57 protein-coding genes and 2 tRNA genes (2 of these 59 only partly in view) are annotated in these 54828 nt (G+C 69.2%); 28 read left to right on the forward strand and 31 right to left on the reverse strand.

The genetic code is table 11. The annotated features are described in order from the left end of the window. The 3 genes in view from ACO073_RS03170 to ACO073_RS03180 are tightly spaced (at most 44 nt apart) and all read left to right on the forward strand, a layout consistent with a single transcriptional unit that may run on beyond the window. A protein-coding gene (locus ACO073_RS03170) for an NAD(P)-binding domain-containing protein (protein WP_421995184.1) crosses the window boundary here: on the forward strand, positions 1 to 1080 show its 3' portion. It extends 333 nt beyond the left edge of the window; the window shows 1080 of its 1413 coding nt (coding positions 334-1413); its start codon lies off the left edge, out of view; the stop codon is at positions 1078 to 1080. Continuing rightward, a complete protein-coding gene (locus ACO073_RS03175) occupies positions 1080 to 2315 on the forward strand; it encodes an MFS transporter (RefSeq protein ID WP_421995186.1) in 1236 nt (411 codons plus the stop codon). Before ACO073_RS03170 ends, ACO073_RS03175 begins: the two co-directional genes overlap by 1 nt. Positions 2316 to 2359: 44 nt before the next feature. Beyond that, positions 2360 to 3049, forward strand: coding sequence for a ZIP family metal transporter (locus tag ACO073_RS03180; RefSeq protein ID WP_421995188.1), 690 nt, complete (start codon positions 2360 to 2362; stop codon positions 3047 to 3049). A gap of 24 nt (positions 3050 to 3073) precedes the next feature. On the opposite strand, the gene ACO073_RS03185 is transcribed toward ACO073_RS03180, so the two are convergent. The 6 genes from ACO073_RS03185 to ACO073_RS03210 all read right to left on the reverse strand — a co-directional run bounded on the left by ACO073_RS03185 (position 3074) and on the right by ACO073_RS03210 (position 9032). Next, positions 3074 to 4450, reverse strand: coding sequence for an ATP-binding protein (locus ACO073_RS03185; protein ID WP_421995190.1), 1377 nt, complete (start codon positions 4448 to 4450; stop codon positions 3074 to 3076). Continuing rightward, positions 4451 to 5104, reverse strand: a complete 654-nt coding sequence (locus ACO073_RS03190; protein WP_421995192.1) for a rhomboid family intramembrane serine protease — start codon at positions 5102 to 5104, stop codon at positions 4451 to 4453. It lies immediately after the preceding gene. 87 nt (positions 5105 to 5191) lie between these two features. Beyond that, positions 5192 to 5437 carry a hypothetical protein gene (locus ACO073_RS03195; RefSeq protein WP_421995194.1) on the reverse strand — a complete coding sequence of 82 codons (246 nt, stop codon included), beginning with the start codon at positions 5435 to 5437 and terminating at the stop codon, positions 5192 to 5194. Further along, on the reverse strand, positions 5434 to 6891 hold the full coding sequence (locus tag ACO073_RS03200) for a radical SAM protein (protein ID WP_421995196.1): 1458 nt from the start codon (positions 6889 to 6891) through the stop codon (positions 5434 to 5436). Before ACO073_RS03200 ends, ACO073_RS03195 begins: the two co-directional genes overlap by 4 nt. Further along, a complete protein-coding gene (locus ACO073_RS03205; protein WP_421995198.1) occupies positions 6876 to 7601 on the reverse strand; it encodes a prolipoprotein diacylglyceryl transferase family protein in 726 nt (241 codons plus the stop codon). Before ACO073_RS03205 ends, ACO073_RS03200 begins: the two co-directional genes overlap by 16 nt. A gap of 174 nt (positions 7602 to 7775) precedes the next feature. After that, complete coding sequence (locus ACO073_RS03210; RefSeq protein WP_421995200.1) at positions 7776 to 9032, reverse strand: argininosuccinate synthase; 1257 nt, start codon at positions 9030 to 9032, stop codon at positions 7776 to 7778. A gap of 111 nt (positions 9033 to 9143) precedes the next feature. Here ACO073_RS03210 and ACO073_RS03215 point away from each other — a divergent pair, with 111 nt between their 5' ends. Then, positions 9144 to 10175, forward strand: a complete 1032-nt coding sequence (locus tag ACO073_RS03215) for a class I SAM-dependent methyltransferase (RefSeq protein ID WP_421995202.1) — start codon at positions 9144 to 9146, stop codon at positions 10173 to 10175. A 199-nt stretch (positions 10176 to 10374) separates the two neighbouring features. Here the strand turns inward: ACO073_RS03215 and rlmN are convergent, their stop codons facing one another. From rlmN to ACO073_RS03230, 3 genes are all read right to left on the reverse strand, one after another. Beyond that, on the reverse strand, positions 10375 to 11511 hold the full coding sequence (rlmN, locus tag ACO073_RS03220) for a 23S rRNA (adenine(2503)-C(2))-methyltransferase RlmN (protein WP_421995204.1): 1137 nt from the start codon (positions 11509 to 11511) through the stop codon (positions 10375 to 10377). A gap of 66 nt (positions 11512 to 11577) precedes the next feature. After that, positions 11578 to 12102, reverse strand: coding sequence for a DUF2585 family protein (locus ACO073_RS03225; protein ID WP_421997385.1), 525 nt, complete (start codon positions 12100 to 12102; stop codon positions 11578 to 11580). Between the two features lie 38 nt (positions 12103 to 12140). After that, positions 12141 to 12704, reverse strand: a complete 564-nt coding sequence (locus ACO073_RS03230; RefSeq protein ID WP_421995206.1) for an RNA methyltransferase — start codon at positions 12702 to 12704, stop codon at positions 12141 to 12143. A 107-nt stretch (positions 12705 to 12811) separates the two neighbouring features. On the opposite strand from ACO073_RS03230, the gene ACO073_RS03235 reads away from it, so the two are divergent. Continuing rightward, positions 12812 to 14062, forward strand: coding sequence for a class I SAM-dependent methyltransferase (locus tag ACO073_RS03235; RefSeq protein ID WP_421995208.1), 1251 nt, complete (start codon positions 12812 to 12814; stop codon positions 14060 to 14062). 19 nt (positions 14063 to 14081) lie between these two features. Then, on the forward strand, positions 14082 to 15011 hold the full coding sequence (locus ACO073_RS03240) for a hypothetical protein (protein WP_421995210.1): 930 nt from the start codon (positions 14082 to 14084) through the stop codon (positions 15009 to 15011). A 230-nt stretch (positions 15012 to 15241) separates the two neighbouring features. On the opposite strand, the gene ACO073_RS03245 is transcribed toward ACO073_RS03240, so the two are convergent. Then, positions 15242 to 16240, reverse strand: coding sequence for a D-2-hydroxyacid dehydrogenase family protein (locus tag ACO073_RS03245; protein ID WP_421995212.1), 999 nt, complete (start codon positions 16238 to 16240; stop codon positions 15242 to 15244). 57 nt (positions 16241 to 16297) lie between these two features. Here ACO073_RS03245 and ACO073_RS03250 point away from each other — a divergent pair, with 57 nt between their 5' ends. The 4 genes from ACO073_RS03250 to ACO073_RS03265 all read left to right on the forward strand — a co-directional run bounded on the left by ACO073_RS03250 (position 16298) and on the right by ACO073_RS03265 (position 19101). Further along, a complete protein-coding gene (locus tag ACO073_RS03250) occupies positions 16298 to 17182 on the forward strand; it encodes a TauD/TfdA dioxygenase family protein (protein WP_421995214.1) in 885 nt (294 codons plus the stop codon). Between the two features lie 11 nt (positions 17183 to 17193). Further along, the gene (locus ACO073_RS03255; RefSeq protein ID WP_421995216.1) at positions 17194 to 18111 is read left to right on the forward strand and encodes a DUF1186 domain-containing protein; all 918 of its coding nucleotides are present in this window, start codon (positions 17194 to 17196) and stop codon (positions 18109 to 18111) included. Between the two features lie 109 nt (positions 18112 to 18220). Beyond that, complete coding sequence (locus ACO073_RS03260) at positions 18221 to 18835, forward strand: LysE family translocator (protein WP_421995218.1); 615 nt, start codon at positions 18221 to 18223, stop codon at positions 18833 to 18835. After that, a complete protein-coding gene (locus tag ACO073_RS03265; protein ID WP_421995220.1) occupies positions 18832 to 19101 on the forward strand; it encodes a hypothetical protein in 270 nt (89 codons plus the stop codon). Before ACO073_RS03260 ends, ACO073_RS03265 begins: the two co-directional genes overlap by 4 nt. Here ACO073_RS03265 and pcp read toward each other — a convergent pair. From pcp to ACO073_RS03280, 3 genes are all read right to left on the reverse strand, one after another. Continuing rightward, the gene (gene pcp / locus ACO073_RS03270; RefSeq protein WP_421995222.1) at positions 19084 to 19764 is read right to left on the reverse strand and encodes a pyroglutamyl-peptidase I; all 681 of its coding nucleotides are present in this window, start codon (positions 19762 to 19764) and stop codon (positions 19084 to 19086) included. The two genes, ACO073_RS03265 and pcp, sit on opposite strands and share 18 nt — an antisense overlap. 157 nt (positions 19765 to 19921) lie before the next feature. Beyond that, positions 19922 to 20992 carry a histidinol-phosphate transaminase gene (gene hisC / locus ACO073_RS03275; protein ID WP_421995224.1) on the reverse strand — a complete coding sequence of 357 codons (1071 nt, stop codon included), beginning with the start codon at positions 20990 to 20992 and terminating at the stop codon, positions 19922 to 19924. Between the two features lie 94 nt (positions 20993 to 21086). Continuing rightward, complete coding sequence (locus ACO073_RS03280) at positions 21087 to 21887, reverse strand: phytanoyl-CoA dioxygenase family protein (RefSeq protein WP_421997386.1); 801 nt, start codon at positions 21885 to 21887, stop codon at positions 21087 to 21089. Between ACO073_RS03280 and ACO073_RS03285 the strand changes: the two genes are divergently transcribed. After that, positions 21771 to 22622 (forward strand): Lrp/AsnC family transcriptional regulator, encoded by an 852-nt coding sequence (locus ACO073_RS03285; RefSeq protein ID WP_421995226.1) that lies wholly within the window; start codon positions 21771 to 21773, stop codon positions 22620 to 22622. The two genes, ACO073_RS03280 and ACO073_RS03285, sit on opposite strands and share 117 nt — an antisense overlap. Positions 22623 to 22750: 128 nt before the next feature. On the opposite strand, the gene ACO073_RS03290 is transcribed toward ACO073_RS03285, so the two are convergent. Then, positions 22751 to 22825: transfer RNA gene (locus ACO073_RS03290), tRNA-Gly, on the reverse strand. A 95-nt stretch (positions 22826 to 22920) separates the two neighbouring features. Continuing rightward, positions 22921 to 23787: a glucose-1-phosphate thymidylyltransferase RfbA gene (gene rfbA, locus ACO073_RS03295; protein ID WP_421995228.1), complete on the reverse strand. Its 867-nt coding sequence runs from the start codon at positions 23785 to 23787 to the stop codon at positions 22921 to 22923. Between the two features lie 22 nt (positions 23788 to 23809). On the opposite strand from rfbA, the gene ACO073_RS03300 reads away from it, so the two are divergent. Further along, entirely contained in the window at positions 23810 to 24301 is a 492-nt protein-coding gene (locus ACO073_RS03300) for a prolyl-tRNA synthetase associated domain-containing protein (protein WP_421995230.1), read from the forward strand. 16 nt (positions 24302 to 24317) lie between these two features. Continuing rightward, positions 24318 to 25217, forward strand: coding sequence for a metal ABC transporter solute-binding protein, Zn/Mn family (locus ACO073_RS03305; protein WP_421995232.1), 900 nt, complete (start codon positions 24318 to 24320; stop codon positions 25215 to 25217). Positions 25218 to 25224: 7 nt separating this feature from the next. Here the strand turns inward: ACO073_RS03305 and folD are convergent, their stop codons facing one another. From folD to ACO073_RS03335, 6 genes are all read right to left on the reverse strand, one after another. Further along, entirely contained in the window at positions 25225 to 26127 is a 903-nt protein-coding gene (gene folD / locus ACO073_RS03310) for a bifunctional methylenetetrahydrofolate dehydrogenase/methenyltetrahydrofolate cyclohydrolase FolD (RefSeq protein WP_421995234.1), read from the reverse strand. Next, entirely contained in the window at positions 26127 to 26402 is a 276-nt protein-coding gene (locus ACO073_RS03315) for a DUF167 domain-containing protein (RefSeq protein WP_421995236.1), read from the reverse strand. The genes folD and ACO073_RS03315 overlap by 1 nt, the downstream gene beginning before the upstream one ends. A 47-nt stretch (positions 26403 to 26449) precedes the next feature. Next, complete coding sequence (locus ACO073_RS03320) at positions 26450 to 26743, reverse strand: YggT family protein (RefSeq protein ID WP_421995238.1); 294 nt, start codon at positions 26741 to 26743, stop codon at positions 26450 to 26452. An 89-nt stretch (positions 26744 to 26832) separates the two neighbouring features. Further along, on the reverse strand, positions 26833 to 27471 hold the full coding sequence (locus tag ACO073_RS03325; RefSeq protein WP_421995240.1) for an FHA domain-containing protein: 639 nt from the start codon (positions 27469 to 27471) through the stop codon (positions 26833 to 26835). Further along, a complete protein-coding gene (locus tag ACO073_RS03330) occupies positions 27471 to 27716 on the reverse strand; it encodes a hypothetical protein (RefSeq protein ID WP_421995242.1) in 246 nt (81 codons plus the stop codon). The genes ACO073_RS03325 and ACO073_RS03330 overlap by 1 nt, the downstream gene beginning before the upstream one ends. A 5-nt stretch (positions 27717 to 27721) precedes the next feature. Then, the gene (locus ACO073_RS03335) at positions 27722 to 28117 is read right to left on the reverse strand and encodes a RidA family protein (protein WP_421995244.1); all 396 of its coding nucleotides are present in this window, start codon (positions 28115 to 28117) and stop codon (positions 27722 to 27724) included. A 119-nt stretch (positions 28118 to 28236) separates the two neighbouring features. Between ACO073_RS03335 and ACO073_RS03340 the strand changes: the two genes are divergently transcribed. From ACO073_RS03340 to ACO073_RS03350, 3 genes are all read left to right on the forward strand, one after another. Next, positions 28237 to 28312 (forward strand) — tRNA-Ala (locus ACO073_RS03340). Positions 28313 to 28361: 49 nt separating this feature from the next. Beyond that, positions 28362 to 29027: a hypothetical protein gene (locus tag ACO073_RS03345; protein WP_421995246.1), complete on the forward strand. Its 666-nt coding sequence runs from the start codon at positions 28362 to 28364 to the stop codon at positions 29025 to 29027. A 12-nt stretch (positions 29028 to 29039) separates the two neighbouring features. Then, complete coding sequence (locus ACO073_RS03350; RefSeq protein ID WP_421995248.1) at positions 29040 to 29693, forward strand: hypothetical protein; 654 nt, start codon at positions 29040 to 29042, stop codon at positions 29691 to 29693. Positions 29694 to 29707: 14 nt separating this feature from the next. Here the strand turns inward: ACO073_RS03350 and ACO073_RS03355 are convergent, their stop codons facing one another. Beyond that, on the reverse strand, positions 29708 to 30775 hold the full coding sequence (locus ACO073_RS03355) for a ferritin-like domain-containing protein (RefSeq protein WP_421995250.1): 1068 nt from the start codon (positions 30773 to 30775) through the stop codon (positions 29708 to 29710). A gap of 150 nt (positions 30776 to 30925) precedes the next feature. Between ACO073_RS03355 and ACO073_RS03360 the strand changes: the two genes are divergently transcribed. Next, positions 30926 to 31945 carry a 2Fe-2S iron-sulfur cluster-binding protein gene (locus tag ACO073_RS03360; protein ID WP_421995252.1) on the forward strand — a complete coding sequence of 340 codons (1020 nt, stop codon included), beginning with the start codon at positions 30926 to 30928 and terminating at the stop codon, positions 31943 to 31945. Next, positions 31942 to 32556, forward strand: coding sequence for a YoaK family protein (locus tag ACO073_RS03365; protein ID WP_421995254.1), 615 nt, complete (start codon positions 31942 to 31944; stop codon positions 32554 to 32556). Before ACO073_RS03360 ends, ACO073_RS03365 begins: the two co-directional genes overlap by 4 nt. Before the next feature lie 56 nt (positions 32557 to 32612). On the opposite strand, the gene ACO073_RS03370 is transcribed toward ACO073_RS03365, so the two are convergent. Further along, the gene (locus ACO073_RS03370) at positions 32613 to 33680 is read right to left on the reverse strand and encodes a diiron oxygenase (protein WP_421995256.1); all 1068 of its coding nucleotides are present in this window, start codon (positions 33678 to 33680) and stop codon (positions 32613 to 32615) included. A gap of 72 nt (positions 33681 to 33752) precedes the next feature. Continuing rightward, positions 33753 to 34451, reverse strand: coding sequence for a response regulator transcription factor (locus ACO073_RS03375; protein ID WP_421995258.1), 699 nt, complete (start codon positions 34449 to 34451; stop codon positions 33753 to 33755). A 150-nt stretch (positions 34452 to 34601) separates the two neighbouring features. On the opposite strand from ACO073_RS03375, the gene ribA reads away from it, so the two are divergent. Genes ribA through ACO073_RS03390 form a run of 3 tightly spaced genes read left to right on the forward strand, consistent with a single transcriptional unit; the run spans position 34602 to position 37773 of the window. Beyond that, positions 34602 to 35738, forward strand: coding sequence for a GTP cyclohydrolase II (gene ribA, locus ACO073_RS03380; protein WP_421995260.1), 1137 nt, complete (start codon positions 34602 to 34604; stop codon positions 35736 to 35738). 7 nt (positions 35739 to 35745) lie between these two features. Beyond that, a complete protein-coding gene (gene ald / locus ACO073_RS03385) occupies positions 35746 to 36852 on the forward strand; it encodes an alanine dehydrogenase (RefSeq protein ID WP_421995262.1) in 1107 nt (368 codons plus the stop codon). 18 nt (positions 36853 to 36870) lie between these two features. Beyond that, the gene (locus ACO073_RS03390; protein WP_421995264.1) at positions 36871 to 37773 is read left to right on the forward strand and encodes an ABC transporter substrate-binding protein; all 903 of its coding nucleotides are present in this window, start codon (positions 36871 to 36873) and stop codon (positions 37771 to 37773) included. 156 nt (positions 37774 to 37929) lie between these two features. On the opposite strand, the gene ACO073_RS03395 is transcribed toward ACO073_RS03390, so the two are convergent. The 7 genes from ACO073_RS03395 to ACO073_RS03425 form a co-directional block, all read right to left on the reverse strand. After that, positions 37930 to 39672 carry a hydantoinase B/oxoprolinase family protein gene (locus ACO073_RS03395; RefSeq protein ID WP_421995266.1) on the reverse strand — a complete coding sequence of 581 codons (1743 nt, stop codon included), beginning with the start codon at positions 39670 to 39672 and terminating at the stop codon, positions 37930 to 37932. Beyond that, the gene (locus ACO073_RS03400) at positions 39669 to 41807 is read right to left on the reverse strand and encodes a hydantoinase/oxoprolinase family protein (protein ID WP_421995268.1); all 2139 of its coding nucleotides are present in this window, start codon (positions 41805 to 41807) and stop codon (positions 39669 to 39671) included. Before ACO073_RS03400 ends, ACO073_RS03395 begins: the two co-directional genes overlap by 4 nt. Beyond that, positions 41785 to 42723, reverse strand: coding sequence for an ABC transporter ATP-binding protein (locus tag ACO073_RS03405; protein ID WP_421995270.1), 939 nt, complete (start codon positions 42721 to 42723; stop codon positions 41785 to 41787). Before ACO073_RS03405 ends, ACO073_RS03400 begins: the two co-directional genes overlap by 23 nt. Beyond that, a complete protein-coding gene (locus ACO073_RS03410) occupies positions 42716 to 43717 on the reverse strand; it encodes an ABC transporter ATP-binding protein (protein WP_421995272.1) in 1002 nt (333 codons plus the stop codon). Before ACO073_RS03410 ends, ACO073_RS03405 begins: the two co-directional genes overlap by 8 nt. Beyond that, positions 43714 to 44634, reverse strand: a complete 921-nt coding sequence (locus ACO073_RS03415; protein WP_421995274.1) for an ABC transporter permease — start codon at positions 44632 to 44634, stop codon at positions 43714 to 43716. The genes ACO073_RS03410 and ACO073_RS03415 overlap by 4 nt, the downstream gene beginning before the upstream one ends. Further along, complete coding sequence (locus tag ACO073_RS03420) at positions 44634 to 45620, reverse strand: ABC transporter permease (RefSeq protein WP_421995276.1); 987 nt, start codon at positions 45618 to 45620, stop codon at positions 44634 to 44636. Before ACO073_RS03420 ends, ACO073_RS03415 begins: the two co-directional genes overlap by 1 nt. Positions 45621 to 45776: 156 nt before the next feature. Continuing rightward, on the reverse strand, positions 45777 to 47378 hold the full coding sequence (locus tag ACO073_RS03425) for an ABC transporter substrate-binding protein (RefSeq protein ID WP_421995278.1): 1602 nt from the start codon (positions 47376 to 47378) through the stop codon (positions 45777 to 45779). Positions 47379 to 47619: 241 nt separating this feature from the next. Between ACO073_RS03425 and ACO073_RS03430 the strand changes: the two genes are divergently transcribed. The 7 genes from ACO073_RS03430 to ACO073_RS03460 all read left to right on the forward strand — a co-directional run. Continuing rightward, on the forward strand, positions 47620 to 48462 hold the full coding sequence (locus ACO073_RS03430; protein WP_421995280.1) for a VOC family protein: 843 nt from the start codon (positions 47620 to 47622) through the stop codon (positions 48460 to 48462). Positions 48463 to 48505: 43 nt separating this feature from the next. Further along, positions 48506 to 49591 (forward strand): M14 family metallopeptidase, encoded by a 1086-nt coding sequence (locus tag ACO073_RS03435; RefSeq protein WP_421995282.1) that lies wholly within the window; start codon positions 48506 to 48508, stop codon positions 49589 to 49591. Then, positions 49585 to 51099, forward strand: a complete 1515-nt coding sequence (locus ACO073_RS03440; protein ID WP_421995284.1) for a class I adenylate-forming enzyme family protein — start codon at positions 49585 to 49587, stop codon at positions 51097 to 51099. Before ACO073_RS03435 ends, ACO073_RS03440 begins: the two co-directional genes overlap by 7 nt. A 2-nt stretch (positions 51100 to 51101) precedes the next feature. Continuing rightward, on the forward strand, positions 51102 to 52115 hold the full coding sequence (locus ACO073_RS03445; protein ID WP_421995286.1) for a zinc-binding dehydrogenase: 1014 nt from the start codon (positions 51102 to 51104) through the stop codon (positions 52113 to 52115). Beyond that, complete coding sequence (locus tag ACO073_RS03450; protein ID WP_421995288.1) at positions 52112 to 52570, forward strand: PaaI family thioesterase; 459 nt, start codon at positions 52112 to 52114, stop codon at positions 52568 to 52570. Before ACO073_RS03445 ends, ACO073_RS03450 begins: the two co-directional genes overlap by 4 nt. A 61-nt stretch (positions 52571 to 52631) precedes the next feature. Continuing rightward, on the forward strand, positions 52632 to 54239 hold the full coding sequence (locus tag ACO073_RS03455) for an ABC transporter substrate-binding protein (RefSeq protein WP_421995290.1): 1608 nt from the start codon (positions 52632 to 52634) through the stop codon (positions 54237 to 54239). A gap of 103 nt (positions 54240 to 54342) precedes the next feature. Next, on the forward strand, positions 54343 to 54828 hold the start of the coding sequence (locus tag ACO073_RS03460; RefSeq protein ID WP_421995292.1) for an ABC transporter permease. It continues 519 nt past the right edge of the window; only the first 486 of its 1005 coding nucleotides appear in the window; its start codon is at positions 54343 to 54345; its stop codon lies beyond the right edge, outside the window.

Genomic DNA, 54828 nt, shown 5'->3' on the forward strand with positions numbered 1-54828 from the left:
AGCATGGTGACCAGTGTCGGCCGCGCCGGCTTCGACAAGATGAAGAGCAACGGCCGCGCCTTCGAGCCCTTCACCATCCGCTACCAGAACGGGAAAGGGGCCGAGCAACTGAAGGCCGATGCCGTGATCGACGCCACCGGCACCTGGTTCTCGCCCAATCCGGCCGGCGCGGACGGCTTGCCGGCGATCGGCGAGCGCGAGGCGCAGGACCGCATCGCCTACGGCATGCCCGACGTGCTGGGGCGCGATCGTGCGCGCTACGCCCGCCGCCGGGTCGCCGTGCTGGGTGCCGGCCATTCGGCGATCGGCACCCTGATCGACCTCGTCCGCCTCGGCGAGGAAGCCTCGGGCACCGAGGTGATCTGGCTGCTGCGCGGCGACAGGCCGGAGAAGGCGTTCGGCGGCGGCGCCAACGACAAGCTCGCCGCGCGCGGCGCGCTGGGCTCGGCCTTCGCGAAGCTCGTGACGGACGGCAGGATCTGCGTCGAGACAGGCTTCCGCGTCAGCCACGTCTCGCGCGACGGTGACGGGCTGCGCATCGGCGCCGGCTCCTCGTGCTGCGGTCGCTTCGTCACCGTCGACGAGCTGGTGGTGGCGACGGGCTTCCGGCCCGACTTCGACTTCCTGCGCGAGGTCCGGCTCGGGCTCGACCCTGCGATCGAATGTCCGCCGGCGCTGGCGCCGCTGATCGATCCCAACATCCACAGTTGCGGCACCGTGCGCCCGCACGGCGCGCGGGAGCTCGCGCAGCCCGAGCCCGGCTTCTACTTCGCCGGCATGAAGAGCTACGGGCGAGCCCCGACCTTCCTGATGCTGACCGGCTACGAGCAGGTCCGGTCGATCGTGGCCGAGATCGCCGGCGACAAGGAAGCAGCGGCACGTGTCGAGCTGGTGCTGCCGGAGACCGGCGTCTGCTCCGGCCCCGGCCCGCAAGCCGCGCTTGGCGACGGCGCGACCGACGCGGCTGCCGGCTGCTGCGGCGGGCCGGCCCCGGCCACGGAAGCGAGCGCGGGCGCGGGGGCCTGCTGCGCGGACGATGCCCATGCCAAGGCCGAGGGCAGGAAGGGCTGCGGCTGCTGATGACCACCGACCGGCGATCGGGCGCCCGCCTGGTCGCGATCGTCTGCGCAGCCCAGGTCTTCGTGCAGATCGGCGCCTACTACTGGCCGGCGCTGCTGCCGCAGATGATGGAGCGATGGTCGCTGTCCAACGGCGCCGCCGGCTGGATAACCTCGTCCTTCTATGCCGCCTACATGCTGTCGGTGCCGGTGCTGGTGACGCTCACCGATCGTATCGACGCCAAGCGCGTCTACCTGTTTGGCGTTGGCTGCACGGTGGTGGCGCACCTCGCCTTCGGGCTGTTCGCCGAAGGCTTCTGGTCGGCCATGGCGCTGCGGGCGCTGGCCGGGATCGGCTGGGCCGGCACCTACATGACCGGCCTGAAGCTGCTGGCGGACCAGGTCGATGCGAAGATGATGTCGCGTGCCGTCACCGGTCACGCCGCCAGCATCGGGATCTCGGGCGCGCTGTCGTACATGCTGGGCGACCTGCTGTCGCAGACGCTCGGCTGGCAGGCCGCCTTCGCCAGCGCCGGCGTCACGGCGGCGATCGCCTGGCTCACCGTGGCGCTCAGCGTCCCCGGCCGACCGCCCCCGGCATCCGCAGCGGCCGCCACGCCGCAGGCGCTGTTCGACTTCCGTCCGGTGCTGCGCAACCGCTCCGCCTTCGCCTACTCGCTCGCCTATTGCGTCCACACGCTCGAGATGAACGCCCTGCGCGGCTGGGGCGTCGCCTTCCTCGCCTGGGTGGCCGCCAGCCAGGGCGCGGTCGAGGGCATCCTCTCGCCCACCACCGTCGTCACGGTGCTCGGCCTGCTGGGGACGCTGACCAGCGTCGTCGGCAACGAGGCCTCCATCCGCTTCGGCCGGCGGCGGCTGGTGATCGCCGCCATGGTCCTGTCGATCGGCCTCGGCGCCACGATCGGTTTCGTCGGCGCCCATGGCTACTGGCTCGCCGTCATCCTGGTGGTCGTCTATGGCGCGATCATCTGGCTCGATTCCTCGTCCCTCACCGCCGGCGCCGCCGGCGCCGCGGATCCGGCGCGGCGCGGCGCCACCCTCGCGGTCCACTCCATGCTGGGATACGCCGGCGGCTTCGTCGGTCCGCTGGCGATCGGCTGGACGCTCGACGCCGCAGGCGGCATGTCGCCGCTGGCCTGGGGCCTCGCCTTCGCCCTGGTGGCCGCCTTGATGGCGCTGGCGCTCGTGGCGTTCGCAGCGCTAAGACCGCGGGGCCTCGCCGGCGACCGCCTGTAACGAGGCGATTCCAACGGGGCGACCCGCGACGTCAGGAGGCATCGGTGCAGGCCGCGCTCTTCACGCTGATCCCCTGGGCTGCCCTGCTGATCGGCGCCGTCGCCACCGTGTTCCTGCAGCCCGGGCCGCAGGTCCGGAGCGGCGTCCAGCATTTCGCCGCCGGCGTCGTATTCGCCGCGGCGGCAACCGAGATCCTGCCCGACGTGAAGCACGCCGGCTCGCTGGCGGCCGTCATGGTCGGCGCCGTGATCGGCGTCGCGGCCATGCTGGCGCTGAAGTCCTATGGGCGGCGGGCGCAGGGCGCCGTCGGCCTCGCCGCGGCGACCGGGATCGATATCCTGATCGACGGGCTGGTGCTGGGACTGAGCTTCGCCGCCGGCGCGCGCCAGGGCGTCCTGCTGACCCTGGCGCTCACCGTCGAGGTCCTGTTCCTCGGCCTGACGCTCGCCGGCCAGTTCGCCGCGACTGCCTCGGCCCGCTGGAAGGCCGTGGCGCTGACCGGCGCCATCGGTCTCGGCCTGCCGCTGGGCGCCATTTGCGGCAGCCTGGCCGCCGGCCTGCCGCCCACGATCGTGACCGGCTTCTATGCCTTCAGCCTGATCGCCCTGCTCTACCTCGTCACCGAGGAGCTGCTGGTCGAGGCGCACGAGACCGCCGACACGCCGGCGATCACGGCGATGTTCTTCGCCGGCTTCCTCGTCGTGCTGCTGATCGAGGACCTGATGAGGACCTGATGAGGACCTGACTGTCGCGACCTCTCAGACAGCCGCCGGCAGCGTCACCGTGAAGGTCGAGCCCTTGCCCGGCGTGCTCTGGATGTCGAGCCGTCCGCGATGGCGGTTGACGACGTGCTTGACGATGGCGAGGCCGAGCCCGGTCCCGCCGAGCTGCCGCGAGCGGGCGGCATCGACGCGGTAGAAGCGCTCGGTGAGCCGCGGCAGGTGCGCCGCGGGGATGCCGTCGCCCTCGTCGGCGACCGCGACGGCGACCCGGTCTTCGCTCATCGGCCGCGCCGTCACGCGCACCATCGTGTTGGGCTTGGCGTACTTGACGGCATTGTCGACCAGGTTCTGGAACACGATGGTGAGCTCGTCGTGGTCGCCGACGGCCGGCGGCAGGCCCGGCGTGACCGCGAGGTCGAGCGCCACCTTGCGGCCGCCCGCCTTGAGCTGAAGCAGGTCGAGGACGCCGCGCAACACCCGTTCTATGTCGACGGCGGCGGCGGGGCGGGCGTGCTCGTGCTGCTCGATGCGCGACAGCATCAACAGGTCGTCGACCAGGCGCCGCATGCGCTCCGCCTGCTCGGCCATGATCCCCAGAAAGCGCTCGCGCGCGGCGGTATCGTCGCGCGCCGGTCCGCGCAGGGTCTCGATGAAGCCGGCCAGCCCGGCGATCGGCGTCTTGAGCTCGTGGCTGGCATTGGCGACGAAGTCGGCGCGCATGCGCTCCGCCCGGCGCAGGGCCGTGGTGTCGTGCAGGACGACCAGCGCCAGCGAACCGTCGGCTGCCGCGCGCGGCAGGCGGCGCAGATGGGCGATGACATCGAGCTCGGGCGGGCCGGGCAGGACGAACTCGACCGCGGTCTGGTCGGGACCGGTGAAGTTGCCGTCGGCCGTCTCCAGCAGCCCGTCGATCGCCGCCAGGAGCTGCGGCTGGCGGAACACCGTCGAGAGATCGCGCTCGGCCGCGGCGGCCCCCAGGATTTGCCGCGCCGCGAGGTTGGTGCGCACGATGCGGCGCTGGCGGTCGACCGCGACCAGCGGATCGGGCAGGCCATCGACGATCGCCTGGGCCGAGGCCGCCAGATTGTCGATCGAGGCGCGCTGTCGGCGCCAGCCGGCCGAGAGCAGCGCCGCCGCCGTCGCCAGTTCCTCGGTCGCGGGGGCGAACGACAGGCGCGGCATCACCGGCTCGCGCTCGTCCGACAACTCGCCGACGAAGCGGGCGAAGCGGGCCAGCGAGCCGAGGTAGCGCTGGACCAGCCACACCGTGACGACGGCGATGCCCGCCATCGCCAGCAGCATCGGCCGCGCCGCCAGAAGGCCCGACCAGTAGAGGACCAGCAGCGCGACGAAGGACGGCGCCAGGGCGACGGCGCTGGCGGCGACGTAGCGGCGCAGCGGGACGGGATCCACCTATTCCCGCCGCGGCGCGAAGAAGCGGATCGCCAGCAGGCCGTAGACGAACCCGCCGATATGGGCGGCCCAGGCGACCTCGGCGTCGCCGGCCCCCGGCGTGCCGCCGAAGATGCCGAAGAAGACGTTGACGGCGATCCACACGCCGGCCACGGGATAGAGCGAGGTCAGGCTGCCGACATAGCGCATCAGCATCAGCACGGCGCCGAACACGCCGCTCACCGCACCCGACGCGCCGATCACCGGATCGCCGGCGCCGGGATTGATCAGAACGTGCACGAAGCCCGCGACGATGCCGGCGGACAGGTAGAACAGCACGAAGCGCCTGGCGCCCAGCAGCCGCTCGATCGGCGCGCCGAAGGCCGCCAGCGTCACCATGTTGATGCCGAGGTGGAGCCAGCCGCCGTGCAGGAACTGGTAGGTGATCGGGGCGGCGAGCAGGCTCAGCAGGTCGCCGCCGCCGCCGGTGTAGGCGGCGGGGACGAGGCCGAAGGTCAGGATGATCGACTCATCCTCGGGCGTGTCGAGAAGGCCGCGCACGAGCTGGACAGCGACGTTGAGCACGATCAGCCACAGCACCGCCGGCGGCAGGTTGATCGCCCGCTCGCCCGTGCCGCGCCCCGGCCCCCGGCGATCGCTGCTGTCGAAAGGCATCGCTGACTCCGTCTCAGACTCGCTCGGCTTCGGGGCGCCGGGCGCGGGCCGGCGCCGTCCGGCGGCGTCGGCCGGACGATGACCGCTTTAGCGCTTTAGGCGGCGCGAGCCCAGCCAAAGAAAGACGCCGCCCAGGATCAGCGTCGGCGAGCCGCAGACGATGGCGAAGCCCGTGTCCGAGTCCATCGGGTCTCCGCCGGTGACGGCGACGATGCAGCCGAGCGTCAGGACCAGCAGAACCGTGCCCGAGACGGCGAAGAACCAGCCCAGCGCGCGCCCCTGGGGCGGCGGCGGGGGATGGATCGGCGGCGGCGGCGGAACCGGCTCGCTCACCGGCCCGCGCCTACTCGGCCCGACCCGACGCGTCCTGGCCCCGGGCGACGCGCTTCGGCGAGGCGCGCGTTGCCGGCCGCTCCCGGCCGGTAGAACGTATTGTACGTATCGAACGGGATGATGGCGCCGTCCGGCGTCACGAAGTGGACGCACGAGCGCTTGACATTGCCGAGGCAGAAATTGAAGCGGTCGAGGAATTCCACGATGGTGACGCGGAAGACGTTCTCGTAGCCCGACCCTTCCGGCATCGGCACCTCGGGCAGGCAGCACAGCAGCGAGCCCAGCCGCTCGGCCGTGTTGGTGTCGGCGGTCGACAGCGACAGCAGGTCGACGAAGCGCTGCCGCAGCTCGGGATACTTCTCGAACGAGATGGCGTTGGGGATCGAGGGCAGCAGCGCCTCGCGCGGCACCAGCGAGGTCAGCGGGATCACGGTCTCGCCGTCGCGCAGGCCGTAGCCGATCGAGATCGACGCGGGATTGCAGGGCAGCGGGATCATGTCGCCGTCGGCGAAGACGCCCGACTCCTCGACGATGCGCCGGCGGATCTCCGACAGCACCACCCGGTTGGTCGAGGGATCGAAGCCCTCGTTGCGGCCGGCATCCTGCACCGGCTGGAAGTTGATGCCGCGAACGCACTTGTAGGTGAGCGCGTGCCGCACGATGGCGCCGATCTCGGTGTCGTTGACGCCGCGCTTCACGGTGCAGACCAGCGTCGTGGAGATGTTGCGCGCCTCGAGATTCGCCAGCGCCTGTCGCCGGATGCGCGACAGCGCCGCGCCGCGGATATTCTTCAGCGCGTCGTCGTTCAGCGAATCGAACTGCAGGTAGACCTCGAAGCCCGGCCGCAGCGCGGCCAGCGCGTCGCAGAAGGCCTCGTCCTCGGCGATGCGGATGCCGTTGGTGTTCAGCATCACGTGCTTGATCGGACGCCGGCGCGCGGCGGCCAGGATATCGAGGATCTGCGGGTGGATGGTGGGCTCGCCGCCGGAGATCTGCACCAGGTCGGGCACGCCCTCGCTCCTCACCAGGGCGTCGAGCATGAACTCGACCTCGGCCAGGCTGCGATGGCTGTCCTTGCGTGGCGAGGAATCGGCGAAGCACACCGGGCAGGCGAGGTTGCAGGCCTCGTTGACCTCGACGATGGCGAGGCAGGAATGCTGCTCGTGGTCGGGACAGAGGCCGCAGTCCCACGGGCAGCCGCGTTCGGTGCGGGTGAAGGGCGCCAGCGGCCGGTCGCCGGGCTTGAGATAGTCCAGCGTGCGGCGCCAGTAGACCGGATCGTCGGACACCAGGGTCTTCATCACGCCGTGCTCGATGCAGCGCTTGGAATAGTAGATGCGCCCATCCTCCTCGACGATCTTGGCCGGCACGAGACCGAGACAGGTCTCGCAGAGCGACGTCGTCTGGCCGAGGAAAAGATAGGGCGCAGATTTGCGTTCTACGCCGTCGTACATGCCCTGCTTCCCCGGTGGATCATGGCCGCAGCGTACAGGACGAGCCCGAGGCAGACAAAATGGAAGAGGTTGAAGGGACCGATCACCTTCGCGTAGGGCTTGAGGAACTCCCAGGCGAAGCGCTGCAGCCCATACCACCCGACCGTGAGGTAGAAGCCGTTGCGCAGCCAGAACGGGTCACGTGCCCGGAAGCGCTGGATCAGCAGCGCCAGCATGGCCGCCATGGCGAGGGATTCGTAGATCTGCACGGGATGGCGGGCGATGCCGTCGCCAAAATCGACAGCCCACGGCAGCCCGCTCGGCGTGCCGTAGGTGAAGTCGGCGAGGCCGGAGAAGAAGCACCCCCAGCGGCCGACCGCCACGGTGGCGGCGAAGGGGGCGGCGAAAGCGATGCCGGTCGAGCCGGTCACGCCGGCGATGCGCTTGAAGGCCTCGACCGCGGCGATCGCCCCGGCGATGCCGCCGACCATCGAGAAACCCAGCGCCTTCTGCCCAGAGAGGAGCGCGTTGGCCGTGCCAAAGAACATGGCGCCGCAGAGCGCCCCCATGCCGGCGGCCACGGCGTAGGCGCCGGGATAGGGCACGCGGCTGGCCGGCAGCGCCTCGGGCGGCAGCAGGCGCCGCGTCACGAACCAGAACACCGTCATCGAGGCCAGCCAGGCCAGCACGTCGAAGACGGCGTGGATGTAGGGTAGGCCGAACCAGGTCATGCCGGGGGCGCGCCACTCCAGTGGCGCGATCTGTCATCCTGAGTGCAGCGAAGGATCTCATGCCGGTCGCAAGCGGCGACGAGGTCCTTCGCTGCGCTCAGGAAGACATGATTCATCGGCTCCAGCCCGGAAAGCCATGAACGCGCCACTGGAGTGGCGCGCCCCCAGCGATGACTACTTCCTCGGACCACCCTGCCCCGTCGCCCGCAGCCTGAGGCGGAGCGCGTTCAGCTTGATGAAACCCTCGGCATCGCGCTGGTCGTAGGCCCCGGCATCGTCCTCGAAGGTCACGGTCTTCATCGAGTAGAGCGACCTGGGCGACTTGCGGCCGACCACGGTGGTGTTGCCCTTGTAGAGCTTCAGTCGCACCGTGCCCGTGACGTTCTCCTGGCTCCGGTCGATCAGCGCCTGCAGCATCTCGCGCTCGGGTGCGAACCAGAAGCCGAAGTAGATCAGCTCGGCATACTTCGGCATCAGCTCGTCCTTGAGATGGGCCGCGCCGCGGTCGAGCGTGATCGATTCGATGCCGCGATGGGCAGCGTACAGGATCGTGCCGCCCGGCGTCTCGTAGATGCCGCGGCTCTTCATGCCGACGAAACGGTTCTCGACAAGGTCGAGGCGGCCGATGCCGTTGGCCTTGCCGAGCTCGTTCAGCTTCGTGAGCAGGGTCGCCGGCGACATCTTCTCGCCGTCGATGGCGACGGCATCGCCCTTCTCGAAGTCGATGGTGACGTAGGTCGGCTTGTCGGGCGCGGCCTCGGGCGAGATGGTGCGCTGGTAGACCATCTCGTCGGCCTCCTCCCAGGGATCCTCCAGGATCTTGCCCTCGCTGGAGGAGTGCAGGAGGTTGGCGTCGACCGAGAACGGCGCCTCGCCGCGCTTGTCCTTGGCGATGGGGATCTGATGCGCCTCGGCGAACTCGAGCAGCTTGGTGCGCGACGTCAGCTCCCATTCGCGCCACGGCGCGATCACCTTGATGTCGGGCTGCAGCGCGTAATAGGAGAGCTCGAAGCGGACCTGGTCGTTGCCCTTGCCGGTGGCGCCGTGGCAAACCGCGTCGGCGCCGAGCTCGCGGGCGATCTCGATCTGGCGCTTGGCGATCAGCGGGCGGGCGATCGAGGTGCCGAGCAGGTACTGGCCTTCGTAGAGCGCGTTGGCGCGAAACATCGGGAAGACGAAGTCCCTCACGAACTCCTCGCGGACATCGTCGATGAAGATGTTCTCGGGCTTCACGCCCGCCATCTCCGCCTTCTTGCGGGCCGGACCCAGCTCCTCGCCCTGGCCGAGGTCGGCGGTGAAGGTCACGACCTCGCAGCCATAGGTGGTCTGCAGCCACTTCAGGATGACCGAGGTGTCGAGGCCGCCGGAATAGGCGAGCACGACCTTCTTGATGTCGCCCTTCTTGTAGGGCCCGGTATAAGTAATGCTCATGGCGGCCGGATTCCGTGTCGGATCGATGAAGGCGCGCGACTATAGCCATGGCGCTTGTCCGGGCAAGCCTGCCGCAAAGACGCTATAATCGATCCCAAGGTAAACTAGCCCATGGCATCGCCCCTCCACCGCCTCGCCTACGCCGCACGCCAGACCGCGCGGGTCGCCTGGTACGCCGGCCACTATGCCGCCGGCCGCCGGATGATGAAGCCGATGCCCAAGCCGGATTTCCCGGTCGGTCCGACCCCGTCGCGGGAGGAGATGACCCGCGACATGCGGGCGCTGTTCCAGCGCGAATGGCGGGACGTCGAGGCCGGGCTTTTCCCGGCGCCGCGGCCGCTGTCGATGGACCCGGGCGAGATCCTGCGCCGCAGCCTGCTCTACTTCCGCGACCTGCCGCAGGTCGACGCGCGCCGCCACGGCCAGGCCGACGAACTGCCGCCCGGCCAGCAGGGCGACGGCCTGCCCGACTACTATCGGCAGAACTTCCACTTCCAGAGCGACGGCTGGCTCTCGGACCAGTCGGCGACGATCTACGACACCCAGGTCGAGGTGCTGTTCACCGGCGCCGCCGACGCCATGCGCCGGCGTGCGCTGCGACCGATCGCCGACTGGATGGCCGGCCGCAACCAGCGCGGCCTCAAGGGGCTCGACGTCGGCTGCGGCACCGGCCGGCTGCTCGCCTTCCTGCACGATGCCTGGCCGGGCATGAAGCTCACCGGCCTCGATCTCAGCGCACCCTACCTCGCCGAGGCGCGCCGCCTGATCGGCCGAACGGCGCGCGTGAAGCTGGTCGAGGGCGCGGCCGAAGCGCTGCCGTTCGAGGATGCCAGCCTCGACCTCGTCGTGTCGTCGTTCCTGCTGCACGAGCTGCCCGCCGACGTGCGCGCGACGGCGCTCAGCGAGATGGCCCGCGTGGTGAAGCCGGACGGCCTCGTGGTCGTCGTCGATTCGATGCAGAAGGGCGACATGCCGTCCTGGGACGGCCTGCTCGACCTCTTCCCGCACTATTTCCACGAGCCGTACTACGCCGAGTACACGCAGGGCAGCGTCGAGGCTTGGGCCGAAGCGGCGGGGCTGAAGGTCGTCGCGGGCGAGCGCGCATTCCTGTCGAAGGTGACGGCGCTCACTTCGTCATCCTGAGCGTAGCGAAGGATCTCATGCCGGTGGCCAGCGGCGATGAGGTCCTTCGCTACGCTCAGGACGACAGACCTTGTGCGCGTTCCCGTCGACAGTAGTCGCATTCCAGAGGTGACAGCACCCCCTGTCATCTCGAGCGGAGCGAGGGACCTTTCCTGGTGCTCGAAGGCCCTCGCTGCGCTCGGCGTGACAGGGGTGCGCCCTAAAGCGCCACCTTCTCCCGCCGACCGCGCTGGCTCGCGCTCTTGAGCTGGCCGCAGGCGGCGAGGATGTCGCGACCGCGCGGCGTGCGGATGGGGGCGCTGAGGCCGCCGTCGTTCACGATCTCGGCGAAGCGGTGCATGCGGTTGTTGGAGCTGCACTCGTAGCCCGCACCCGGCCACGGGTTGAACGGGATCAGGTTCACCTTGGCGTGGATCGGCTTCAGGATCCGCACCAGCTCGCGGGCGTCGGCGTCGCTGTCGTTGACGCCCTTCAGCATGGCGTACTCGAAGGTGATGCGCCGGCTGTTGCGCGCGCCGGGATAGGCCGCGCAGGCCCTAAGCAGCTCGGCGATCGGCCATTTGCGGTTGATCGGCACCAGCGTGTCGCGCACGGCGTCGTTCACCGCGTGCAGCGACACCGCGAGGTTGACGTCGAGCACCTCGCCGACCTTGGGAATCATCGGCACGACGCCGGAGGTCGAGAGCGTGATGCGGCGGCGCGACAGCGCGATCCCCTGCTCGTCCATCACGATCCTGAGGGCGGTCGCGACGTTGTCGAAATTGTAGAGCGGCTCGCCCATGCCCATCATGACGATGTTCGAGAGCATGCGCGTGGTCTCGATCGGCGTCGGCCATTCGCCGTAGCTGTCGCGTGCCACCATGAACTGGCCGACGATCTCGTCGGGTGCGAGGTTGCGCACCAGCGGCTGGGTACCGGTGTGGCAGAAGGTGCAGGTGAGCGTGCAGCCGACCTGGCTCGACACGCAGACTGAGCCGCGATCCTCCTCGGGGATGTTGACCGTCTCGGCCTCGTTGCCGTCGGCGAAGCGCAGCAGCCACTTGCGCGTGCCGTCGACCGAACGCTGCTCGGTGACGATGCCGGGCCGCTCGATGACGAAGAGATCGGCCAGCCGCTGCTGCGTCTTCCGGGCGACGTTGGTCATGCGCCCGAAGTCGATGACGCCGTGCCAGTAGATCCACTGCCAGACCTGGCGGGCCCGGAACGGCTCCAGCCCGGCCTCGGCCAGCGTCTCCTTCAGCCCCTCGCGCGACAGGCCGACCAGGTTGCGGCGCGTGTCGTTGCGGCCGCGGAACGGCTCGACGATCTGCAGGGGCTCGGTCGGCAGGAGGGCCATGGAAGGGGGAGATAGGCGGGCGGGCAGGCCGGCGCAACTGCCGATCCCGACGCCCCCGAAGCCAATCTAGCGCTGGGCGCCCTTCTGCCAGGCCTCGATGGCGGGGAAGCGATGGACGAAGTTCAGGACGTTCAGGGTCAGGTTGTCGCGGACCACGGACGCCGCGGCGATCTCCAGGGCGAGCGCCAGGGCCACGGTCGCGGGCCAGGGCAGCAGGCGGGCGAGCGTGAAGCCCGTCATCATGGCCACCGTGTCGAGCAGGGAATTAACGATGCTGTCGCCGGTGTAGCCGGCCGCCAGGGCCTGCTGGCGATAGGCCTCGATCACCCAGGGCGTGTTCTCGGCGATCTCCCAGGCCCCCTCGATGACGACCGCGAGCACCAGGCGCCAGGGAACGGCCAGGCGCGGCAGCACCAGCCGCAGCAGGCCGTAGAACAGGATGCCGTGGACGATGTGGGAGGGCGTGTACCAGTCGAAGAGCTGCTGCGAGAGTTCGGGCGACCAGATGTCCCCGACCCAGAGCCGGACCGTGCCGCAGCTGCAGATCCAGACGCGGCCCATGAGATGGAGGACCAGCGCCTGGATCGCCATGAGCGCCAGGATGGCGGCCGCCGCGGCCCGGACCCGGGTCACTTGCGCGCCTCCGCCGCCCGGGCGCGGATCCTCTGCTTGCGCTTGTAGATCGGCTCGCCGAACACCGGCAGGGCGACCGGCTCGGTCGGACCGCCCTCGCCCACCGGCCGCTCGGCGTGGCGGCCGAGGCTCAGCAGGCGGTCGTACATGACCAGGGCGCCGGCGACGCCGAGGTTGACCGAGAAACGGGTGGGGATTCTCACCACATAGTCGCACAGGGACTGTACGTCGGCCGACAGGCCTTCCCGTTCCGAGCCCAGGATGTACGCGGCCTGTCGCGGATGGCGGAAGGTCGGCAGCTCGATCGCGTCATCGGTGATCTCGATGCCGACCAGCCGGCAGCCCTGCGGCAGGCGGAACGCCTCGAGGTCGGCGAAGTGGTAGGTCGGCACCGAGCGCGGCGTGTCGGACGTGTCGGCCTGGCCACCCTCGCGGCGGTCGTACTGGGCCCTCAGGGTGAACACGAAGGCGGCGTCGAAGGCATGGGCGGTACGAAAAAGCGTGCCCACGTTCACGGCCTTGCTGACGCCTTCCACGCCGATGCCGAAATAGCCCTTCATGCCGTCTTTTGGCCCTCTTTCGCCGCACCGCAATTTGTTGCACTAATCGGTGGCCGGCGCCCGCCATCCCCCGGGTAGCGCCGGGCCTGCCGTGAAACAAGGCCAGAATGACCGTTCCCTCGCCGCTGGATGCCGTCCGCGCCCAATACGAAGCGCTGCCCTACCCGCCGCGCGATCCGCGGGACGAAGCGATCCGGCTGATCACCGGCACCCCGAGCCACGTCCTCGAGATCAACCACTACCTGTTCGCCGGGCGCCTGAACTTCATGCGGCCGTTCCGGGCGCTGGTGGCGGGCGGCGGCACCGGCGACGCCTGCATCATGCTGGCCCAGCAGCTCGCCGACCGGCGCTGCCCCGGCGAGGTGATCTATCTCGACCTCTCGACCGCCTCGCGCCAGGTCTGTGAAGCACGCGCCCGGGCACGCGGCCTGCGCAACATCCACTTCCTGACCGGCTCGCTGCTCGACCTGCCGGCGATGGCGATCGGGCAGTTCGACTACATCGACTGCACCGGCGTCCTGCACCACCTGCCCGACCCGGCCGAGGGCATGCGCGCGCTGGCGAGCGTGCTCGCACCCGAAGGCGGGCTCGGCGTCATGCTCTACGGCGAATACGGCCGCAGCGGCGTCTACCCGCTGCAGGAGCTGCTGCGCACGCTGGCGCCGCCGTCGATGGCGCTGGAGGACCGCATCGCCATGTCCAAGCGGCTGATCCGCTTCCTGCCGACGACCAACCTGTTCCGCCGCAATCCCTATCTCAACGACCATGTGACCGGCGGCGATGCCGGCCTCTACGACCTGCTGCTGCACTCCTGCGATCGCGCCTTCACGGTGCCGGAGATCGGGCACATGGCGGCCCAGTCCGGCCTGCGCGTCGTCGCCTTCCTCGAGCCCGTGCGCTACGAGCCGGCGACCTACATGAGCGATCCGATCATCGCGCGCCAGGCGAGCTCGCTGCCGCTGCTCGATCGCGCCGCCTTCGCCGAGCGCCTGGCCGGCAACCTGCGCACCCACGTCTTCTATGCCACGCGCGCCGGCTTCGACACGGTGGCGCGGCCCGAGGACACGTCGGCCATCCCCGTGCTGCGCGAGATGGATGCCCAGAAGCTCGCCGCCGGCCTTCAGCCGGGCACGCCGCTGGTCGCCAACCTCGACGGCTTCCCCTGGCGTGCCCAGCTGCCGCCGCTCGCGGCCCGCATCGTGTCGCAGATCGACGGCCGCAAGACGGTGGCGGAGATCTACACGGCGCTCGGGGCCCAGGGCGGCCTGCCGCAGTGGGAGGACTTCTACACGCAGTTCGAGGACCTCTACCTCAAGCTGAACGGCGTGAACCACCTGCTGCTGCGCTTCCGGACCTGAAGCGATCGCGGCGGCCGCCATGGGCGGTTCCCTCCTGGCGTTGGGCCTCGGCAACTCGCTGCTGTGGTCGCTCTATCTCCTGCTGACCCGCCACGTCGTGAACGACGCAGGGCTCGATGCCGGCGCGTACACCCTGGTCCAGCTCCTGACCGCCGGTCTCGTCATGCTGTGGCTCGGCCGGCGGGCGCCGGGAAGCTGGCGCGAGCTGCTCGCCCCCTGGACGCTGGGCTATGCCTTCCTGCGCGTCGCCATCAACGGCGCGACCGCGGCGGCCGTCGTCTGGCTGGCGGTCACCCAGAGCACGCTTCTGGCCACGGTGAACGTGCTGATCGGTGCGGCCTCGAGCTGGTGGCTGACACGCCAGAGACCGTCGCGGCATGACTGGCCGGGCCTCGCCCTGATGACCGCCGGCCTCGCCGCCTTTGCGATGGCCCTCGCACCGCCGGCCTGGCGCGGCCTCGCCTGGCTGGTCGCTTCGGAGACGATGGCCGTCGCGGCGTCGTGGATGATCGCGCGCCATCCGCGCAACCGCCTGACCGACCTCGGCGCCCGCAGCCGCTTCACGGGCGAGATCCTGGTGGCGGCGTCGCTGGCGCTGATCCTCGTGTGGTCGGTCCTGGGCGTCACCGGTATCGTCGCGTCGCCGTGGACCGGCGCCGGCGACGCCTTCGGCCGCGGCGAACTCTGGTTCTATGCCGTGCTGTCGGGCCTGCTGTTCCGGGCGCCCGGCACCTGGCTCGGCTTCTGGACCATCAACCGGACCGGCGTGCAGACCTACCTGATCGCGCTCACCGCGATGCCGTTCTTCGCCATCGCCCTGGAAGCGATGGCGGCACGGCTCGGCTGGGTGTCGCCGCCTGGCCTGTCCAGCGTCGAATGGGTGGCGGCCGCCACCATCCTCGCGGCCTCGGTGTGGCTTATCGTGGTCCGCCTGCGCAGCACGCCCTGATCGCCCGGCCCCTCATCACTCGGCCGCTCGTCACCCGGCCATCGCCGCGGCGACGAAGGAAACCACGCTCATCGTGATCAGGCTGACCAGAATGGCCATGTAGGCGAACATCTCTTCTCTCTCCCCCTGACGGCGTCACACGGAGCCGACAACGCGCGCACGGGCGATCCGTTCCGCCGGTCACAGGGCGGCCGATCCCTTCTCCCCCACCGGCGACCGGGGAGCCTCGATCACGCCGCCTTCTTCAGCGCCTCGGGATTGATGAGGTTTATCGGCTTGCCGTCGAGCCAGGCCTCGATGTCCTCGATCGTGCCGGCATAGAAATGGCGGTAGCTGTCCTCAACGACGTAGCCCAGGTGCGGCACCAGGGTCACGTTCTCGAGCCGGGTCAGCGGATGCCCCTTGGGCAGCGGCTCCTTGTCGTAAACGTCGAGCCCGGCATGGGCGATGGTGCCGGCCTTCAGGGCCTCGATCAGGGCGGCTTCGTCGACGATCGGGCCGCGCGAGGTGTTCACCAGGATGGCCGACTTCTTCATCTTCGCGAGGTCGGCCGCGCCCAGCAGCCCACGCGTCCGCGCCGACAGGACGAGATGGATGGTGACGAAGTCCGAGGTGGCGAGCAGTTCGTCCTTGCTGACCAGCTTCGCGCCGCCGGCCGCCGCCTTCTCTTCCGTCAGGTTCTGGCTCCAGGCCACGACGTCCATGCCGAAGGCCTTGGCATAGCCCGCGACGCGGCTGCCCAGGCGCCCCAGCCCGATGACGCCCAGCCGCTTGCCTTCGAGCACGACCATCTGCTGGATGCCGTCGTGCCAGCCGCCGGACCGCATCAGTCGCTCGCCCTTCGCCAGATCGCGGGCGCAGGACATCAGGAGTGCCCAGCACAGTTCGGCCGTCGAGGCGTTCGAGCCGCCGCCCGGCGTGTTGCTGATCGGGATGCCGCGCTCGGTCGCCGCCTTGTCGTCGAGGCTGGAGGCGCGCGCGCCCGTCAGGACCATGAACTTGAGGTTGGGCAGCTTCTCGATCAGGGCCCGCGGGAAGGCCGTGCGCTCGCGCAGCAGGCCGAGCATGTCGAAGGGCGCGAGCTTGGCCGCGGCATCCTCGACCGAGGTGAACGGCTCGTGGAACACGGTGATGTCGACGCCGCGCTTGCGCAGCCGGTCCCAGTCGGCCATCCGCAGGGCCACCTTCTGGTAGTCGTCGAGCAGGGCGAGCTTGTGGGTTTGCGGCATGGCGTTTCCTGGAGGATGATGGTGATTGTCGCTCCACTATAGACGCAGGAGACGGTCGTGAGCATCACCGTCACGCCGGTCAGCCCCGACTTCGTCGCCGAGATCGCCGGCATCGACCTCGCCCGGCCACTGCCCGACACCGATCGCGAGACGATCCAGGCCGCCATCGACCGTTATGCCATCGTGGTCTTCCACGGCCAGACGCTGACCGACGAGCAGCAGATCGACTTCGCCCGCCGGTTCGGCCCCATCCATTCCTCGGCCCAGCGCGCCCGCCACACCAGCATCAAGCATCGCCTGGCCTCCAGCGAGATCGCCGACATCTCGAACCTCGACGGCGATTCCCGGGTGCTCGCGCCCGACGCCAAGCGGCGGCTCGACTGGCTGGCCAACCGGTTGTGGCACACCGACGCCTCGTTCCGCGCCGTCCCCGGGGCGCTGTCGCTGCTCTATGCCCATGTCGTGCCCGACGAGGGCGGCGACACCGAGTTCGCCGACCTGCGCGCGGCCTACGAGGCGCTGCCGGCCGCGACGCGGGGCCGGATCGACGGGCTGATCGCCGAGCATTCGATCTGGCACTCGCGCGGCCAACTTTCGGTCACCCGCTACACCGACGAGGAGCTGGCCAGCCTGCCGCCGGTGCCGCAGCCGGTGGTGCGCACCTCGCCGCGCACCGGCCGGAAGAGCCTCTACGTGGCGAGCCACGCCTCGCACATCATCGGCATGCCGGTCCCCGACGGCCGCCTGCTGCTGATGGACCTGATCGAGCACGCCACCCAGCCGCGCTTCGTGCATCGCCATCGCTGGCGGCGAGGCGACCTCGTGATCTGGGACAATCGCTGCACCATGCATCGCGCGCGACCGTTCGACACGACGCTGGTGCGCGACCTGCGTCGCGTGACGACGCGCGACGAGTCCGCCGGCCTCGAGCAGGCCGCGTAGGGAGCCATCTCGTGACCATCGATCCCCCGTTCGCCGACATCTTCCCGGAGCCGATGACGGCCTACATCGAAGAGCTCGCGACAGCGGAGGAACTCCCGGTTGTCGCCATCGGCGCCTGCCTCGTGCGCCACGAGGAAGCGGCGCCGCATCTGCGCCGGGCCCTTGCGCATGCGGCTGACGGCAAGGTCGCGAACGAAGGCGAGGCCCTCCAGTTCTTTCGGGCGTTGCACATTCTTGCCGGCCAGCGCGATTCGCGATCGTTCCCGCTCCTAATACGGTTGCTGCAGGCCCCCGAAGAAGAGGTCGAATGGCTGCTCGGCGACGCCATCACCGAGACCCTGCCGAAGATCGCCGCCAGCCTGTTCGACGGCGATGCGGATACGCTGTTCGAGGCCATCGCCAACCCTGACATCGAGCCATCGGCCAGGGGAGCGCTGCTGGCAGCAGCGGCCTTTCTCACCTGGGAGGGACGAATCGACCGATCACGGACGATCGCTCTCCTGGAGCGGCTTGCCGCAGCGGAGCCAACGCCCGGTGACGACCTGCTATGGTACGATTGGAGCGCGGCGATCGCGGTGCTTGGCCTGCGCCAACTCGAACCTCTCGTGAGCGAGGCCGAGACTCGGGAGGTGTTGGACGACCAACTGTTCGACCGCGATCGCTTCGAGCGCCTGCTCGAACAGGCGGAACGATCGCCCGATGACGTGGCGCGCTTCAAGGATGCAGGCCTCGGCCATATCGACGATGTCGTCGAGGCCTTGCAGCTCTTTCCATATGCAGACGATGACGAAACGGGCGGATCGGGCGACTGGCCGGAAGACCAGCCTCTCGCTCAGCCCGTGACCAACCCCTGGCGCCATGTCGGCCGCAACGACCCGTGTCCCTGCGGCAGCGGCAAGAAGGCCAAGCGCTGCTGCCTCGCCGCTTAGGGAGGGCGGCTGTCGCGAGGCGGCCTGACACACGTGCCGTCGCCTCCTATGGTGCGCGGGCATCCGGCCGATTCCGGCCGCAGCGTGCCCGGTTGCCGGAGGCGGCGTGATGAGCATCGAGTTTCTCCTGACGAGCCTGATCGTCGTGGTGTCGCCGGGCACCGGCGTGCTGTTCACCCTGGCGACCGGCCTGACGCGCGGCGCGCGAGCGAGCGTGGTCGCCGCCTTCGGCTGCACGCTCGGCATCGTGCCGCACATGGCGGCGGCCATCCTCGGGCTGGCCGCGCTGCTTCACACCAGCGCCATCGCCTTCCAGACCTTCAAGTACCTGGGCGTCGCCTATCTCCTCTACATGGCGTGGATGACCCTGCGTGAGCAGGGCGGCGCGCTCGCCGTCGACGCCGAGACTTCGGAGCGTTCCTCGCTGCAGGTGATCGGCCATGCCATCCTGATCAACATCCTGAACCCCAAGCTCTCGATCTTCTTCCTCGCCTTCCTGCCGCAGTTCGTCAGCGCCGACGAGAGCCATCCCATGCTGCGCCTGTCGGAGCTGTCGGGCGTCTTCATGCTGCTGACCTTCGTGGTCTTCGTCGGCTACGGCCTGTTCGCCGCCGCGATCCGCCGACACGTCATCTCCCGTCCCGCCGTGCTGGCCTGGATGCGGCGCGTCTTCGCCGGCGCCTTCGCCGCCCTGGGCGCCAAGCTCGCCTTCGCCGATCGATGACGCCGACACGCTTTCGCTGGTTCGTCGTCTTCCTGCTGTTCGCGATCACCGCGGTCAACTACGTCGACCGCGCCGCCATCTCCTATGCCATCCCGCGCATCCAGCACGAGCTCGGCCTGTCGCCCGAGGCGAGCGGCGCCATCCTCGGCGCCTTTTTCGAGGACGGTTTCCTGCTGGTGGCGGCGCTGGCCCTGTCGTCGGTGGCGGCGGTGCTGCTGTTCCACCATCCCGACCGCGACCGCGAGGCCTCAGACCTGCAGGCGTGAGGCGATGCGGTCGGTGATGTCCTGCGGATGGGCCAGGATGGCGGCGAGCGCGGCCTCGACGCCCGCCGCCGCCGTCTCGACCGACATGCTGGGCGCGCCGAGATTGGCCTCGAGCGCGGCGACCTCGGGGAGGTGCGGGAGATGGATCCAGCCGGCGCGGATCGGCAGGCCGCCGACGGCGACATGGTGCAGGATGCCGTACATCAGGTGGTTGCAGCAGAAGGTGCCGCCGGTGTCGGAAATGTCGGCCGGGATGCCGGCGTCGCGCATCGCCCGCACCATGGCGCGGAGCGGCAGCGTGGCGTGGTAGGCGACCGGGCCGTCCGGCACCGTCGGGACGTCCTGCAGCAGCGCCCCGGCATTGTCGCGGAGGCCGTAGCGCGCGCCGTCATTCAGGTTCTGCGCGATCCTCTCCACCGTGATCATGGCGCGACCGCCGAACTCGCCCATCATCACCACGATCTGCGGTCGGATCTCGGAAATGGCCGCCTGGACCACGTCGATGGCGGTGAAGAACGTGTTCGGCACGATCCACGACACGATCGCCGCGTCGCCGACCGAGCGGCCATCGAGCCGGCGCGCCACCTGCTCGGCCGGATTGACGGGGGTCGTGCCGAAGGCTTCGAAGCCGGTCAGCAGGATGGTCTGCGAGGAGCGATTCATCAGGCTGGTCCTTCACGGTGGCAGGGAATGGCGGACGACGGGCGCGCGAGCGGCGCGTCGTCGCGTTACGCCTGGAGCCTGATCCGGATGCGCAGCCTTCGGGCGGGCGCATGCGAAGAGGGGAGTCGCGAGCGACTCCGTCACCTCTCATAGCGCCCTAGGTCGCCCGTGTCCCCAGAATGTCCGAGGCCGCGGCGACGCGCCGCCGCGTGTCGTCCGCCGTGCCGACGGTGATGCGCAGGTACGGCGCCGTGCGCGGCCTGGCGAAATGCCGGACCAGCACCGCCCGATCGCGCAATGCCGACGCCAGGGTTGCGCCGTCCATCGCCGGATGCCGGGCGAAGACGAAATTCGCACGCGACGGCAGGACCACGAACCCGAGCTCGCCCAGTGCCCGGACCAGCGCGTCGCGGCCCTCGACAATGCGCGCGCAGCTCTCGCGAAAATAGGTCTCGTCCCGCACCGAGGCCGTCGCGCCGGCCTGCGCGATCCGGCCGAGCGGATAGGAGTTGAAGCTGTCCTTCACCCGGACCAGCGCCTCGACCAGCCCGGAGTCGCCGATCGCATAGCCGACGCGCAGGCCGGCCAGGCCACGCGACTTCGACATCGTCTGCACGACCAGCAGGTTGGGATGATCGGCGACCAGCGGGATGGCGCTCTCGCCGCCGAAATCGACATAGGCCTCGTCGATCACCACGGGGATGTCACGATGCTCGTCGAGCAGCCCGGCGATCTCGGCCCGCGACAGCGCAATGCCGGTCGGCGCGTTGGGGTTGGCGAGGATGATCGCGCCCGCGTCGCGCCGGTAGTCCGCGATGCGCACCCGCATCTCGTCGTCCAGCGGCACGGTCTCGCAGGCGACATCGAACAGCTGCGCCCAGACGGGATAGAAGCTGTACGTGACGTCGGGATACAGGAGCGGCCGCCGCTGCTTCAGGAGCGCGACGAAGGCATGCGCCAGCACCTCGTCGGAACCGTTGCCGACAAAGACCTGCTCGGGCGTCACGCCGTGGAAGGAGGCCAGCGCCTGGCGCAGCTCGGTCGCTTCGGGATCGGGATAGAGCCTGAGATCGTCGGCCGCCGCCGTCCGCATCGCGGCCAGCGCCAGCGGGGAGGGTCCGAAGGGGCTTTCGTTGGTGTTGAGCTTCACCAGATCGGCGAGGCGCGGCTGCTCGCCCGGCACGTAGGGCGAGAGGTCGCGCGCGGTCCGGCTCCATAGTCTGCTCATGTGGGATGTCCGCTGGGGCTGCAGCGGCGGCTTATGACATCGCCGGACGCTGTTCGCAAAGCTTGCCCGGCCGCGGCGCAATGGCCCGGCGCGATCAGGCCGCGGCCCGCTGCGGATTCCGCCGCCGGCCACTCTCGCAATAATCGTCGAGCCACCCCGTCCGTCCCCCGCCCTCCGACCACAGCAGCGGGAAGAAGCTCTCGTCCATCGAGGGATCGTCGGTGCGCTGGTACCGGCGATAGATGTAGCCGCCCGGCCGGTCGCTGAACTGCGCCAGGGCGGGGATCATGTGGACGCCGATCGAGCGACGCATGCGATCGCCGGTCTCGTTCGGACCGGAGCCATGCCAGATCTCGCCGGCGTGAAATACGCACGTGCCTGCCGGCACCTCGATGAAGACCGGATCCGGCGGCTCGACGCCCGCCGCCGCGGCGGCCGCCTTCATCTGCGCCCGATAGTCTTGCTGGCCATGGAACGCCTCCGGCAGGGACGTCAGCGGCCACAGATGGGAGCCTGGCACATACTCGAGGGTTCCTGCGTCGCGATGCGTGTCGTCGAGCGTGACCCAGCAGGTCACGGTCTGCGCCGGATCGAGGAAATCCATGAAGGACGAATCCTGATGATGGGCGATCGGCTTGGTCCGGGGCGCCTTCCACCAGATCGTATCCTGCCCGAGCCGGACGCCGGACCATGCCGTGAGCCGCGCGACGGCCTGACCGATATCGGCCGAGAGGGCCAGCCTCGCCACGGCGAGATCCGACTTCCAGGCATTCGCGATATGACGCGTCACGTCGGGAAGGCTCATGCCCTCGCGCCAGTACCACTCGTCGGGATAGACGCCTGTGTCGAACCGGCCCGCGAAGAGCTTCGGGAAGCTCTCGCGCAGCGCAGCGATCCGATCCTCGGCCAGGACGCGCTCGACGATGAGATAGCCGTCTCGGCGGAAGCGCTCGACCTCGGCCGCGCCGACGCGGGAGAGCAGGGGCAGATCGAAGGCAGGCATGACGACTACCGTCTGTTCATTTCGCCAGTTGGCGATACTATCATCGCCATGGCTGCCTATAGACCGAATGAATTACGGTCCAACGTCGCCGAATCCGAGCTGGACCGAACGGATATCGGCATCCTGCGCCTTCTGCAGAACAATGCTCGTCTGTCGGTGAAGGAGATCGCCGCGGAGGTCGGCCTCGCGCCGTCGTCGGCCCATGGGCGGATTCAGCGGCTGCGCGACAGCGGAATCCTCCTCGGCGCCCATGTCGACGTCGAGCCGAAGGCGCTGGGGATCGGGCTGGAAGCCCTCTTCATGATCGAACTGGCGAAGCACAAGCGCAGCACGGTCGACCGCTTCCTGGACGACATCGTCGACGTGCCGGAGGTTCGCTTCGCCTTCCTCGTGACAGGACGCTACGACCTCGTCGTCCACGTCGTCGTGCGGGATACGCAGCACCTCAAGGATCTCGCCCTCGACCATTTCACGAACCGTCCCGGCGTCACCCGCATCGAGACGTCGATCGTCTTCGATGCCCGGCGACGGCACGAACTTCCCGTCTTCCGGTCGCTGAAGGCGGCAGCCGGCGGGGCAGCAGGAACGGTCGATCGCCCGCCCGGCCCGCGGCGTCGGTCGCGATAGAGCGCCTTTGGTGGGGCGTGGGGATTTGAGCGGCGGGTCCAGGACGTACCGGCCGCATCAGCTGGGGCCAAGCACCGACGATCGGCCGGCGCCTGCGGTTCCGTCACCACGATCGCTTCGCTGAAAATTGGAGCGGGCGAAGGGATTCGAACCCTCGACCCCGACCTTGGCAAGGTCGTGCTCTACCCCTGAGCTACGCCCGCGCTCCGTATCCGGCCGGGTAGGTGCCGGAAGGCGGCGTTGATACGGGTTTTCGTGGCCCTTGGCAAGCGCCCGGGAAGCCCCGCCGGCGGGACCCTCAGCCGCGCGCCAGGAGGCCCTGCAGGTACTTGCCGTACTCGCTCTCCCGGATGGGCTGGATCAGCCGCTCGAGCCCGGCATTGTCGATATAGCCCTTGCGCCAGGCGACCTCCTCGGGGCTGCCGATCTGCAGCCCCTGGCGGGATTCGACGGTCTCGACGAACTGGGCCGCGCGCAGGAGGCTGGACGGCGTGCCGGTGTCGAGCCAGGCGTAGCCGCGCCCGAGCTTCTCGACCGTGAGCCGGCCCACCCTCATGTAGTGCGCGTTGATGTCGGTGATCTCGAGCTCGCCGCGCGCCGAGCGGGTCAGCCCGGCTGCCACGTCGCAGACGTCGCCGTCGTAGAAATAGAGGCCCGTCACCGCCCAGTTCGAGTGCGGCTGCCGGGGCTTCTCGACGATCGACACGGGGCGCTCGTCGGCATCGAGCTCGATCACGCCGTAGGCCGAGGGATCGCTCACCCAGTAGGCGTAGATCACCGCGCCCGGCCCGCGCGCGCCGCGTTCGGCCACCGCCGGCAGCGAATCGCCGTAGAACAGGTTGTCGCCCAGGATCAGCCCGACCCGGTCGCCGCCGACGAACTCGCGCCCGATCAGGAAGACTTCCGCGATGCCGCCGGGCCGGGGCTGCACGGCATAGCTGATCTCGAGTCCCCACTGGCGACCGTCGCCGAACAGGCGGCGATAGGCCTCCTCGTCCTGCGGATTGACCACCAGCAGGATCTGCCGGCATCCGGCCAGCATCAGCGTGCTGAGCGGATAGTAGACCATGGGCTTGTTGTAGATCGGCAGGAGCTGCTTGTTGGCCGCCCGCGTCATCGGGTAAAGCCGCGTGCCGCTGCCGCCCGACAGAACGATTCCCTTCATCCCCACGATGTAAATCGACCCCATGCTCGACCCGCAACAACTATTCGCCCGGCTCGACTCGCTGGGCATCGCCCACCGCACCGTCGAGCACGCGCCGGTCTTCACCGTCGAAGAGGCCAAGGCGCTGCGCGGCGACCTGCCCGGCCACCACATCAAGAACCTCTTCCTGCGCAACAAGAAGGAAGAGATGTGGCTGGTCGTGGCGCTGGAGGACCGCACCGTCGACCTCAAGCGCCTGGGCGAGGTGCTCGGCGCGGGGCGGCTGTCCTTCGGCAGTCCCGAACGGCTGCAGCGCCATCTCGGCGTGGCGCCGGGCTCGGTGACGCCGCTCGCCCTCGCCAACGACCTTGCCGGTACCGTGCGAGTAGCCCTCGACCGCGGCCTGCTCGAGGGCGGTCCGGTCAACGCCCACCCGCTGGTCAACAGCATGACCACGGCGCTATCGGGCGCCGACCTGCTGCGCTTCCTCGCCGCCACCGGGCACGAACCGCGCTGGCTCGAGTTTCCGTTATAGTATAACAATTGCGTCCATGATGCAGAGGCGCTCCTTCCTGGCAGCGGCGGCGGGGCTCGCCTGCCGCCCCGCCGCCGCCGGCGACCGGCCGAAGGTCGTCGCGACCTTCTCGATCCTGGGCGACCTGGTGCGGCAGGTCGCGGGCGACCGGGTGGAGCTCGCCGTCCTGGTCGGCCCCGACAGCGACGCCCACGCCTATCAGCCGCGTCCCGCCGACGCCCGGCAGCTCGCCGACGCCCAGGTCATGGTGAGCAACGGCCTGGGCTTCGAGGGCTGGATCGAGCGGCTGGCCAAGGCTGCGCCCTTCCGGGGCCGCGCCATCGTCGCCAGCACCGGCGTCGCGACGCTGGAGGCCGCTTCCCTGCCGGGCCACGCGCATGCCCATGGTCCCGACCCGCACTGCTGGCAGGATGTCGGCCGCACCCGCCGCTATGTCGAGACCATCGTCGCCGGCCTGGCCGCGGCCGATCCGCCGGGCGCCGCCGGATATCGCGAGCGTGGCGCGGCCTACGACCGCCGGCTGGCGATCCTCGACGCATGGATCCGGGAGGAGATCGGCCGCGTGCCCGCGCCGCAGCGCCGCGTCATCACCAGCCACGATGCCTTCCACTATTTCCAGGCGGCCTACGGCGTGACGTTCCTCGCGCCGCGCGGCGTCAGCACCGAGAGCGAGCCGTCGGCGCGCGACCTCGCGCTCCTGATCCGCCAGATTCGCGAGCAGAAGATCCGCGCCCTGTTCCTGGAGAACATGGGCAATCCGCGCCTGATCGAGCAGATCGCGCGCGAGACCGGCGGCATCGTCGGCCCGCGCCTGTACAGCGATTCCCTCTCGGGACCCGACGGTCCGGCCGCGACCTACGAGGCGATGATGCGCCACAATGCCGGGGCGCTGGTCGCCGGCATGGCGCGCAACTGACGCGCAGCTATACGGCCACGAAGGGCAGGCCCGCAGCGCGACGCGCTTCCTGCAGCGTGTTGTACATCAGGCATGCCACCGTCATCGGGCCGACGCCGCCCGGCACGGGGGTGACGTGCCCGGCCACCGCCGCCACCTCGTCGAAGGCGACGTCGCCCACCAGTCGGCTCTTGCCGTCGGCGGCGGCCACGCGGTTGATGCCGACGTCGATCACCGTCGCGCCCGGCTTGATCCAGTCCCCGCGCACGAACTGCGGCCGGCCGATCGCCGCCACCACGATGTCGGCGCGACGGGAGAGCGCGGGCAGGTCGCGCGTGCGCGAATGGGCGATCGTCACCGTGCAGTCGGCCCGCAGCAGCAGCTGCGCCACCGGACGGCCGACCAGGGTCGAGCGGCCGATCACCAGCGCGTCGCTGCCGGACAGCGAGCCCAGCACGTCCTGCAGCAGCATCGATACGCCGAGCGGCGTGCACGGGACGGGGAAGTCGAGCGGCCCGCCCGGCGCCACCGAGCCCAGGCGGCCGACATTGCTGGGGTGGAAGCCATCGACGTCCTTGGCCGGGTCGATCGCCAGCAGCACCTTGGCCGGGTCGATGTGCCGGGGCAGCGGCAGCTGAACCAGGATGCCGTGGACGGCCGGGTCGAGGTTCAGCCGTGCGATCAGCTCGAGCAGCTCGGCCTCGGTCGTGGCCGCCGGCAGGCGGTGATCGAAGCTCGCCATGCCGAGCTCGGCCGCCATCCTGCCCTTGCTGCGGACATAGACGTCGCTGGCCGGATCGTCGCCGACCAGCACCGTCGCCAGGCCGGGCTTCGGTCCGCCTTCGGCGGCAAGGGCCGCCACGCCGGCCCCTACGCGCTGGCGCAGGCCGGCCGCGAAGGCCTTGCCGTCGATCACATTTGCCTTTCCCATCACCCTGATCCCTGGTCCCTCGTCCATTTTCCGATCCGTTCCGCCAGCGCCGCCGGGTCTCCGGCGATGCCGACGACCTTCTCGCGGCCGGTCGCGCCACGCACGACCTCCATGGCCGATTTGGGGATGCGCCAGGCGCCGGCCAGCAGCGCGAGCACCGCCTGGTTGGCCTTGCCGTCTTCCGGTGCCTCGGTGACTGCGGCCTTCAGGCCCTCGGCCGTGCCGGCGAGGCCGGCGCGGCGCGCCCGCGGCTGCACGCGCAGGACCACCGTCACCCCCGTCGCGATCCGGCGCAGGAAAGCCGGATCGCCGGCGAAAGCGGTCAGCGGATCAGCGCCGGCCAGACATACTCCCAGAGAAGATTGCGCACGAAGAAGAGGCCGAGCAGCAGGATCACCGGCGAGATGTCGACGCCGCCGAGATTGGGCAGCACGCGACGGAGCGGCCGCAGGACGGGCTCCGTGAGCCGGTACAGGAGGTCCACGATCACGCGGATGAACTGGTTGCGCACGTTCACCACGCCGAAGGCCACCAGCCAGCTCATGATGGCGCTGGCGATCACCACCCACGTATAGATGTTGATCACTTCGTCGATCAGTTTCGCCAGCGACAGCATCGCCTCTCCGCTCCCCGGGCGGGCTCGCGGCCCGCGCGGCACCCTACTCGGCCAAGAATGAAGATCACAAGCCCATTTCGGTCACAGGATCACGCTCGCGACAGGGCGAACTCGACCGCGCCGAAGCGGATCGAACGCGCGGCGCTGATATCGCGGGGACCGTGCTCGGGCAGGAGTCGCGCGCCGTCTATGAAGGTGCCGCCCGGCGTGCCGAGATCCTCGAGACCGAGCCGGCCGGCGGCGACCAGCACACGCGCGTGCGGCCGGCCCAACGACGGATCCGGCACCGACAGCTCGGCGGCGCCCGCGGCCGGCGAGCCCGTGACGACATAGGTGCCGGGCGCCGCGTCGACGGCCAGCGCGAGCGCACCGCCGCCCGGCAGCGCGCCGGTGAGCCGCCACAGGCGGCGATCGGCCAGCGCCATGGCGGGCGGCGGCAGCACCTGCGGCGGCACGGTCGCGCCGCCCGATGCCGTCGCGTAGCCCAGCGCCTGTTGCGGCTCGTCGCGCGGCCAGCGCATGAACGCAAAGACCCAGAGCAGCACCAGCGGCACGATCGTGCCGACCGCCGTCAGGGTCAGCAGGATCGCCCCGAGGCCCGCCCAGCCCGGCAGCCCGGCCTTGGCGACGATGCGCCAGGCCATCCAGCCGGCCAGGACCAGGCCGACCAGCGCGAACACGCTGGTGATGCCGAACAGGCCCATGAGCGCGGGGATCTCGAGACCCATCATCGGCGATCGCCGGAAGAGGCCTCGCCGTTCGGCCAGTCGCTGAAGGCGAGCACGGCCATGACGATGAACGAGCCGATCACCGGCACGAGATGGAACAGCGACAGCGCGCCCGAGAAGCCGGCGCGGGTGCATATGCGCCAGGTCGGGATGATGAGGACGAGCGACACGACGAGGTGCGCGAACGCCAGGAAGAACAGCGCGACCGCGCCCAGGCCGAGCAGCCAGGCGATGACGGTGGCCACGGGCGTCAGGCCAGCGCCACGACTTCGATCTCGACCAGCACGTCGCGCGGCAGGCGCGCCGCCTCGATGGTCGTGCGCGCCGGCGGATGGGCGCCGAAATATTCGGGCTGCCCGTAGACCTCGTTCATGGCGGCGAAGCTGTCCATCGACTTCAGGAACACCGTCGTCTTGACCGCGCGGTCGAGATCGCTGCCGGCCGCCTTGAGCACCGCCCGCAGGTTCTTGAGGACCTGGTGGGTCTGCTCGGCGATCCCGCCCGGCACGACCTCGCCGCTCCTAGGATCGAGGGGAATCTGGCCGGCGCAGAACACCAGGCCGTTGGCCACGATGGCCTGCGAATAGGGTCCGAGCGCCTTGGGCGCGGCGTCGGACAGGACGGCCTTCTTGCTGCGATCGGTCACTGGCAAACTCCCTGACAATGGGCCGGAACGCTAACACAGGCCGGTTTGCTTGACAGGGGACCCGCCAACCATTATCCGCGCCTTCCTCAGGCCTTTTTCTCGGGGCCATCGGTTGATGGGGGGCTGTAGCTCAGCTGGGAGAGCGCCTCGTTCGCAATGAGGAGGTCAGGGGTTCGATCCCCCTCAGCTCCACCAACCGCCGGGAATGACAATCCGCCGCCATGCGCGGCAAACTGCCGGCCTCATGCTGGTCCGCAAACGTCATCCCACGCCCGCCGATCTCGGGCTCGAACCTCACGAAGGCCGCATCCTCCAGGCACTCGCCTCGCCGAGACGCATCCAGGAGTTCGTCATCGGCCTCAACGCCAATTTCGAGGAATCGGGCGACACGCTGCGCTCGGTGCGCGGCGTGCTGCGCTACCGTCGCGCCCATTGCATCGAGGCGGCCCTGCTCGCGGCGGCGGCGCTGTGGCTGCAGGGCGAGCCGCCGCTGCTGATGGACCTGACGGCGAGCGGCGATTCCGACCATGTCGTCGCCGTCTTCCGCCGCCACGGCTGCTGGGGCGCGATCTCCAAGAGCAATCATGTCTGGCTGCGCTGGCGCGACCCCGTCTACCGCAGCCTGCGCGAGCTCGCGATGTCGTACTTCCACGAGTACACGTGCTGGGAGCGCAAGACGCTGCGCGGCCATTCGGACGCCTTCGACCTGCGCAAGTTCCCGCCCAAGGCGTGGGTGACCAACCGCGCGCATTGCTGGGAGGTCGGCGCCGCGCTCGACGACGCCCCGCATCACCGGTTGATCACGGCGGCGCAGGCGCGCACGCTGGCACCGCGCGACGCCATGGAGCAGCGCGCCAACGACCTGATCCAATACGAAAGCCGCGACCCTTACCGGGCGCGCCGATACTGAGGGGCTTCACGAATGAAACTCGTCCTGGCCGTCGTCCTCGCCGCTCTCGCCCTGCCTGTGCCGTCGTTCGCGCAGATCCCGCCGGAATGGCAGGCCGCGGCCCAGGCGGTGGTCGGCGAGCTCGAGCAGGGCACGCCGCGGGCCGAGAAGCCGTGGACGGGCGAGACGAACCAGGGCTGGTACCTCGCGCGCTCGTGGCGGCAGCGCAACAACGGCAATGTCGAGATCACGCTGAACGAGTACCTCACCTTCGTGTCCCTGTGCCGCAGCGGCTGCCCGGAGAAGACGATCGAGGGCAAGAGCTACGCCACCATGGCCAGCCGGGTGAAGGCGTTGCGCGCCGAGCAGGGCGGCCCGTATGCGCTGGCCGCCAATGCCCATGCCTGGCTGGCGGGCCTCGCCGATCCGACGGGCGCCGCCGCCCGCAACGCCCTCCTGTGGAGCCGCGACCTCGACGTGCCCGCCGCCGACTTCGCCACCGGCAACCTCTATGCGCTGGCCTGGCTGCTGGCGCGCGACCGGCCGACGCCGGCGGAGCAGGCCGACACCTTCTCGCGCTACGCCCTGCTGGTGCAGGAAAAGGGCTGGATCGGCAGCCGCTGCCTCGACATCTCCGAGGTGGCGACGGTGCTCGACGCACCGCCGCTCATCAAGGCCTGCCAGTAGAGCCTAAGTCGCGGTCACTCGGCCGCGATCGATTCCTTCACGAACCTCTTGGCGTCGAAATCGTCGGCGACCTTCATGTCGTTGGCGATCAGCTGCTCGACGTCGATCTTCGTGTATTCCATCACGCCCATGTCGCCGAGCGCCTTCTGGACCTTCGGCCCGAACAGGCCGATCTCCTTCAGGATCGGCACGATGCGCGTGAACAGCCGCGAGCGGAAGTTCTGCATGGCGCCCGAATGGTAGGCGTGCTCCAGCATCTCCTTCACCGGCAGGCCGGAGCGCATCCACACCTCGGCCTGGTTGAAGCGGTCGCGCATGAAGTAGAGCGCCTCGACCGTGAACTCCTCGCGCTCGGCGCGCTCGGCATCCGACAGCTGCGGGTAGTACTCGCGCAGCGCCATGCGGCCGAAGGTGACGTGCCGCGCCTCGTCCTGCATGACATAGGCGTTGACCGCGGCGGCGAGGTTGTTCGAGGCGCTGTCGCGGATGCGCTGGAAGGCGGCCAGCGCCAGTCCCTCGATCAGCACCTGCATGCCGAGATAGGTCATGTCCCAGCGCCGGTCGGTCAGCGTCTGCTCGAGCAGGTTCTTGAGCGAATCGGTGATCGGATAGGCCGACTTGAACTTCTCGTGGATCAGCCGCTTGTAGCTCTCGACGTGGCGCGCCTCGTCCATGACCTGGGTCGCGGCGTAGAACTTGGCATTCATGTCGGGCACGGTGTTGACGATCTTGGCGGTCGCGATCAGCGCGCCCTGCTCGCCGTGCATGAACTGGCAGATCGAATGGCACTGCAGGTTGAAGCGCAGCCAGTTCTTCTCCTTCTCGGTCATCTTGTCCCAGAAGGGCGAGCCGTAGATCGGGATGGTCTCGTCGGCCATGCCCATCGGGTTTTCCTCGAACAGCTCCTGCGACCAGTCGATCCGGGTCGAGGTGTCCCACTGCTGCTGCTTGCCCTTCTCGTAGAGGTTCAGCAGGTCGGCCGAGCCGTCCTCGTATTCCCAGTTGAAGGCGATCTCGGTCGCGCCGTCGAACTTCCATTCCGTGATGTCGACGGGGAGCTGGTAGATCTTCTGGGTCGTCATGGGTCTTGCCTCCTGTCGCTGAACGCGGTCCATTCCCCAATCGGAGCAATCAAAAATGACGCTCCGTTCATTTTTCAGGCGGAACCTAGCACAGTCTGCTAGGAGAGTCCCGCCCGCAGAATGCACGTCATCTGAACGCAGGTTTACCGAATGGCCTACGACACGCTGCGCATCGCCAAGATCGTCCAGGAAACGCCCGATGCGCGCTCCTTCATCCTCGAGGTCCCCGCCGACCTCGCCGCCAAGTACCGCTATCGCGCCGGCCAGTTCCTGACCTTCCGGGTCAGCCATCCCGAGGGCGTCTTCAACCGCTGCTACTCGCTGTCGAGCGCGCCGGAGACCGACAGCCTGCCCAAGGTCACGGTCAAGCGCGTGGCCGGCGGCAAGGGCTCGAACTGGTTCCACGACGCCCTGAAGGAGGGCGCCGTGATCGAGGTGCTGCCGCCGGCCGGCCGCTTCGTGCTGAGCGATCGCGACGCGCCGCTGCTGCTGTTCGGTGGCGGCAGCGGCATCACGCCCATGATGTCGCTGGTGAAGTCGGCCCTGAAGGCGGGCAAGCGCCGCATCCGGCTGTTCTACGCCAACCGCGACAAGGCCTCGGTGATCTTCGACGCCGAGTTCGAGGCGCTGGTGAAGGCCCATCCCGGCCGCCTCGAGGTCGTGCACCACCTCGACGACACGCATGGGCTGACACAGGCCAAGGAGGTCGCCGCGGCGGTCGCGGGCTTCGAGGATGCCGAGGCCTATCTCTGCGGGCCGGGCCCCTTCATGACCGTGGTCGAGAACGCCCTGCTGGCCGCCGGCCTGCCGCGCGAGCGGGTCCTGATCGAGCGCTTCGAGGCCTCGGGCAACGATGCCGTCCCGATCGAGCCGCAGGACGGCGAGGTCGTGCCCAGCGAGATCACCATCCATTTCGAGGGCAAGGCCCACAAGGTGCCCTACGCCAAGGGCCAGACCATCCTCGAGGCGGCGCGCAAGGCCGGCCTCAACCCGCTCTCGTCCTGCGAGGAAGGCTTCTGTGCCTCGTGCGCCGCCAAGCGCATCAAGGGCAAGATCGTGCTGGCGAAGAACGACATCTACACCGACGACGATCTCGCCAATAACTGGATCCTCACCTGCCAGGGCCACTGTTTCGGCCCGGAGGTCGAGATCACCTACGACGTGGTGTGACGATCGCGCGGCCGCACATCGAGGCGACGCTGCTCACGGTGATCGCCGGCATCGCCGATGCGGTCGGCTACATCACCATGGGCGGCGTCTTCGCCGCCAACATGACCGGCAACACGGTGCTGGCCGGCATCGCCGCGGCCGAGAGCCGGTACGCCGACGCTGCCCGGCACCTGATGCCGCTGGTCGCCTTCTTCGCCGGCGCCATGCTGGCGCGCCTGATGCTGCGCCTGTGGGATCGCCGCTCGTTGCCGATCCTGGTCGAGATCGTGCTGGTCGCCGGCCTCGGCTTCCTGCCGATCGGCGTCGAAGCGCAGGTGATGGTGCTGGCGCTGGCGATGGGCCTGCAGGCCGCCGCCATCACCCATTTCGCCGGCGCCGCCGTCAGCACCGTGGTGGTGACGAGCACGCTGGCGCGCACCGCAGAGGCCGCGGTCGACCGGCTGTGGCCGGGTACGGGCAAGTCGCTGCCCACCGTCAACATGCCGAGCCTGCTGGCGCTCAGCTGGACCGGCTACCTGGTCGGTGCGGCGGCGGGCGCGTTTCTGCTCAAGACCATCGCCTGGCCGCTGCTGGTCCCGGCCGCCCTGCTGGTGCTCGTCATCCTGGTGTGACGCTCACATCGGCAGTGGCAGGACTTGCCGCCCTGACAGGAAGCGGCCGGAGCCGATCACTCGGCGGCAACCGCCTTGTCGACGAACATCTTGCGGTCGAAGTCCTCGGCGACCTTGCCGTCGTTGGCGAGCTGCTCGGTGACGTCGATCTTGGCGTATTCCATGACGCCCATGTCGGCGAACGCCTTGCGCACGCGCTCGCCCCACAGGCCGATGTCCTTCACCGTCGGCACGACGCGGCTGAACAGCCGGCCGCGGAAGGAATTCATCTGCTTGGAATTGTAGTGGATGTCGTCCAGCACCTTGGCCGGCAGGCCGAGCCGCTCCCACACTTCCGACTGGTTGAAGCGGTCGCGCATGAAATGCAGCGCCTCGACCACGAACTCCTCGCGCTCGTCGCGCTCGGCGTCCGACAGGTGCGGATAGTAGTCGCGCAGTGCCAGCCGGCCGAACGAGACGTGCCGCGCCTCGTCCTGCATGACATAGGCGTTGACCGCGCCCGCCAGCGTGTTGCCGGCCTTGTCGCGGATCGACTGGAAGGCGGCGAGCGCCAGCCCCTCGATCAGCACCTGCATGCCGAGATAGGTCATGTCCCAGCGCCGGTCGGTCAGGACCTGCTCGAGCAGGGTCTGCAGCGCCTTGTTGATCGGGTAGGCGAGCTCGAACTTCTCGTGCAGGAGACGCTTGTAGGCCTCGACGTGGCGGGCCTCGTCCATCACCTGCGTCGCGGCATAGAACTTGGCGTTCATGTCCGGCACGGTCGCGACGATCTTGGAGGTCGCGATCAGCGCGCCCTGCTCGCCATGCAGGAACTGGGAGATCGAGTTGGCCTGCAGATGGCGCCGCAGCCAGCCCTTCTCCTTGTCGGTCATCCGCCGCCAGTGATCGGTGTCGTAGATCGAGATGGCCTCGTCCTTGAGCGCCATCGGATTGTCGGGATCGAGCTCGAGCGACCAGTCGAGCCGCGTGCTGGCGTCCCACTGCTGCTGCTTGCCCTTCTCATAGAGCTCCAGGAGCGGCGCCGAGCCGTCCTCGTATTCCCAGTTGAACTGGATCTCGGTCTGGCCGTCGAACGTCCAGTCGGTGGTCTCCACGGGCAGGGCATAGAGGCGCTGCGTGCTCATGGCGGGGCCCTCCCGGGCAATGTTGTCTCGTTGCCAAAAAGATGACGCATCGGTCACCTTCTGGCAACCGTCTCAGGGCTGCAGCCGGTAGCCGCCGCGGTCGGTGATCAGGATGGCGGCGCTGGCCGGGTCGCTCTCGATCTTCTGGCGCAGGCGGTAGATGTGGGTCTCGAGCGTGTGGGTCGTGACCCCCGCATTGTAGCCCCAGACCTCGTTCAGCAGCACGTCGCGCGCCACCGGCCGGTCGCCGGCGCGGAACAGGTACTTCAGGATCGAGGCTTCCTTGTCGGTCAGCCGGATCTTCTTCTTGCCGGCCTTCTCCATCAGCACCTTGGCGGCGGGGTGGAACTCGTAGGGACCGATGGTCATCACCGCGTCCTCGCTGCGCTCGTGCTGGCGCAGATGGGCGCGCAGGCGGGCCAGCAGCACGTTGATGCGGAACGGCTTGGTGACATAGTCGTTGGCGCCCGATTCCAGGCCGAGGATCGTGTCGGCGTCGGAATCGGCGGCCGTCAGCATGATCACCGGCGAGCGCACGCCCTGGCGGCGCATCAGCTTGCACAGTTCCCGGCCGTCCATGTCGGGCAGGCCGACATCGAGCAGGATGGCGTCGTAGTGGGTGAGCTTGGCCTTCTCCATCCCTTCGGCCGCCGTGCCGACCTGGATGGTGGTGAATCCGTCATAGAGGTCGAGCTGCTCGGCCAGCACCGTGCGCAGGGCCGGGTCGTCGTCGACCAAAAGAATTTTCTTGCCGCGATTGTTTACAGACATGCTGCTGCTACCTGCGAGCGCCCCACCCCACTCTATCTGGTACGGGCCATGCACAAAAGCAGTTCACTTCGGCAAAAAGCCGCGGTCGTGCTAAAGGAAGCGGCAGACATCATGGTTCCGGGTCAGGTTCATTCCCGTACCGCCACGGCAGTGGCAGCCGTCGAACGCGCCGTGGCGGAATTGCGCCGCGGCGGGATCGTCGTCCTGCGCGACGAAGACGGCCATGGCGGCCTCGTCATCGCCGCGGAATCCTGCGGCCCGCGGGCGCTCCAGCGCCTGCAGGGTCTGGCGCAGGCCGCACCGGTGCTGGTGACCACGCGCCGCCGCGCCGAGGCGATCGGCATGGAAATCCCGCCGCACATCGCCGGCAGCATGGGCGAGATCAACAAGCCCATCACGCTCGACCTCCCGGAAGGCGTGCCGGTCGACGTCATCCTGCGGCCGAACGACGCCATCCCCGCCAACGGCACCGCGAGCCGGCACGTCGCGCTGCGCCATTTCTCGCGCCCGGTCGCCAGCCACGCCCCCTTGGTCGCCGAGACGGCGATCGAGCTCGCCAAGCTCGCCCGCCTGCTGCCCGCCGTCGTGCTGGGCCCGCTCACCCGGGATCCCGGCAACAAGCGCCGCGACTGGGCGCGCGAGCAGGACCTGGTCTATGTCGATGCCGCCGACGTCATTGCCTACGAGGAGACGGCGGCACGCAACCTCCAGCAGGTGGCGCAGGCGCACGTGCCGCTCGAGGGCGCGGAGAATGCCCGCATCCTCGCCTGGCGGCCGAGCGACGGCGGCAAGGAGCATCTCGCCATCGTGGTCGGCGAGATCGATCCGACCGGGCCCGTGCTGATCCGCCTCCATTCCGAGTGCTTCACCGGCGACCTGCTGGGCTCGCTGCGCTGCGACTGCGGCGTCCAGCTGCGCGGCGCCATCGCCGAGATCGCCAAGCAGGGGTCCGGGGTGCTGCTCTACCTCGCGCAGGAGGGCCGCGGCATCGGCCTGGTGAACAAGCTGCGGGCCTACGAGCTCCAGGACATCGGCTTCGACACGATCGACGCCAACGAGCAGCTCGGCTTCGACGCAGACGAGCGCATCTATGCGCCGGCCGCCACCATGCTGTCGCGCATGGGCATCAAGCGCGTGCGCCTCATGACCAACAACCCGCAGAAGATCGCCCAGCTCGAGCGCTACGGCGTCGAGGTCGTCGAGCGCGTGGCGCATTCCTTCCCGGCCAACGGCCACAACGAGAACTACCTGCGCACCAAGGCGGCCCGCGCAGGCCACATGCTTTGAGGCAATCGTGATCGTCGGCGTTCCCAAGGAGATCAAGGACCACGAGGACCGGGTCGGCCTGGTGCCTTCCTCGGTCGCAGAGCTGGTCCATCACGGCCACACCGTCCTGGTCGAGCGCGGCGCCGGCCTGGGCGCCGGCCTCACCGACGAGCAGTACCAGGCGGCCGGTGCGCGCATCGCCGCCGACGCCGCCGAGATCTTCTCCACCAGCGAGATGATCGTGAAGGTGAAGGAACCGCTGGCGCCCGAGCGCAAGCGGCTGCGCCGCGGCCAGCTCCTCTTCACCTACCTGCATCTCGCGCCCGATCCCGAGCAGACGCGCGACCTGCTGCAGAGCGGCGTCACCGCCATCGCCTACGAGACGGTGACCTCGCCGCTCGGCACCCTGCCGCTGCTGACGCCGATGTCGGAGATCGCCGGCCGGCTGGCGCCGCAGGTCGGCGCGCACTACCTCGAGCGCACGGCGGGCGGCCGTGGCGTGCTGCTGGGCGGCGTTCCCGGCGTGCCGCCGGCCGAGGTCGTCGTGCTGGGCGGCGGCGTCTCGGGCACGCATGCCGCCACGATCGCGCTCGGCATGGGCGCCACGGTGTTCGTCGTCGACCGCTCGGCGGAGGTTCTGCGCCGGCTGGCGGCGCAGTTTCCCGGCCTGCGCACCATCTTCTCGACCCGCGACGCGCTCGGCCACATCCTGCGCCGCGCCGACCTGCTGATCGGCGCCGTGCTGGTGCCGGGCGCGGCGGCGCCCCGGCTGGTGACGCGCGAGATGGTGGCGACCATGAAGCCCAACAGCGTCATCGTCGACATCGCCATCGACCAGGGCGGATGCTGCGAGACCTCGCGGCCGACCAGCCATTCCCATCCGACCTATGTCGAGGAGGGCGTGATCCACTACTGCGTCACCAACATGCCGGGCGCGGTGGCGCGCACCTCGACCTTCGCCCTCAACAACGCCACCCTGCCCTTCGCCCTGGCGCTGGCCGACAAGGGCTGGCGCAAGGCGGTCGACGACGACCCGCACCTGCGCAACGGGCTGAACGTGCACGAGGGCAAGGTCACCTGCCGCCCCGTCGCCGAGGCGCTCGGCCTGCCCTTCACGCCGCCGGAATCGCTGTAGGACGCGGTAGAACCCGACATGGCGTTGCGTCTGTCCGAGAACTTCCGCGCGCTCTTCTACGCGCCCTTCTATGCCGCCGAGGCGACCGGGGCATTCAAGGACGCCGGAATCGCGGTCGCGCTCCGACCCTCCAGCGATCCGGCGGCGGCGCAGCGCGCACTGCTGGCGAACGAGGTCGACGTCATGTGGGGCGGCCCGCTGCGGGTCATGAACGCCCACCAGGCCGATCCCGGCTCGCCCCTCGTCTGCTTCTGCGACGTCGTCGCGCGCGATCCCTTCTTCATCGTCGGCGCCCGGCCGCGACCGGGCTTTGTGCTGGCCAACCTCATCGGACTGCGCCTGGCGACGGTCTCGGAAGTGCCGACGCCCTGGGTCTGCCTGCAGGACGACCTGCGCCGCGCCGGCATCGAGCCCGGCCATGTCGACCGCATCGTCGATCGCACCATGGCCGACAACGAGGCCGCGCTCGCCGCCGGCACCGTGGACGCCGTCCAGCTCTTCCAGCCCTATGCCGAGCGCCTGGTCGCCTCGGGCGCCGGCCACATCTGGTACGCCGCCGCCGATCGCGGCCTCACCGCCTACACGACGCTGGTGACTCGACGCGAGGTGAAGGAGAGCCGCCGGCAGGAGCTGGTCGAGATGACGCGCGCGCTCCATCGCACGCTCGGCTGGTTCGACGCCACGCCGGCCGCCGAGATCGCGCGGGTCCTGCGGCCCTATTTTCCAGACGTCGACGGCGCGCTGTTCGCGGCCGCCATCGAGCGCTATCGCCGGCATCGCCTGTGGGCCACCGACCCGGTCGTCCGCCGCGAAGGCTACGACCGGCTGCATGCCGCGATGCGGTCGGCAGGCATGCTGCGGACCGACATTCCGTTCGAGGCCTGCGTCGACACCAGCCTCGCCCGCGAGGCGATGGTCTAAGTAAAGTATTCCTCCCCTTCGCGGTTTCCGCGAAGGGGAGGTGCCCACGAAGTGGGCGGAGGGGTCATGGTCGACATCGAGTCAGTCGCTCATGACCCCTCCGTCGCCGTGTGACGGCGACACCTCCCAAGCTTCGCTTGGGGAGGAGCCTGATATCTACTCCGCCGCCACCGGCGTGCGCAGTTTCGCGGTTTCCGCCTCGTCGACCTCGAACGCCGCCGTCAGCGCGACGCCGTAGAGCTCGCGGGCCTTCTCGATCGAGACCAGGCCGCGCGCCACGTCGTCGGCGACCTTGGTCGCCGGGCGCTTGCGCGGATCGCCGTAGCCGCCGCCGCCCGGCATGCTGACGCGCAGACGCTCGCCGACCGGGATCGAGGAGTGCGCCTTTGGCGCCAGGGTCTTGCCGGAGACCAGCTCGACGCGGCCGGTCATGCCGGCCTCGCCGCCGGCGCGGCCGCGCGGCGGATAGACGACGCGGTCGAAGCTGGTCGAGATGCCGAACGGCATGTCCTCGGCGCTCTCGACCTCCATGATCTGGCCGAGCCCGCCGCGGAACTCGCCGGCGCCGCCGGAATCGGTGCGGTACTCCTTGGACCAGACCAGGACCGGGGCGATCGTCTCGGTGATCTCGATCGGCACGTTGCGCACGCCGCTGGGGAAGGCCGTGGCCGACAGCCCGTCGAGCTTGGGCCGCGCGCCGGTGCCGCCGGAATGGAAGGAGGTGACGTTGAACGGCGTCGCCTTCTGCAGCACGGCGGGGTCGCCGTCGACGCGGCCCATGCCGCCCATCAGCCGGACGTTCCAAAGGCACGACGTGCCCTCGGCCGGCACGCCGTCGGGCAGTGCCTGCTGCAGGCAGCCGAACACCACGTCGGGCAGCATCTGCCCGATGATGCTGCGCGCCGCCACCGGCGCGGGATGCTTGGCGTTCAGGATGCAGCCCTCGGGTGCGGTCACCCGGATGGTGGCCAGCGAGGCGGCGTTGTTCGGTACGTGCGGCGCCACGATGCACTTCACGCCGAAAGAAGTGTAGGCCTCGGTGTAGCAGAGCGGCACGTTGATGCCGAGCTGCACCATGCCGGGCGAGCCCGCGAAATCGACGTCGATGCCTTCCGGCCCGATGGTGAGCTTGGCCTTGAGCTCCATCGACTTGCCGTTGATGCCGTCGACCATCATCGTGTTGTGGTAGGTGCCGTGCGGCAGCCGGTTGATCGCGGCGAGGCTCGCCTCGCGCGAATGGTCGAGGATGTGCTTGGCCAGGTCGTCGAGATGCTCGAGCCCGAACTCGTCCATCATGGCGACCAGCCGCTTGCCGCCGACCTCGTTGCTCGAGATCTCGGAGTAGATGTCGCCGATCACCTGCACCGGCTCGCGGACGTTGGCGGCGATGATGTCGATCAGCCACTGGTTCATCTCGCCGCGGTCGACGATCTTGGTGATGGGGATGTAGAGCCCCTCCTCGTAGACCTGCTGGGCGGCGCCCATGATGCCGCGGCCGCCGATGTCGACGACGTGCAGCGTGCAGGCGAACAGGCCGACCGCCGTGCCGCGCCGGAAGGTCGGCGTCACGATGACGATGTCGTTGAGATGGCCGGTGCCCTGCCAGGGGTCGTTGACGATGTAGGCGTCGCCGTCGTTCATCTTCGCCAGCGGCACCTTGTCGAGCACGTAGCCGACGCTCATCGCCATCGAGTTGACGTGGCCCGGCGTGCCGGTCACCGCCTGGGCCAGCATGCGGCCCTGCGTGTCGTAGACGCCGGCCGACAGGTCGCCGGCCTCGCGCGTGGCGGTGCCGAAGGCGGTGCGCACGAGCGTCTGCGCCTGCTCCTCGACGACCGAGATCAGGCGGTTCCACATCACCTGGTACTCGATGCGGCTCAGCGGATGGTTGGCTCTCATTGGGCGGCCTCCTGGAGGACGGCTGACTTGGCGGTGAGGCGGATGGCGCCGGACGGATCGAGCGCGGCGACGAAGCCCGAGGTGACGATGGTCGTGGTCTCGTCCTCGGCGATGATGGCGGGACCCTGCAGGGTCTGGCCGGGCTTGAGCCCGGTGCGGCGGTAGACCGGCACCGACGCGTACTCGCGCAGCATCGGGTCGAACAGGCTGCGCGTCTCCTCGGCGCGCGCGCCGGCCGTCCCGGCCGCCGGCGGCGCCGTCACGACGCGTTCGGCCTCGCTGGCGCGGCCGGGCGCCGGGGTCTCGGCCTTCAGGATCCAGCCGGTGACCTCGACATCGACGCCTGGAACCACGCGGTTGAACAGGGCGCGGTAGCCCGCCTCGAAGCGGCGGCGCAACTCGGCCACCGACGCCGCCGTGAACGGCCCGTCGGGCAGTGGCACCAGGATCTCGTGGCCCTGGCCGGCATAGCGCATGTCGGCGCTGCGGCTGATCGTGATCGCAGCACCCGGCGGGGCGCCGAGCTTCACGACGTCGGTCGCCTCGCCCTCCATCTCGGCGAACATCGCATTGACCGAGGCGGCGTCGAAGCTGCCCAGCCGGACGAAGCGGCTGCGCACCACCTCGAAGCCGATCGGCGCGCGCAGGAAGCCGACCGCCGAGCCGACGCCGGCGCTGGCCGGGATCAGCACGTCGGCGATGCCGAGCTTCTCGGCCAGCCGGGCCGCGTGCAGCGGCGCGCCGCCGCCGAAGGCGATCAGGGTGCGGCCCTCGAGCTCGGCGCCGCGCTCGACGGCGTGGACGCGGGCGGCGTTGGCCATGTTCTCCTCGACCACCTCGGAAATGCCGAAGGCGGCCAGCGTGGTGTCGAGCTCCAGCGGCCCGCCGACATGAGTATCGACCGCGCCGCGGCTGAGGCCGGCATCGAGGGTGATCGAGCCGCCCGCGAAGCGGTCGGGGTCGATGCGGCCCAGCACGACGTTGGCGTCGGTGACGGCCGGCCGCGTGCCGCCGAGGCGATAGCAGGCCGGGCCGGGATCGGAGCCGGCGCTCTCCGGGCCGACGGTGATACGCTTCATCTCGTCGACCCCCGCCAGCGAGCCGCCACCGGCGCCGATCTCGACCATCTCGATCACCGGGATGCGCACCGGCAGGCCGCTGCCCTTCATGAAACGGTAGCGACGGTCGACCTCGAAGCTGCGCGAGGCCATCGGCTTGCCGTCGTCGATGATGCAGATCTTGGCCGTCGTGCCGCCCATGTCGAAGCTGAGGATGCGGTCGATGCCGAACTGGCCGGCGATCCAGGTCGACAGGATGACGCCGCCGGCCGGGCCCGATTCGACCAGGCGGATGGGAAAGCGCGCCGCCGTCTCGAGCGTCGTCAGGCCGCCGCCCGAGGTCATCAGCAGCACCGGGCAGGCGAAGCCCGCCGCCGCGACGCGGCTGCGCAGGTTCTCGAGGTAGCGGGCCATCAGCGGCTGGACATAGGCGTTGGCGCAGGTCGTCGAGAAGCGCTCGTACTCGCGGACTTCGGGACAGACCTCGCAGGACAGCGAGACGCGCACGCCGGGCAGCGCCTTGGCCAGGATCTCGCCGGCGCGCCGCTCGTGCGCGGGATTGGCGTAGCTGTGCAGGAAGCCCACGGCCACCGCCTCGACGCCCTTCTCCTTCAGCGTCTTGGCGAGCGCGGCCACCGCCGCCTCGTCGAGCGCCAGCCGCACGCCGCCCTTGGCGTCGACGCGCTCGGGCACGGTGAACCGCAGCGTGCGCGGCACCAGCGGCTCGGGCTTCTCGATGAAGATGTCGTACTGCTCGAAGCGGTTCTCCTGGGCCATCTCGATCGAATCGCGGAAGCCCTGGGTCGTGACCAGCGCGGTCTTCGCGCCCTTGCGCTCGATGATGGCGTTGGTCGCCAGCGTCGTGCCGTGCACGATCAGCCCGACCGCGGACGGCGCCATGTCGGCGAGCTTCAGCGCCCGCAGCATGCCGTCGAGCACCCCGTCCTCGGGGGCGGACTTGGTGGTGAGGACCTTCGCCGAGTAGCGGGCCTCTTGCGTCTCGAGCACGACGTCGGTGAAGGTCCCGCCGATATCGACCGCGAGGCGGACGGCTTCAGGCGTAGTGACAGGCGGCATGATGTCCTTCTCCGACGGAACGCAACGCGGGCTCCTCGATGCGGCAGCGATCGGTCGCCGCCGGACAGCGTGAGCAGAAACGGCAACCCGACGACAGCTCGGTGGTGAGCTCGCCCTTGATGGGCGGCGCCCCGCGCTTGTGGGTCGGGTCGGTCGAGGGCACGGCTGCAAACAGGGCCCTGGTGTAGGGGTGCCGCGGGTCGCGCCACAAGGTGGCATGGCTGGCGCTTTCCACGATGCGGCCGAGATACATGACCAGCACCCGGTCGGCGAAGTAGCGCACCACCGACAGGTCGTGGGAGATGAAGAGATAGGCGAGGCCAAGGTCGCGCTTGAGGTCGACCAGCAGGTTGAGAATCTGGGCCTGGATCGACACGTCGAGCGCCGACACCGGCTCGTCGCAGACGATCAGCGCCGGCTGCAGGACCAGTGCGCGGGCGATGCCGATGCGCTGGCGCTGGCCGCCCGAGAACTCGTGGGGATAGCGGTCGAGCGAATCCGCCGGCAGGCCGACCCGGGCGATGATCTCGGCCATGCGCTCCTCGCGCTCCGCGCGGCCCCCCTGGCGATGCACCTTCAGCGCCGTGTCGAGGACGGTGCGGATGGTCTGGCGTGGGTTCAGCGATCCGAACGGGTCCTGGAAGATCATCTGCATGCGGCGGCGGTGCGGTGCCAGGGCGGCATCGCCCAGCCGCGTGATGTCGGCGCCGTCGAGCTCGATCGTGCCTTCGACCGAAGGCACCAGGCGCAGGATGGTCTTGCCCAGCGTGCTCTTGCCGCAGCCCGACTCTCCCACCAGGCCGACCGTTTCGCCGCGCCCGACCTCGAAGGAGACACCGTCGACCGCCCGCAGCACCTGGCGGCCCACGGCATAGCGCGTATGGAGGTCGCGGACGGCGAGGAGCGCCTCAGCCACGGCCGGCTCCCTCGAGCGGCATCGCGGCCAGGGACACGGGGCAGGCGACGTCGCGGCCGGCCTCGAACGGCAGCAGCGGCGGCGGCGCCGCACGGCAGCCCGACTCGACGTTCGGGCAGCGCGGCGCGAAGGAGCAGCCCGCCTCGCCGGTCGCCGAGCCGACGCTGCCCGGGATCTCGCTCAGCCGGCCGGCCGTGTAGTGCTCGTCGGCGTCGACATCGACGCGCGCGCCGAGCAGCCCGCGCGAATAGGGATGCATCGGCCGGGCGAAGAACGGCCGGATCGCCGCCTGCTCGACGACGCGGCCGGCATACATGACGCAGATCCGGTCGGCCCACTGGGCGACCACGCCGAGATCGTGGGTGATCAGCAGCACCGCCATCGACAGCCGCCGCCGCAGGTCGTCCAGCAGGTCGAGGACCTGGGCCTGGGTGGTGACGTCGAGCGCCGTCGTCGGCTCGTCGGCGATCAGCAGCCGGGGACCGCAGGCCACCGCCATGGCGATCATGACGCGCTGGCGCATGCCGCCGCTCAGATTGTGCGGATAGTCGTCGATGCGGCGATGGGCGTCGGGGATGCTTACCAGGTCGAGCAGTTCGATGCCCCGCGCCCGGGCGGCGCGGCGCGACACCCGTTCGTGGCGGCGGATCACCTCGGCGATCTGGGTGCCGATCGACAGGACGGGGTTGAGCGAGGTCATAGGCTCCTGCTGGATCAGCGACACCTGCTTGCCGCGAACCTCGCGCATCTCGGCCGGCGACGCCGTCATGAGGTCGCGGCCTTCGAGCAGGATGCGGCCCGACACGACGCGGGCATTGGGCGGCAGAAGCCGCATCACCGAGAAGGCGGTCACCGACTTGCCGCAGCCCGATTCGCCGACCAGCGCCAGCGTCTCGCCGGGGGCGATGGCGAAGCTCACGCCGCGCACCGCGACGTGGCCCGGGAACGCAACGGCGAGGTTGTCGACGGCCAGCAGGCTGGCGGGTGCGCTCATGGGTCGGACCGCGGGTTCAGGATCTCGTTCAGCCCGTCGCCCACCAGGTTGAGCGACAGGACCGCCGTGGCGATGGCGACGCCGGGCAGCGCCGTCAGGAACCAGGCCGTGCGGAGCAGGTCGCGACCGTCGCCGATCATCCCGCCCCAGCTCACCAGGTTGGGATCGCGCATGTTGAGGAAGGACAGGCCGGCCTCGGTCAGGATGGCGTTGGCGATCATCACCGAGGCGGCGACGATCACCGGCGGCAGCGCGTTGGGCAGGATCTCCTGGGCGATGATGCGCAGGTTGGAATAGCCGAGGCTCCGCGCCGCCATGACGAAGTCGGCCTCGCGCAGGGAACGGAACTGCGCCCGCACCAGGCGGGCGACGGTCGGCCACGAGGCGATGCCGATGGCGAGCGCGATCGTCTCCATCGACGGCTCGCCGATCGCCACGATTACGATGACCAGCAGGAAGGTCGGCGTGGTCTGGAACAGCTCCACCAGGCGCATCAGCAGGGCGTCGACGCGGCCACCGAAGAAGCCGGCGGCCGAGCCGACCGCCATGCCGATGGCGAGCCCGATGGCCGCCGCCGACAGGCCGACCAGCAGCGAGGCGCGCGCGCCGTGGACCAGCTCGGCCAGGACGTTGCGGCCGAGGGAATCGGTGCCCAGCGGGAACTCGGGATCCTGGCCCGGCCACAGTATGGGCGGCCCCACCATGTCCAGCGGATCGCCGGGGAACAGCAGGTCGGCGAACAGCGCCATCAGGACGAAGACCGACAGGATGGCGACGCCCGCCACGAAGGTCGGGTTGCGCAGGAAGGCGCGCAGGCGGCGCCCCCGGCGCGGCGCGCCGGCGCGGTTGCCGAGGTCGACGACCGCGGCCGACGGCGTGGCCGGCGGGTCGGCGAGCTTCTCTGCCTGGACCGTCATCACGCCGCCCCGATGCGCGGGTCGAGCCAGGCATGCAGCAGGTCGATCACCATGTTGGCCAGGATGACCAGCAGGGACGACAGGAGCAGCACGCCCAGCAGGACGGAGAAGTCGCGGGCGAGGACGGCTTCGAGCGCCAGCCGGCCCATGCCGGGCCAGCCGAACAGGGTCTCGACCACGACCGCGCCGCCCAGCAGGTTGCCGAGATGCATGCCGGCCACGGTGGTGACCGGGATCAGGGCATTGCGCAGGGCATGGCGGAGCTGGATGAAGAACGGGTGCAGGCCCTTGGCCTGCGCCGTCCGCATGAAGTCCTGGCGCTGGACCTCGAGCATCGAGGCGCGCACCAGCCGCGCGTAGACCGCCACGAAGAAGGACGACAGCGCGAGCGCGGGCAGCACGAGGTGGCTGGCATAGTCCGCCACGAAGGCGAAGCCGGTGAGATCGGCGCCGATCGTCATGCTGCCGTCGCTGGGCAGCCAGCCCAGCTTGACGGAGAAGAACACGATCGCCATCAGCCCGACCCAGAAGCCGGGCATCGAGTAGAGCAGCAGCACGACGACCGACAGGACGCGGTCGGGCCAGCGGCCGGCCCAGGCGGCCATGACCGAGCCGACGACGATGCCGAGCAGCAGCGCCAGCGAGAGCGCCGACACCATCAGCATCACGGTGCCGGGCAGCCGGCTCAGGATCATGTCGAGGACCGGCATGTTGTAGCGCGGCGAGAAGCCGAGATCGAAGCGGGCGAGATGGGAGAGGAAGTTGACGAGCTGGGTCAGCACCGGCTGGTCGAGCCCGAAGCGCTCGCGCAGCGCCGCCATGGTCTCGGCGGTGGCGACGCCCGATTCCGACGCGATGACGTCGGCGGCGTCGCCCGGCATGAGCTGCAGCAGCAGGAAATCGAGCACGATGATGCCGAGCACCGTCGGCCCGGCATGGATCGCGGTCCGGCGCAGGGTCGACAGGATGCGGCGGCCCATTCTCATGAAGACCTCCTCCCCAGCGACGCTGGGGAGGTGTCGGCGTCATACGCCGACGGAGGGGTCGGGAGCCAAGCGGCAGCCGCTCGGTTCATGCCCCCTCCGCCCGCTGCGCGGGCACCTCCCCTTCGCGGAATCCGCGAAGGGGAGGACGACTGCACCTCACGCATCCAGCCACACCGAGGCCATGTTGGCCTCGACGCCGTCGGCGGTCAGCGAGTCGTCGTGCACGCGGACGTTCTTGATCGTGAGGTAGAGCGGCGAGTAGAGCGGGATGTCCGGCACTTCCTCGGCGATGATGCGCTGGAAGTCGATGAACATCTGCTTGCGCTTCGCCGGATCGTTCTCGACCGAAGCCCCCTCGAGCAGCGCGTCGACCTTGGGATTGTCGTAGTGCGAGCCGTTGGAGAAGGGCACGCCCTTCTTGAAGTTCTTCGACCAGTAGATGCGCTGCACGCCGACCGTCGGGTCGAACAGGTTGGAATGCCCGTTGAAGGTAAAGTCGAAGTCGCGGTCGGTGTAGATCCGCTTCACGAAGGCCGACGGATCGGCCGCCCTCACCTCGACGGCGATGCCGACACGGCCCAGCACGGCGCGCAGGTACTCGCAGGCGCGGCGGCTCTCGTCGCCGATCGGATTGTAGTCGAGCGGCACCTTGAACCGGACCTTGTTGGCGCCGCGCGGGTAGCCCGCCTCGTCGAGCAGCGCCTCGGCCTTCTTGTAATCGAGCTTGTAGGGGCTGGGCGTCGGATCGTGGAACTCCTTCAGCCCCGGCGCGATCGGCGAATAGCACACCGTGCCGTAGCCGTAGGCCACCGTCTTGATCAACGCGGCGCGGTCGATCGTGTGGGCCACCGCCTGGCGCACCTTGAGGTTCTTGAAGAACTGGCTGTCGAGATTGAACTGCAGCGTGGAGACATTGTACGAGTAGCTGGTCCCCTTGGTCTCGAAGCGCAGTGTCGGCACCTTCTTCAGCCGATCGAGGTCCGACAGCGCCACCGGCGTGCGGTAGCCGATGTCGGCCGAGCCGTTCTCGAAGGCGATCGACCGCGCCCCCGGATCGGGCAGGAACTTGAAGACGATGCGGTCGGCATAGGGCTTGGGTGTGCCCCAGTAGTCGGGGTTGCGTTCGTAGATGATGTGGCTGCCGCGCACCCATTCCTTGAACTTCCACGGGCCCGTGCCGATCGGCGCGTTGCCGTTGGGATTGGCCAGCGGATCGGTGCCTTCGTAGATGTGCCGCGGCATCATCGGCGCCTCGGCCGCGGTCAGCGCCTTGATCAGGAACGGCGCCGGCTTCGACAGTTCGAGGATCGCCGTCAGCGGGTCCGGCGTCTTGACCGCCGTGACGTTGGCGAAGGTGTTGCGGCCGCGCGGATGGCGGGTCTTCAGCAGCTCGATGGAGTAGGCGACGTCGGCCGAGGTGAAGGGCTTGCCGTCGTGGAACTTCACGTTGGGCCGGAGCTTGAACGTGTAGGTCTTGCCGTCGGGGCTGATCGACCATTCCGTGGCGAGCTGCGCCCGCGGCTTGATGTCGTAGTCGTATTCCAGCAGGCCTTCGGTGGCCTTCGCGCTCACCGTCAGCACCGGTGTCGCGGTCGTGGTCAACGCGACCAGCGTTTGCGGCTCGCTGTTCTGCATGAAGGTGAGCGTGCCGCCCTTCTTGGGCGTGGGCGTCTGCGCCGATGCCCGCACACCGGAAATCGCCAGGGCTGAAGCGCCGGCCAGAAGCGCGCGGCGCGTCGTGCGGAATTTCGCTTTCATGTGTCTACTCCCACTCCTCTTGTTGCCAACCCCCGTTCGACCCTCATGAGACGCAGCAAAATGCAGGCCACCATAGACCGCTTCGTGCCGGCACCTCCAACCTTGGACTCTCATTCTCAAGTCAGACTGAATTTTGGAAAATCTTTCCACGCATGAGCGGAACTCAGCGAGATAAAAGAATTCCTGACGTGCCCGACATGCCAAGATGGGCGACGGTCGGGACGCAAGAGGGGAAGCACGCATGACATTGCCGGCAGCGACGCTCGATCACGTGGTCATCAATGCCCGTGACGACATGGACCATGCGGCCGACGTCTATCGTCGGCTGGGCTTCACGCTGACGGAGCGCGGCTTCCATTCGCTGGGTTCGATGAACCATCTCGCGATGTTCGGCACCGACTATCTCGAGCTGATCGCCATTCCGAAGGACGCGACGAGCGGCCGCCTCGACCTGCTGAACTATCCGGCGGGCCTGAACGGACTGGTCTTCGGCTCCGAGGACTCCGCGATCACCTACGAATCGCTGTCGAAGGCCGGCGTGCCCATCGACCCGCCGGTCGAGTTCACCCGCCCGGTCAAGGTCGCCGGCAAGGAGCACGATGCGCGCTTCCGCACGGTGCGCATGAAGGCGGGCGTCGTGCCCTACGGCCGCGTCTACTACTGCCACCATTTCACGCGCGACCTCGTGTGGCGCGACGAGTGGCGTCATCACGCCAACGGCGTCGTGTCGGTGGTGCGCGCGCTGATCGTCGAGCCCGATCCGGCGGCAGCGTCCAAGCTCTATGCCGACATGTTCGGCCCCGAAACGGTGCGCGACATCAAGGGCGGCAAGCGGGTCGTCGTCGGCAACTCGCACTTCGACATCCTCACCGAGGACGAGCTCAAGGCGCAGTTCGGCGACGCCGTTCCCGATGCCGAGGGCCGCAAGGCCTATATGGCGGGGCTCACCTTCCGCACGGTGTCGGCAGACAAGGTGGCGCGCACCTTGCAAGAGGGTGGCATCAAGGGTGTGGTGAGGCAGGGCGGGCGTGTCGTGGTGCCGGCCCGTGAAGCGCTGAACGCAGTGCTGGAGTTCGTCGAGTAGGATTCGGGCGTTCGGGCGTCGCCTTGGAGCGACGAAAGGGATCATGGAGTATTTCGAGTGCTACGCGGCGAGCTATGCGCGCGCGCGGGCCAAGTTCCTGGAGGCCGCGGCCGGGTCGGGCGGCGAGGTCCGGTCCTTCATCCATCCCGCCCACCAGGCGCCGGACGGCAGTCCGCTGGCGGTCGACGTCGCCTGCTTCGGCGACGCCAAGGCGCCGCGCCAGGCGCTGTTCGTCAGCGGCACCCACGGCCAGGAGGGCTTCTCGGGCTCGGCGGTGCAGATCGGCTGGATGATGCAGGGCGGCCCGTCGCGGCTGCCTCCCGGCGTCGGCGCGGTGCTGGTGCACGGCCTCAACCCCTACGGCTTCGCCCATTTCACCCGCACCACCGAGAACAACGTCGACCTCAACCGCAACTTCATCGACCGCACCGCCGGGCCGGCGCCGGCCAATCCGCACTACGAGACGCTGCACGGCGACCTGATGATCCGGCAGTGGACCGACGCCGAGAACGCCCGCGTCGACGCCGCCATGGCCGCCTTCACCGAGCGCCACGGCCGTGACGCTCTGTTCGACACGCTGGCGCGCGGCCAGTACGTCCATGCCGACGGGCTGATGTTCGGCGGCCGGGACCGCGAATGGTCCAACCGCACGCTCGAGACCGTGATCCAGGAGACGCTGCCGGCTGCCGAGAAAGTCGCCTTCATCGACTGGCACACCGGCATCGGCGAGTACGGCAAGCCGTTCTTCCTCTGCTTCAACGAGGGCGCCCTCTTCCAGCGGGCCTGCGACTGGTGGGGCAAGGAGAATGTCGACGGTGTGCGGCCGCACGGCATGGAGCGGCCCAGCTACACCGGCCTGGTGTTCAACGGCGTCCAGCGCTTCCTCGGCAACCGCGAGATGTGCGGTGCCGTGATCGAGTTCGGCACGCGGGGCGTCAACATGCGGCGTGTCCTGAGGCTCGACCAGTGGCTGCGGCGCCAGGACGGGCTGGACGAGGATGTACGTGCCGGCCTGCAGGCCGACATGATGGATGCCTTCTGCCCGTTCGACGGCCAATGGCGCAAGGACACGCTGGCCGCCGGGCTGAAGCTCACCGATCAGGCATTGGCGGGACTGGCGGCATGGTGACCATCAAGTACGACAACCAGGGAGACGCGATCTCCCGTGACGTGCCGCGCGAGGCGCTGGCGCTGATCGACGCCGGCGGCGACGGCAGCGAGCGCCGCTACAGCTACGGCGACATCGTTCGGCTGAGCGCCGCCGTGGCGCGCGGCCTCCTCAAGCGCGGCCTGAAGCGCGGCGACCGGGTCGCCATCCTGTCCGCCAATCGCGCCGAGTTCCTGCTGACCTTCCTCGGCACCATGCAGGCCGGCCTGGTCTCGGTGCCGGTGAACTGGAAGCTGCCGGCCGAAACGGTGGCCTATGTCGTGGGCGACTGCGACGCCAGGCTGGTGATCGGCGACGATGCGCGGCTGAAGCTCGCGCCCGCCGGCGTGCCGCAGGTGTCGTTCGATCGCGACTTCGCTGATCTGCTCGATGAGGGACCGTTCACGCCGCTGAAGATGGAGCCCGAGGAACCGGCGATGTTCCTCTACACGTCGGGCTCGACCGGCCGGCCCAAGGGCGTGGTCCTGTCGCACTATTCCCATCTCTGGGCGATCGCCCAGCGCGTGCGCCGACCGGTACCCCAGGGTCAGCGCTCGCTGGTCGCGGCGCCGCTCTACCACATGAACGGCCTCGCCATGTGCCAGACCACGCTGCACCAGGGCGACACGATCGTCCTGTTGCCGCAGTTCACGACCCGCGGCTATGTCGAGGCGGCGGCGCGCCATCGCGTCGCCTTCCTGACCTCGGTTCCGACCATGATCGCCATGATCCTGCGCGAGAAGGAGCTGCTGGCCACGAGCGACCTGTCGGCGGTCGAGGCGGTGCGCATGGGATCCGCGCCCATCACCCAGTCGCTGATCGACCAGGTGCGCGCGGTGTTCCCAAAGGCCCAGATCAGCAACGGCTACGGCACGACCGAGGCCGGTCCCGTCGTGTTCGGGCCACATCCCAAGGGCATCCCGCAGCCCGAACTGTCGACCGGCTACCCCCATCCCGAGGTCGAGCTGCGCCTGGTGCGCGACGGCAGGGAAGTGACGGGCGACGATCCCGAGGGCGGCGTGCTCGAGATGAAGTGCGGCGCGCTGATGACGCACTATCACAAGCTGCCCGAGACCACGGCGAAGGTGATGACGCCGGACGGCTTCTACCGCACCGGCGACGTCTTCCGCCGCGACGCGAACGGCTTCTTCTTCTTCGTCGGCCGCGCCGACGACATGTTCGTCTGCGGCGGCGAGAACATCTATCCAGGCGAGGTCGAGAAGATGCTGGAGCGCCATCCCGGCATCCATCAGGCCGCCGTCCTGCCGGTGCCCGACGAGCTCAAGGGCCACAAGCCCGTGGCCTTCGTCGTGCGCGCCAACGGCGCGGAGCTCGACGAGCAGGCGATCAAGACCTACGCGCTCGCCAACGCTCCCGCCTACCAGCATCCGCGCCGCGTCTTCTTCGTCGACGAGATGCCGCTGGCCGGGACCAACAAGATCGACAAGCGCGCGCTCGCGCAGAAGATGCCAACCGGAGGAGAACTCTAGGAATGAAAGCCGCAGTCGTCCGCGAACATGGTGGGCCCGATCGCCTGAACTACGAGACCGATTTCCCCGATCCCACGCCCGGCGAGGGCGACGTGATCGTCGCGGTCAAGGCCTCCTCGCTCAACTACCATGACGTGTTCACGCGCCGCGGCATGCCCGGCATCAAGGTGCCCATGCCGGCCATCATGGGCCTGGACGTCGCCGGCGAGATCGTCGAGGTCGGCCCCGGCGTCACCGGCTGGAAGAAGGGCGATCGCGTCGTGATCGACCCCATCAACCGCGTCGAAGGCGGCCTGATGGGCGAGACGATCCATGGCGGCCTGGCCGAGCTCTGCCGCGCGCGCGCGCACCAGCTCGTCCGCATCCCCGACGGGGTGAGCTTCACCGACGCGGCCGCCCTGCCCTGCGCCTACGGCACGGCGCTGCGCATGATGACCACCAACGGCCACGTCACGTCCGGCGAGAAGGTGCTGATCCTGGGCGCCTCCGGCGGCGTCGGCGTCTGCTGCCTGCAGATCGCCAAGCTGGCCGGCGCCGAGGTCGTCGCCTGCGCCGGCACCGACGCCAAGGCCAAGCGGCTGATGGAACTCGGGGCCGACAAGACCATCAACTACGTCACGCACGACTTCCAGCAGGAGGTCTACAACCTCTACGGCAAGCCGACGCGGCGCGGCGGCGGCACCGACCGCGGCGTCGACATGGTCGTCAACTACACCGGCGGCGACACCTGGGTGAAGTCGCTGAAGGTGCTGAAGGTCGGCGGCCGCATGGTGACCTGCGGCGCCACGGCCGGCTACGACCCCAAGGAAGACATCCGCTTCATCTGGACCTTCGAGCTCAAGGTCCTGGGTTCGAACGGCTGGATGCGCTCCGACATCGAGGCGCTGCTCAAGCTCGTCCAGGAAGGCAAGCTCAAGGTCCTGGTCGACAAGGTCTTTCCGCTCAAGGACGCGCGCGAGGCGCTGCGCGTCATCGAGGATCGCGAGGTCTTCGGCAAGGTCGTGGTGGCGCCATGAGCGACAAGGCTGCGAGCGACAAGGGCAAGGCCGACAAGCCGGTGCCGCTCACGAAGGACGAGCTGCAGAAGATGCTCGACCACTCGCCCTTCATCGCCTTCCTCGGCCTGAAGGTGACCGAGGCGGATCCGGCGGCCGAACGCATCACGATGACGTGTGCGATGCGGCCCGAGTTCGAGCGCGGCGCCGGCACCGGCCAGTGGCACGGCGGCCCGCTGGCGGCGATCATCGACACGGTGGGCGACTACGCGCTGATCATGGCGCTGCGCCGCGGCCTGCCCACCATCAACTTCCGCGTCGATTATCTGCGGCCTGCGATCAAGACCGGCCTGGTGATCACGGCCACCGTGCGACGCGCCGGCAAGAGCGTCGGCGTCGTCGATGTCGACGTCTTCAACGAGCAGAAGGCCCTGCTCGCGGTCGGCCGCGCGACCTATTCGACGCTGCCGGCCTGAGATCGCACACGGTACGAAGTTTGCTACGTCGGCTCGGGGAAGCGGGGACAACGGAGGCATCATGACATTCAGGACTACGCGCCGTCAGTTCGGCGCCGGGGTATCGGCGACCGCGCTTCTCGGCCTGTCGACGTCACCATCCTTTGCGCAGGGCACGCCCAAGCGCGGCGGCACGCTGGTCGCCACCTGGGGCGGCGGCGAGCCGCAGGCCTGCTACGTGCCGGCCGGCGGCGGCTCGTCGCCCACCTTCTCGTCGTCGAAGCTGTTCGAGCGCCTGGGCAACCGCAAAATGGACGGCGCCTTCGACGGCGAACTGGCCGAGAGCTGGAAGCCCGCCGCCGACTTCAAGTCCTACACGGTGAAGATCCGCAAGGGCGTGAAGTTCCACGACGGCAAGGAGATGACGGTCGACGACGTCGTCTACTCGATCGGCGAGATCTGGAAGAAGTACGCGGCCGCGTCGGCGCTCGGAGACTTCGCCGGTGTCGAGGCACCTGACGCCGACACGGTGGTCGTGAAGTTCGCCAAGCCGACGCCCGAGTTCTTCTTCTCGTCGCTGCTGTGCGGCAACGTGAACTACATCGTGCCCAAGCACGTCTATGCCGGCAGCGACCCGGTGACCAACCCGGCCAACAATGCGCCGATCGGCACCGGGCCCTGGAAATTCAAGGAATGGGTGCGCGGCAGTCATTTCGAATATGTCAGGAACGACGCCTACTGGCGGCCCAACCTGCCCTACATGGACCGGCTGATCATCCGCTACGTCCGCGACCCGGCCGGCCGCGCCGCCGCGCTCGAGGCCGGCGACATCCATATCGGCGTGTTCAACCCGGTGGCGCCGCCCGACATCAAGCGCCTGACCGCGACGGGCAAGTTCGTCGCCACCTCGAAGGGCTACGAGGAAGCGGTGTGGGCCAGCACGATGGAGTGCAGCTTCCGCAACCCGATCTTCGCCAAGCGCGAGGTCCGGCAGGCCATGTTCCATGCCGTCAACCGCAACTTGGTCGCCAAGACGGTCTACTACGGCTACGCGCGCCCGGGCACCGGCCCGATCTTCTCGCCCAACACCGCCTTCTACACCAAGGACACGTTCAAGACCGACTACGATCCCAAGAAGGCGGCGGCATTGCTCGACGCCGCGGGCTATCCGAAGAAGGCCGACGGCAAGCGGTTCACCGTGAACCTGCTGGCCGCCGGCTGGTTCGCGGAGAACGGCAAGATCGGCGCGATCGTCAAGCAGGGGCTCGAGGATGTCGGCGTCGGCGTCAACCTCACCGTCCCCGACCGGCCGACCTCGATCAAGCGCATCTACAGCGACTACGACTTCGACATCGCCATCTCCAACCAGTCGAACCCGTCGGAACCGGTGCCGGCGACCACGCAGTACTACACGTCGGACGGCATCAAGAAGGGCATCCCCTTCCGCAACGCCTCGGGCTTCCACACCGACGCGGTCGACGCGCTGGTCGAGAAGATCAAGGTCGAGACCGATCCCGCCAAGCGCAAGGCGCTGGTGGTCGAGTTCCAGAAGATCATCGCGGAGGAGGCGCCTCTCCTGCCGCTGGTCGAGCTGGAGTCGATCACCGTCGCCAGCACCAAGGTGAAGAACCACTCCAACGATCCCAACTACCTGGCCGCGAGCTGGTACGACATATGGCTGGAGAGCTGAGCCCCTCCGCCTCCTCGATCGTCATCCGCCTCTCCCCCGCCAGGGGGAGAGGATTGGTGACGAAGCATCGTCTGCCCGGGGAGCCCTCCGCGGCGCGACCGTCATGGCCATAGCCCAGGCCGGATCCCGCCAGCTGGCGGCACTCAGGCTCCTGAGGCGCCGGCTGGTGCAGGCCGTGCCGCTGATCCTGGGCGTCGTCATCATCAACTTCTGCCTGATACAGCTCGCGCCGGGCAGCTTCCTCGAGCTCATGACCGCGGAGAACCAAGTCAGCGACCCGGCGACGGTCGAGCTGCTGCGCAAGACCTACGGGCTCGACGATCCCGTGTGGATGCAGCTCCTGAAGTACATCTGGGCGCTCATGCACCTCGATTTCGGCTTCTCCTATCGCCAGAACCTGCCGGTGATCGACGCCATCTGGGTGCATCTGCCGGCCACGCTGCTGCTGATGGTGTCGAGCATCACGCTCGCCATGGCGGTCGGCGTGGCGGCGGGCGTCGTCGCCTCGGTCAAGGTGCGCACCTTCTGGGACAGCCTGGTCTCGGTCGCCGCCATGTTCTTCTTCGCCGCGCCGTCCTTCTGGCTCGGC

The organism is Reyranella sp., assembly GCF_965229815.1.
Lineage (GTDB): Bacteria > Pseudomonadota > Alphaproteobacteria > Reyranellales > Reyranellaceae > Reyranella.

Bases quoted from the DNA above. Each gene is read 5' to 3' on its own strand.
- ACO073_RS03175 (WP_421995186.1), top strand. From the start codon at position 1,080: ATGACCACCGACCGGCGATCGGGCGCCCGCCTGGTCGCGATCGTCTGC.
- ACO073_RS03190 (WP_421995192.1), bottom strand. From the start codon at position 5,104: ATGCCTTTCGACAGCAGCGATCGCCGGGGGCCGGGGCGCGGCACGGGC.
- ACO073_RS03200 (WP_421995196.1), bottom strand. From the start codon at position 6,891: ATGTACGACGGCGTAGAACGCAAATCTGCGCCCTATCTTTTCCTCGGC.
- ACO073_RS03205 (WP_421995198.1), bottom strand. From the start codon at position 7,601: ATGACCTGGTTCGGCCTACCCTACATCCACGCCGTCTTCGACGTGCTG.
- ACO073_RS03210 (WP_421995200.1), bottom strand. From the start codon at position 9,032: ATGAGCATTACTTATACCGGGCCCTACAAGAAGGGCGACATCAAGAAG.
- ACO073_RS03215 (WP_421995202.1), top strand. From the start codon at position 9,144: ATGGCATCGCCCCTCCACCGCCTCGCCTACGCCGCACGCCAGACCGCG.
- rlmN (WP_421995204.1), bottom strand. From the start codon at position 11,511: ATGGCCCTCCTGCCGACCGAGCCCCTGCAGATCGTCGAGCCGTTCCGC.
- ACO073_RS03225 (WP_421997385.1), bottom strand. From the start codon at position 12,102: ATGGCGATCCAGGCGCTGGTCCTCCATCTCATGGGCCGCGTCTGGATC.
- ACO073_RS03230 (WP_421995206.1), bottom strand. From the start codon at position 12,704: ATGAAGGGCTATTTCGGCATCGGCGTGGAAGGCGTCAGCAAGGCCGTG.
- ACO073_RS03235 (WP_421995208.1), top strand. From the start codon at position 12,812: ATGACCGTTCCCTCGCCGCTGGATGCCGTCCGCGCCCAATACGAAGCG.
- ACO073_RS03240 (WP_421995210.1), top strand. From the start codon at position 14,082: ATGGGCGGTTCCCTCCTGGCGTTGGGCCTCGGCAACTCGCTGCTGTGG.
- ACO073_RS03245 (WP_421995212.1), bottom strand. From the start codon at position 16,240: ATGCCGCAAACCCACAAGCTCGCCCTGCTCGACGACTACCAGAAGGTG.
- ACO073_RS03260 (WP_421995218.1), top strand. From the start codon at position 18,221: ATGAGCATCGAGTTTCTCCTGACGAGCCTGATCGTCGTGGTGTCGCCG.
- ACO073_RS03265 (WP_421995220.1), top strand. From the start codon at position 18,832: ATGACGCCGACACGCTTTCGCTGGTTCGTCGTCTTCCTGCTGTTCGCG.
- pcp (WP_421995222.1), bottom strand. From the start codon at position 19,764: ATGAATCGCTCCTCGCAGACCATCCTGCTGACCGGCTTCGAAGCCTTC.
- hisC (WP_421995224.1), bottom strand. From the start codon at position 20,992: ATGAGCAGACTATGGAGCCGGACCGCGCGCGACCTCTCGCCCTACGTG.
- ACO073_RS03285 (WP_421995226.1), top strand. From the start codon at position 21,771: ATGACGCGTCACGTCGGGAAGGCTCATGCCCTCGCGCCAGTACCACTC.
- rfbA (WP_421995228.1), bottom strand. From the start codon at position 23,787: ATGAAGGGAATCGTTCTGTCGGGCGGCAGCGGCACGCGGCTTTACCCG.
- ACO073_RS03300 (WP_421995230.1), top strand. From the start codon at position 23,810: ATGCTCGACCCGCAACAACTATTCGCCCGGCTCGACTCGCTGGGCATC.
- ACO073_RS03305 (WP_421995232.1), top strand. From the start codon at position 24,318: ATGATGCAGAGGCGCTCCTTCCTGGCAGCGGCGGCGGGGCTCGCCTGC.
- folD (WP_421995234.1), bottom strand. From the start codon at position 26,127: ATGGGAAAGGCAAATGTGATCGACGGCAAGGCCTTCGCGGCCGGCCTG.
- ACO073_RS03320 (WP_421995238.1), bottom strand. From the start codon at position 26,743: ATGCTGTCGCTGGCGAAACTGATCGACGAAGTGATCAACATCTATACG.
- ACO073_RS03325 (WP_421995240.1), bottom strand. From the start codon at position 27,471: ATGGGTCTCGAGATCCCCGCGCTCATGGGCCTGTTCGGCATCACCAGC.
- ACO073_RS03345 (WP_421995246.1), top strand. From the start codon at position 28,362: ATGCTGGTCCGCAAACGTCATCCCACGCCCGCCGATCTCGGGCTCGAA.
- ACO073_RS03350 (WP_421995248.1), top strand. From the start codon at position 29,040: ATGAAACTCGTCCTGGCCGTCGTCCTCGCCGCTCTCGCCCTGCCTGTG.
- ACO073_RS03355 (WP_421995250.1), bottom strand. From the start codon at position 30,775: ATGACGACCCAGAAGATCTACCAGCTCCCCGTCGACATCACGGAATGG.
- ACO073_RS03360 (WP_421995252.1), top strand. From the start codon at position 30,926: ATGGCCTACGACACGCTGCGCATCGCCAAGATCGTCCAGGAAACGCCC.
- ACO073_RS03370 (WP_421995256.1), bottom strand. From the start codon at position 33,680: ATGAGCACGCAGCGCCTCTATGCCCTGCCCGTGGAGACCACCGACTGG.
- ACO073_RS03375 (WP_421995258.1), bottom strand. From the start codon at position 34,451: ATGTCTGTAAACAATCGCGGCAAGAAAATTCTTTTGGTCGACGACGAC.
- ACO073_RS03390 (WP_421995264.1), top strand. From the start codon at position 36,871: ATGGCGTTGCGTCTGTCCGAGAACTTCCGCGCGCTCTTCTACGCGCCC.
- ACO073_RS03395 (WP_421995266.1), bottom strand. From the start codon at position 39,672: ATGAGAGCCAACCATCCGCTGAGCCGCATCGAGTACCAGGTGATGTGG.
- ACO073_RS03400 (WP_421995268.1), bottom strand. From the start codon at position 41,807: ATGCCGCCTGTCACTACGCCTGAAGCCGTCCGCCTCGCGGTCGATATC.
- ACO073_RS03410 (WP_421995272.1), bottom strand. From the start codon at position 43,717: ATGAGCGCACCCGCCAGCCTGCTGGCCGTCGACAACCTCGCCGTTGCG.
- ACO073_RS03415 (WP_421995274.1), bottom strand. From the start codon at position 44,634: ATGACGGTCCAGGCAGAGAAGCTCGCCGACCCGCCGGCCACGCCGTCG.
- ACO073_RS03420 (WP_421995276.1), bottom strand. From the start codon at position 45,620: ATGAGAATGGGCCGCCGCATCCTGTCGACCCTGCGCCGGACCGCGATC.
- ACO073_RS03425 (WP_421995278.1), bottom strand. From the start codon at position 47,378: ATGAAAGCGAAATTCCGCACGACGCGCCGCGCGCTTCTGGCCGGCGCT.
- ACO073_RS03430 (WP_421995280.1), top strand. From the start codon at position 47,620: ATGACATTGCCGGCAGCGACGCTCGATCACGTGGTCATCAATGCCCGT.
- ACO073_RS03435 (WP_421995282.1), top strand. From the start codon at position 48,506: ATGGAGTATTTCGAGTGCTACGCGGCGAGCTATGCGCGCGCGCGGGCC.
- ACO073_RS03440 (WP_421995284.1), top strand. From the start codon at position 49,585: ATGGTGACCATCAAGTACGACAACCAGGGAGACGCGATCTCCCGTGAC.
- ACO073_RS03445 (WP_421995286.1), top strand. From the start codon at position 51,102: ATGAAAGCCGCAGTCGTCCGCGAACATGGTGGGCCCGATCGCCTGAAC.
- ACO073_RS03450 (WP_421995288.1), top strand. From the start codon at position 52,112: ATGAGCGACAAGGCTGCGAGCGACAAGGGCAAGGCCGACAAGCCGGTG.
- ACO073_RS03455 (WP_421995290.1), top strand. From the start codon at position 52,632: ATGACATTCAGGACTACGCGCCGTCAGTTCGGCGCCGGGGTATCGGCG.